We start from the raw sequence: 48,283 nt of genomic DNA, 5'->3' as shown, positions 1-48,283 counted from the left end.
CTGCGCGCTCCGCGCGGCATCGACCGCGCCTTCTTTGCCAAGCTCGTCGATGGCGATTGGATCAGCCGCAAGCAAAATTTGCTCATCACCGGGCCGACCGGCGTCGGCAAGAGCTGGATCGCCTGCGCACTCGGCCACAAGGCATGCCGCGATAATCGATCCGTCTTATATCATCGCCTGCCAAGGCTGTTCGAAGCTCTTGCGCTCGCCCGCGGGGACGGACGCTATGCGCGGCTCCTCAAGACACTATCGAGGGTCGATTTGCTCATCCTCGATGATTGGGGCCTCGCACCGCTTACCGGCGAGCAGCGTCGCGATCTCCTCGAAGTCGTCGACGATCGACACCAGCGCGGATCGACCATCATCACCAGCCAGGTGCCGATCGAAAATTGGCATGAGGTCATCGCCGACCCGACCATCGCCGACGCCGTCCTGGATCGGCTCGTCCACAATGCTCACCGCCTCACACTCAAGGGAGACAGCATGCGAAAGATCACTGCGCAGCGCGCCAATCTTGACGCAGCCAAGAAAACCTGACCCAACTCCTCATGCCGGCAACGACACTCCGGCCGCCTTCGTCGGAACAGGTGGCCGCCTTCGATCGGAAGCATGGTCGCGTTCAATCGGAATCCCTGGCCGCAATCCCCGGAATCCGCACGCTGAGCTGGTTGTGGTTGCGGGCACGTTGGACGCGATGGTGTGATTGCCGGTGCTGTAGAACACAGCGGCGACCGCGGCGATCACGACAATTGCGATGACCACCCAGGCTATGGGGTTGTCACGGTAATTCCGATCTCGATTGATCATGCGGAATCCTCTTGGGCTAGGCAAGCCGACAAACCCGAGATCGCTCCAGCGTTCCTACGTCTGCAGCGCCCACTGTGGCCGCCCCTTCAGCAGGCGCGGCGTGAATGCTATCCTGCAATTCCAAGATCAATGGCCGCTGCAATCGCCTGGTTGACTTGCGGCTCGACGCGCTCCGCAGGATCTGTGCATATCGTCCCCAACTGGCATGACAGTCGCGGGAAAGTCAGGCCAAGCATGGGCCCTTGAGGTTTGATTCCAGCGATGAAGCACGTCACCGAACGCCCTTTTGCCGATCCGGAAGTCGCCGCGCGTCAGCTCGTTCAGCTGGCTTCGGGCACCAAGGCAGTACAGGACGGCAGAATCCATATCGAGAAGATCAACTACCCATTTCTCTACACGCTCAAGGCAAGCGGCGCGGAGTTCGGCGCCGGCATCAGGTGCGCTGTCGAGAAGGGCTGGCTGGAGCTGCATGAGAGCGGCACCTATGTGCGGTTGCTGACGCCGGGCGAGGATTTGCTGCCCACGACAGAGTTGGTCCCGCGAGTTTGACGGGCCGATTGTGCTGCCAGACGGCAGCAAGGCGGTGACGCTCCTTGACGCCGGCGATTACACGGTGCTTTGCCGTGGAAAGAGCATCAGGCTTTCGTTGGGTTGCCACGATGTCCCGGCCGTTTTCCATGGAGGTAAAATCGGCTTCGGACCGCCAACTTTCATATGCCAATGGCATACGCGACGGCTAAATCAAACTGGCGCCAAGGCAATGCTGCAAAAAGCCGCCCCAGAGGATGATTCCTGAGGCCGGAAGTTCTACGCGTCCGCTCCGAGACATCGCCCGGAGCTGGAGACGAATGCGCCCCGATTGCCGATCGTTCCCGACCCTCGTGGGATCGCGGAGCCGGCGCATGATGCATGTTAAGCCTTCTGCCCATTGTGGAAGCGGCATATTGCAAGCCTGAAACGCTGGATTACGATCATCTCACCGCGGCTGGCTGCATATTCCACTTGATCCTTTTAACCCGGCTTCATTTGACCACGCACGGGCCGCAGCAGTGTCCCCTGCTGCGGCCTTTACGAGATGTCGCCAGCAGCTTCCGGATAACGCCTTGGTGAACGAAACCGTTTGCCGCGTTGCGCGAAGCACTCCGGAAATGGTCGGGGTCTACCCTCCTCCTACTACCGAGGGGATCTGAACATGATCACGCTCAAAGCATTTGCGCTTGTTGTTGGTGCCGGATTTATCTTCACGGCGTATTCCGGTGATCTGGGCGCTGACGTGGTTCTCGCCATAGTCGCTTGCCTCTCCTAACGGAAAGGCCCGCCAGCGGGAACCAGCGCACCGCAACTCGCCATTAACGCGATTGACGCAGGCTACCCGACGGAACGGGGCCGTGGGGGACATACGCGTCCTTGTGCTTGTGGTTGAGGGCCCCGCCAGCTCCGCCAACCCGCGGGTCCTCCCACACCTTTGCTGCGGCAAGCCTCTCTCTCAATGCCCATTGCGAGGAGTGTTGTCGTCTCGGTTGAGAAACCCGAGGCGTCGCTCCAGCTCTTCCTTGGCCACGAGCCTCACGGCAAGAACGTCATTGACGAGCGTGTGGAGTCGCCGCAGCTCTTCAGCCGACATGCTCTCAAACGACTTTCGTTCCATGAATCCCCCGGACTCACGAATTGTCTATAGCTCGCCTACAAGGGGGAAGCTGGCAACTAGTCGTCTGTGGAGCACGGAAGGTTAGAGGCGCCCGCGAACCTTAGCTGTTCTTCTGACTGATCCTCTCCGCCGTCGGTGCGGCGTGCCAATCCTTCTTTGCTCAGCTTCGAGCACGCGGTTGCGAAGGGCTTCGAGTTGGGAAAGTTCACAGATGAGTGCATCCAGGTACTGGCGGCGCAGGACATCTGCGCGAGCAAAATTACGCATGGAACGCCCCTAAAATAATCACACACAAAAACTGCGAGGTCGCTAACGCGGTAGAATATGGCCAGTACAGCCTTTGCATTAACTGGCGTCAAGATGCATCCACCGGATACAACGGACGGCTTTCGCTCAAATGAAAAGCCCGCCTACCTCGGGGCCGGCGGGCCTGTCTCAATGCCCATGCGTACCGCGGTACTCGTTACCAGTCCGCCATGGTCAATCGTACCGCGCTACCCGTTGAGGCCGGGTTACCGCCAGCCGCTCCACTCACGCGTTCGATGGGGGAAGTGTCTAGCTTTGCCCGATGTTTCGTGCGGCCAATTCCTGGTCCAGCTCCTTCAAGCGAACGAGTAGATTTTCAACGATCTCCATGCAGTCGGAATGCCTCAACGAGTGCACGCCACGCGCCGCCAGCTCGCGCTCCAATATTGTAGCCACTATGCTTTGGATGCTCACTAATCCCCCCGCAGACAAACATTTGCGCCGCCAGATACGGCTCAACAAAGAATTGGGCTTCACTCAGGGAAAGGCCGCAGCGTGGTTCCAGCCCCACTGCGGCCATCCCGGGCAACTGCAAATAGCTTGGTACTCAAATCTCGCCGGTGTTCCGACAGTAGAACACCCCGTTCCGAAAATGGACTCCGTACGACTACCGGTGGCGCCTTGTCACATTAGAGCGAACATGGCACGGCTGGCTTTCCAGCCCCAATGCTCCCGGCAGCCGATCCAATTGCGGATGAGTGCTAGGCCCGCCAGTGAAGGGCGAAAGAGCCCGCCACTGGCGGCCCCTCATATCAGTTCTCTAGCCACCGCAGGACTGCCACGGTGCGCCGGACCTGCCGCGGGTAACGCCTCGAAGAGCGACACGCTGGCTTGATTTTTTACGCCAGCCCGAATCATGCACTAAGTGGGTGAGCTTTGAAGGACAGCCATGAGCGAGGCTTCACATGGGAAGGCCTGCTGTAGTTCGGACCCTAACGGTCACAATCGACGGTGTTGCGCATCACGGGACATATTTCGTCCAGAACTCCATCGTGTACCTGCAGTCGGCGCTTGGAAGTAAGGCAACCCACGTGGGAGGGGTGCCGCCAGAAATGACGGCCAAGCTGCTCCTGTCTGAACTCGTTCGCACCGGCGCTGGGGCAACGCACTAAGATCAGAACCAGCTGCGGTTATTTTGAAAGCACGCCTGTTTGGTGCGGTCCCAGATGAAATCCCCGCCGCCGCAGGGTGGACGGGGGCGAGAGGTCGCCGGGCATTCGTTCCGAACCTTGGCTCCCGTGCCCCAGCCGTCAACGACACATGCGCCACCGCTTGTCCTGTGACAGCCCTCGCCGCAGCCACCCGCTGCGTGCGCCGGACTAGCAGCAGTGAGAACCGAGGTCGCGAGGAGCATTCCTTGTAAGATTTTGATCACTGCCAGACTCCTTGAAGCGAATGACCGGAGCGAGAAGGAAAGATCATAACTCCTGCCGTGCCTCTTAGCTACGATCAGCGCGGCGCGAAGTCCCCGGCTCCGCACGAACCGCTCGATGGCTGCGCTCCCCGTTCGAAGCTGTTGATCTAGCAATTTTTACAAACTGCAACCAGGTCAGCACAGCTGCATTTTTCGAATCATCCACCTGTCTCCGGACTGGAGGGACGTTCTGTTCCGGGGGCGCCTGTGAGCCACTTTTTCTCAGTCCTGCTATTGCTGACCAACTTGATGCTAACGCTATGTTTCGGCGTGGCAGCGTGGCGCGTTTCCGATGAGGGCGGCGCTGGTAACGCCATAGGAACGGCGTATGGCTGGATGCAAATCTCGGCGAACTGACATATCCGCCTCCCCCTTCGCACATATTTTCTAGCAATGGCGTATTGAACTCGCGCGCTGCTGAGCGCGGGCGACCAGTTGCCCTGCTATGCGGCGCGGCGCTGCTGCGCTCTCAAGGGGAAGGCGGTCCTGAAGCAGCTGACGTCTAGAGCGGGTGTCACAGCGGCCTTCGGTGTCCCGGCTGCAGATTGAGCTCCGGACATCATCGGCGCCGCTCAGGATGTCCGAGATGGGGCCCAGCAGCCGACATGGCTGCGTGCCGCTGATCCTCAGAGAACGGGTTCGTCGGAAGCGCCCGCGACCAACGCGGGGGCAGTCTCGCCACTGTCGATCGGAAGCGCCAAACAAGAATGGCTCAGCTCCAAGGGATTGGGGGAGCTGGGGCCCGACTGCATTACGCACTTTGGGGACGCGTGCCGGGAACACTCGGTAATCGGCGAAGCGTTCCAAACGCCGCACCGTCGCAAAGACTCAGCGGCCTCTGCCAGAGCCTCGGACGAAGCGAGGGGCGGCTAAAGTTGCCGTGCCAGAACTTCAAACAGAGCAACGAGCTGCGGAAACTGGAAAAGGCGTATGCCGCGATGGCGCTCGCGAACCGGGCGGAGCGGTTTCGACGGTGATCAATACGCGCCGCTCCGCTTCGCGCACGCGGGCCCGAAGACATTCCAGTTCGGACAATTGAGACGTAAGCCGTTCTTGACGCTCATGCAGCCGCACAGTGGCGTCAACCGCTAGACCGGGATGTTCACGCATGTCGTGTAACCCCCCAACCAAGCCTTCTAACATGCTTGGATCATGGCCCGTCGGCGGACCAATCGGGAAAATGATGCAACGGAGACTGAAATCCGCCGACGTTGTTCCAGCATCCACATATGTGAATCGTATGTTGCTGTTGGAAGTTAATTCTGCGGAGTGCATCAGGCGCCGCGCGAAGGCGCAGCCGAACTGTCCGGTGGTGAGCGCCATTCCGCGGCGATGCAGGGCTTTACGTTCGGTTGACCTGTTCCGGCTCAGCGACCCGGCTCTTCTCGCGAGTGGTCCGAACAAGAGACGCGGGGCTGGCTGGGATTTCGTCCACGTCTGCATAGACGACCATTCCCGCGCCGATTCTCCGAGATCAAGTTCGACGACCGGCGGCCGTACGCGAGCCGGACGAAGTCTAGATGACGCGTGTTCGGCCGCGGGTGCTATAATATCCCCTGGGCTGGGATGCGAAAGACATAGGGCTCCTCATCAGCCTCTGGTCCGCAGGACATAGCGCTGCGCAGATAGCGCGCCGGCTCGGATGCAGTCGTGAAGCGGTCTGCGGCATGCTGACCCGTCAAGGCCTGAAGCGCGGTCACAAGCTGCCCACGGCAACGCCTAAGATAAGGCCGACCCCGAAGCTGAGGGCGACGTCGTCGGCAGCTTGCGCCGGTCCAGTCGCAAAGAAGGTGTCGCGGAACGCGGCGGAGAGGCAGCAGCCCAAGCAATTCAGCAAGCAGCAGCTTTACGAGATACTGGCTGAGGCGGTCAAAAATACCGGCTAAAGAGGTCACCGCGAATGCCGTTGCGCTGCGCTCAGTATCCGGCTCGGCTCGACGGTTCGGCAGTCGTGCACCTTCCAAGTTCGTCTCATTCGGGTCAATCGCGTCGGTTTAGTCCTCCCGCGATGACTACCGGTTAGCCTCGATGAGCAGATATCTTCGGCGCCCATCGCAGGGTCTCAAACGGGCCAATTCCGGAAGTAACCGCATCATCCGATCACCCGTCGGTGTGAGCCAGCGCGGGCTCATTCGGACAACCCGGCTTTCCGAAGGCCCTCCGTCATCAGCTTCGCGTTTGATTGCCCACCCCGAGCGATCCACGCGGATATTGTAAAGGCGGGATCGAACTCAAGCAGATGCGCCGCCGCCTCACGGGCCTCAGCATCAAGTCCGACATGGGCGTAAGCGGACGCGAGACAGCGATGAGCTATTGAAAAGGAGGGGTTCTGTCGCAGGGCTTTCTTCCCTGCGACGATGGCCTCGTCAAACCGACCAAGCTCAATAAAGGCCAATCCCATCCCACCAAACGGCAAATATAGCTGCGGATTTACCGGGCTCATGCGAATGGCACGTTCAAAGCTCCTGACTGCTTCCTCCGGCAGCCCCGCAGCTATATAGACCCAGCCTCTGCCGCCCCATGCTCGATGTGAGTTTGGATTGAGCGAGACCGCCCGATCAGCCAATTCGACACTACTTTCGCAATCGCCGACCATGTATGCCGAGATAAAGGAAGCCCATGCTAACGTGTCTGCATCACTATCGTCGAGGCTCAATGCCAAGCGAAGCAGCCGAATTGCTTCCTTTCGGTCGAATTGAGGATCGGCAGCATAGCCCAAAAGGACGTTTCGCGTGTGGCCGACACCTGCCAAAGCTGCGACCAAGCCGAACTGAGAATCCAGCTCCAAAGCGCGATGAGCCAGCCTGATCGCCTCGGCCACCCCTTCACGAGTCGTCAGGTAATACTGTTGCAGGGCTCGGAGATAGAAATCATATGCGGTGAGGTTCTCCGGTCGGCGCTGCGTCGCCAGAGCAACCTCTGTTTGAAACAACTTTGGCTGAATAGCCGAGACAATGGCGAGCATGACGTCGTCCTGCAGCGCAAAAATGTCCGTCATGTCGCGCTCGAACCTGTCCGCCCAGATGTGCGTGCCCGTAGCTGCTTCAATCAACCGGCCCGTGATGCGAACTTTCCCCGATGCCTTGCGCACCTCCCCCTCGAGGACATAGCGCACGCCCAGCCTCCGTCCGACTTCCTTGATGTCGACCGCTTTGCCCTTAAAAGTGAAACTCGAATTGCGGGCGATCACGAACAGCCCTTTGAACCGTGAAAGCGCGGTCGTGATCTCCTCAACCATCCCGTCCGCGAAGTACTCCTGCTCGGGATCGCCAGACATGTTCGCGAACGGCAGCACGGCGATGGAGGGCTTATCGGGAAGTGCGGGAACGCTCTCGGGCGCATTGCCAGGGTTTACACCTGCGACCTTTCGCGCCTCCCGCACCTGTCCGACGAAGCGGAAGCCCTTGCGCGGTAGTGTTTTGATGAAGCGTTGTTCCTCGCCGGAATCGCCGATTGCATCCCGGGCGGCATTCAGGCGGGTTGTCAGCGCCGCGTCAGATACGCTGCGCCCATTCCAAATGGCTTTTATGAGGTCGTCCTTGCTGACAACCCGCTCCCCGTTGCGGATCAGATATTCGAGCAGGTCAAAAACCTGCGGTGTGATCGACACCGCATCGGTCCCCCGATGCAGCTCGCGCCGGTCGGTGTCCAATGCGTATTCCTCGAAAAGATAGCGCAAGCTGCCATTCCTTCGCGGGGTCGCCTCTGTACTAGCGCATGAACAGTAAGCCGCCGGTTAGAAAAATGTAAGCCACCAGTTAAGCGCGCCGGCGCATCTTGCGGCAACTTCTGCCTAGTGAACCAGTCCGGACAGGACACATCCTAATGAGCACGATCCACGAGACCACCGAGCTGGGGCCGGTAACCGCAAGGCGGCAGGTCTACAGTCCTCTCGAAACATATTGGAATGCATTTCAGGAGTGGCGCAAACGCCGAAGATTAGTGGCCAACTTGTGCGACCTAAGTGACAGGGAGCTAATGGATATAGGTATTATGCGCTGCGAAATCGACTACCTCGCTTCGCATCCAGGTTGCGATCCGCGAGGCGTCCTATCCGGCGAATGAATGTCGATATCTGGCAGCGGTGGAGGGTCGGAATGGTCACTATCAGAGGCGTTGTGGCGCTTCGGATATGGGTCAAAGGCTACCGTCGATAGCTCGCATCGCCTTATGGGCGAAAACCGGACTCGCTGTGCCATGCACATGCGTCGCGCGTAGTCTATTGCTGCGATCTGCTTTCAAGCAGCCGGTCGCGCACGTCCTCCGATACAAAACGCTCCGCCCGCTGCCATGCCTCGTCATTGTCGCCGCGGAACTGGAAGTATTTCCTAAACACGACGCGCTGGGATTTTGTATCGATAGCAACAGTCTGCGCAAACTGCACCAGCGTGCTCATCTTATGGAAGCCGCCGATGATCAGGATCTGCGCGCCTGCCTGTGACGCAGCGCGCAGCCGATCGCGCAACATCGGTCCATCGATCGGGCAATTTGAAGCGCAAGAGGACGGCACAAGTTCAAAACGGTGGTCCGCCGTGACATCGTCCCGCAGCGCGGTCATGAAGGCCCGCAATCGCTTTTCATGTACGGCCGTCTGATCGGTGGGCTCGTTCGACGTGTCTCTATACTTGAAATCGTCGACGGAGATAGCTAAAGCGTGGCTGGCGGTCTCGGCGGATGCATCTGCGATGAGGCTGGTTCCCAGGAACAGACCGGCTGCGGTAACAGCGTGCAGGATTGAGCTGTGGCGCATCGCGATGACTCGATCTCCTCGGCTAAACCCATCTTAGAAGATCGATTCTTTCCGTCTCCTGTCGAAGAGATTAATCGTTGGTAACGCTACGCGGCCGCCCATGGCAGCGCAGCGTAATGTCTGCAGTAGGTGGTCAGAAGCGGCCGTCGAGGCAACTTCAGCTATGCGACCGGTTTACCAGCGACAGCGGACATCACGGTGGCTGAGGCGCTCTTCAGCTTAGGGCCCCAAAAGCGACTTGCTTTGCTCCAAAAGATGGTAGCAACCCCGACTTAGTCATTCCGGCAGTCCCGCCTTGCGGATCCCCTCGATCGTTAAACGGTTATGCCGGTGCCACTGGGCGCCACGCTTCAACCATTCCGAAACTCGAAAATTCGGCTCGATCGCCAACAGGCGCGCAACCGCCTCCTTCACTTCGGCCTCACGTTCCAGATGAGCCAAGGCCGATGCAAGGCAGCGATAGGTCGTCGCGTAGGTCTGGTTCTGACGAGCGGCTTTCCTCGCAACCGCAACCGCCTCGTCGAAGCGCCGAAGCTCGATCAACGCAATTCCCATCGGCGCAAGCGCCAGGAAAAGCATGGGGTCGAGCGGGTTCAAACGAATCGTCCTTTCAAAACTTCGAACTGCCTCCGCGGCCTTTCCCCCAAACAGGTAGGCATACCCTCGCATATTCCATGCAAGAGCCGAATTCTGATTGAGAGCGACCGCACGATCCACCATTTCCGCCGCAGTGGGAAAGTCCTCTGTCAGATAAGAGGTCACAAAACCGACGCTGGCTAGGAAGTCGGGATCATCGTCGTCGATGCTGAGCGCCAACGAAAAGAGCCGTGTCGTCTCTCCCATCTCTCGGTTCAAGTCACTAGCCCAACCCTGCGCTATTCTGAGCGCGTGGCAGCTACCCGCCAGATGGGCGGCAAACCCATAGCTGGGGTCGATCTCCAATGCGCGTTCGCTCAACCCGAGCGCTTCGGCGAGCCCTTCATGGGTCATTGAGTGAAAATGTGGCTGCGCGCGCAGGCAGAGGTCGTACGCACTGAGGTTGGCTGGTCGACGCCGCGCCGCTAACTCGATTTCGGCCTTCTGTACGGTGGGCTCAATGGCGGAGACTACGCCTTCGGTGATCATGTCCTGCAGAGCGAAGACGTCGTCTAGTCTACCCTCGAAACGATCGGCCCAGAGGTGTGCACCCGTTGTCGCATCGATCAACTGGCCTGTGATGCGAAGCGTCCCCGCCCCCTTGCGCACACTACCCTCAACGACGTAACGGACCCCAAGTTCACGCCCCACCTGTTTGATATCGACAGCTTTGCCCTTGTAGGTGAAGCTCGAGTTGCGGGCGATCACGAATAGCGACTTGAAGCGGGAGAGTGCGGTAATAATTTCCTCGACGATGCCATCGGCAAAATATTCCTGTTCTGGATCCCCAGACATATTTTGGAACGGCAACACAGCGATGGAGGGTTTATCGGGCAGGTCAGGCCTTAGCGGGGTCTCAACGTGCTTGGATCTCGACGGAAGGTTGTCGTCGATCAGGAGCCGCCAGGCGAGCATCGGCTCGGCAATGTTCTTCAGCACTGCAGACCCATTTCGTCGAACGCCAGCCCGGCTTTGCCGCGAATTTGGCGTTGCGCGTCATCTGAGACGCAGATGCCCCCCGGTTCGGCAATCCCCTCGAGACGGGCCGCGATATTGACGCCGTCGCCGAAAATATCGTTCTCGTCGATGATGATGTCGCCAACGTGAATGCCGATACGAAATTCGATCCGCTTGTGTTGCGGCACACTGATGTTTTGCGCCGCCATGGCTCGCTGAACCTCAGCGGCACCCCTCGCGGCGTCGACCACGCTTGCGAATTCGACCAACATGCCATCGCCCGTGGTCTTTACTATCCGTCCGCGATGGGCGGTGATAGTTGGATCAATAAGGTTGTTCCTGAGCGACTTGAGCTGGGTCAGCGTGCCTTCCTCATCTGCACCCATTAACCGACTATATCCGGCGACGTCCGCCGCCAGAATAGCCGCAAGTCGACGCTGCAGGTGCTCCTTTGTCACGCAGGGACCTCAGACGAGTTCAGCTGCGCAGATCAAAGCATGCGGGACCTTCTTCGGCTAGGCTCAACGTCCGAATTGGGTCAAAAGCTGCGGCAGACGCCAAGTTGGATCGGCGCCGCGTTTGCCCCTGACGCCGACATGACACCACGCTCAATCGACCTCCGGCTAAGTGCCAACTGCGGACCAAACGCAACAAGCCTTACGCGAAAAATGCAGCCATGCTGACCTTGTCGAGCACCCGATCCGATGAACCTTTGTAAGATTTACAAGACCGATAGTGAACAGTTTCACACGGTGCGTCCTAGGGCCGGCGCTAAGGTGAGTAAAAGTCCCACGGGCGACACACTTTTCGATCGTCCGCAGCAATACATTTCTTGATGAGATTTCCGACCGCTATTTTCAGGGAGCTTCTATCCGACTTTGATTATTAGTATCCGGGATACCGGACGAATGCCGACCGCTTGCGCGGAGGATGATCTGATCCGATGGGATCCAACAGTGCAGCTTCGATATCAGACCGCTTTCTTGAGACAGCGGCGGACAATCTCAGGATCGCAAAGATTCTGGTTCAGATGGGTCTTGATCCGAACAACATCACCTACGACACACTACTGGACCGACTGCTGGAAATTGTGCTGGCCAACATCACGCTTGCCAATATGCTCGCCCTGGTTGGGGCCATCTTTCTTGTCGCTACCTTGCTGATGCATACAATCGTGCCACTGCGCGTTGCGAGCATGCTCGGCTGTATGTTCTTCGTTGCCTACGGCGCGCTCTCGGGAAATGTCGGGGCCTTCATCCTCTATCTGCTATTACTGCCGATCAATGCAATCCGCCTCCGCCAAATACTCAATCTGATCAAAAGAGCGCGTATTGCGACGGAAGGAGATACCTCACTGGAATTGCTCAAACCGTTCATGACTGAGCGCAGATATCGCCGGGGAGACAAATTGTTCAAGAAGAATGATGCAGCTTCCGAAATGTTTCTGACGGTCACGGGAACGTTTTTGGTCAAGGAAATCAGCGTCGAGCTTCCGCCGGGACGTCTCATGGGCGAACTCGGCTTCCTTACTCCCAATCAGCGGAGAACCGCTACCGTCGAATGCATCGAAGACGGGCAAGTGATGACCATTACTTATGAAAAGCTGCTCGAGATTTTTTTTCAGAATCCACAATTCGGCTATTACTGTCTTGTGCTGACCAGCCAGCGTTTGCTTGAGAACATATCGCGGCTGGAAGGAATTATCGCACAAGGAAAGGCCGCGCGGCAGACACCAGCCAGGTCATTGCCGCGAGCCTAGAGCTGAAGCACGCGATCGCCTCAAGCTCTGTCCGGTTCCGCACTCGGCGGGGCGATGGAGCCATCGCCTGGCTGGAGGCTCATTTCAAGCTGGCCGAGCAGTCATTCGGCGGCGAACTGGAGATCGTCGGGACTCTTCGCGACATCACGAAGCAGAAGCGCCTGGAGGACGAGCTGTCGTCGGCCAACCTGAAACTGGCGCAGCTCGCGACGACTGATGGTCTGACGAGGCTCGCGAACCGGCGCAGCTTCGATGCCTTCCTGAGGGAGGCCTACGCCCAACATGCCATCCTGTCGGTGCTGCTGATCGACATCGACGAGTTCAAGGGCTTCAATGACGCCCTGGGCCACCAGGCCGGGGACGGTTGCCTCCAGCGCATTGCCGAGGTGATCGGAAGCGCAACCGCCAAGACGGGAGGATTGTCGGCGCGGTATGGCGGCGAGGAGTTCGCGGTGATCCTGCCCGGCGTGAACGAAGAAAGGGCGGTGAAGGTGGCCGCCGCGATTCGGATGCTGGTCGCTCGTTTGCAGATCCACCATCCGGGCTCGCAACGAAAGTACGTAACGATAAGCGTGGGCGTCGCCGAAAAGAGAGACGCCACCACCGATGAGTTGGCGCTCACCCGTGACGCTGACATCGCCTTGTACCACGCAAAAGAACAGGGCCGGGACTGCTCGGTCGCAAGCTCCTCGCTTGTATCCTCGGGCCTGGAGATGCAGTCGCTGGCGCCCTCACTGGCCGATCTGGAGGGCGCTCGATAAGGGCGCCAGGCAAGCGAGGAGCGCAACGGATTGCGTTCGAGCGGGCTATTCCGGCGAGCCTGATGGCGATCGACGGAGCGTGGCGGCGGCTTGCACTTGGGGAAAGGCGGATCCGATGGCGGGACCAAGCTTTTGATCGAGGTTTCGTGGAGGGACTGCCTTTGAAGGAGTTCTTCCTCTCATCTAGCGCAGGTGCGTACTGGCGGCGGCAAGTCGGCGTGCCCCTCATCTGGACGGCGCTCGTGAGTCTTTTATCTCGGTGCGCGCTCAATTTCCGTCACTTTCGAGCGCGCTGGTGCCAACCGAGCCATCCGGTATGCTGATGCATCTCTTCGGCTGCATGGCAATGTTTCTGGGGGTCATGCGCATCGTATGCTCCCGCGACTTACCACCCGTGCGCCACTGGTCATGTGGGGGGGCATGCTGCGTTTAGCGGGGCTCGAGGGTATAGACAACAGAGCTTCACAGCATCAGCAAGGACATCCCGGCAATCCAGACGGTGCGGGAACCCCGAGCCGACAATAACGATCATCCAGTGATTAACGATCCCAGCGCGCTTTGGCCGCTTTCCTCGCTATCTCTTTCCGTTTTTTGGCCGTCATGCCTTCTGCTCGCGCTTTGCCGCCCATGCGCCCCAGAGCGACGGCGGCGGCATTCTTGCCGTCTTCGGTGGTGATGTCCTCGATCTCGCCCGCGGCGATCTTGGCGATCATGACGGCGTTGCCGATGGCGTCCGCGAGGCGCTTCTCGCCCTTAGGGACTCGGGGCATCGCCCTCTCCATCTTGCGGACCAAGCACATACCGCTTTGCCTCCAAAAAGTTGGCATCGAGATCGGATAACAGGAATTCAACAAGCTCTAATTCCACTGCGAACGATTGATCCCGTTTAGCCAGATCCTGTAGCTCCATCCGGCGATGTGCGAGAATGCCAGGTAGATTCTTTGCGAACTTTAGATTGCTGAATTCTTTGCTATATTTCGACCGCCAAGTCGGAACCGGGTTCCCTTCATAGACCGAGCCGAAATCCCGTCCCGTCCACATAGCCCCGCCACCGTTGAAGCTGCCGCGGCCCATATCCTCTCCCCTGCTTTGCTTCGTTCCATAGGATAACCTATGCTTAGCGGTAAGCTTTGCAAGGGAGTGCAAATATGAGCCGTAAAGGCCACTACAACGGGGGCGGAACACTCGTTGGCCCAAAGAATGCATCATGGTTTGGCCCGTCAAGCGGCAAGCCGGTTAGACCGAGAGCGAAAAAATTGGGTTTAGCGGCGGTGCAGTTTGCAAAATTTGAGAGGCAGGGCATCGCACCGAGTGACTGGGGGAAAGAACAAGCCATACTGAAAAAACAACGGCGCAAGAAGCCGAAGTAGCACGCAAAATTTAAACCAAGACAGCAGGCACTCTTCTTGACTCCACGGCCGCGCGGTACCTCACACACGACGCCGCCAGCATCCATCTTCTCCCGACGAGGTGAGGCCTGACCACAGAAAGCCAGCGTGCGAACCCGACGCGCGATCAACGGGCCGCCCTATCGGTCTTCTGCCCTGCCACCCACACATCGTGCGTCGGATCCTGCAAGGTGACGGATCGTGGTGGTACGGGCTCCGTGGAATTGAGCACAGACGATCGCCGCCGCTCCTGCCGCAATCTCGACGGCAGAGTCGACGAGCTCTTCGCGCGAGTGGCGGCGGCACTTTTTCGTCGCAGTCGCTTCGGCTCGCCCGCCATTTGCGTGGTCCGCGCCTGATCCGACGCCAGCAACCTGTGAGCTTACGTTCGAACCGCTAACCGCGCGTCTGCTTCCGCCCCGAGGTCGCAGGGCCGCAAACCCCTTAGGTGTGGATCGTGCCAAATTGGCGCCGTCACGGCTCGACTGATTAGCGACTTAGCTTGAGGACTAAATGCGCGGTGAATATATGAAAACCCGCCGGCGCTTCGTTCGCCGGCGGGGTCTCAATGCCCATGCGTATCGCGCGGTACTCGTCACCAATCCGCGAGCCCATTTTATACCTCGATAACTGTTTACCGCCGGTTAAGCCGCATGCGGCGAGCATGCCAACCCAACACTTTCGGTTGTGTGTGTTTGCCATCAACTTAGGCCAAAAAGCAGGAAAACCGAAGTGCCCCATTGCTGGAGAGGTTCTGGAAGTGAGATAACAGGCGCAGGGGTGCGAGAACAGGCGTGCTAATGCGATGCGGGTCCATCAGGACCTCGGTTGTCCACTCCGTTACCACAAGCGGCAACCAACCGTTCGCTGGCGCCTAATCCACCGCAACGACAAACGTTGAGTAACAATAGGTAGTGTCGATCGATTTGATTTCCTCTGAGGTATTTTCATGGTCAAGGCGAATTGTTTGACTGTACGAGCCTACGGCAGGCAACTGGATCAGCTTCGTGCCGAAGCATCCCGTATTGCACAAGCCAACAAGATTGACTGGTGGATCGAGCGAGCCGACAAGGGCACGCGGTTTTGTTTCGTGTATGGTTACGCCACCACGCGTTTTGCCTTGGTCTGCAAACGCTCCGCCGCCCCGGGCCTTTATAATTCCCCAAAATCACGGGGCACTGGGCTCCGCGCGCCCCCCATAACCCCCCCCGCCCCAAGCCCAATGGTCTTACGTTCTGAGGGGGGCGACGCCGTAGCCCTTAGTGACAGCGAAGATATGCCATGATCGGCGCCCGCTACATCTGATCATTTTGTAGGGCACGGCGTTTTTTGCACCGAACGTTGATCGAGAGCGGTGCGACAGACCTCAGCATTTCTTTCGTCCCGAACCCGAACTATAGAGTCTCGATCACTCAGTTCTGGTCGCACGAACATCAACTCTGCCGCGAGACGTTGCGCTTGCTCCGCCGCTCCCTGGAGATCTTCTAGGATCATACCACCCTGATGCTGACATACCGAATCGGTGAGAAGGTCAAAGTCGTAGTAGGGCATGGAAGACCCTGCTGATCGTGCAGCCCCTCGCTGAGCTTAGCTAAACCTTGCCACGCGCGAATTATCGCATGTGAAAGGAAAGCGATTTTCTTCGGCAACGACGCAACCTCGGCACTGGGATGCCCGAGAAGTTGCTTCGAGCACGTCGGCGATTCTTGCAGTGCAACATTCGACCAGCTTGGATCGCTCGGTATTACCTGCACCGCAGATGGTTCTCAAAGCTAGAAGGCACCGTGCGTGGCTGCTTTCGCTTCCTCATCGGACGGCGACGTGGTTGCTCAATCGAGGTCCAGCTAAGCCAGCCGACCACCGCAACCATGAGTATCCGGACCTTCTCTTCATTAAGCTCGCATCCCGGAGGTCGGAGGCAATGGTTTGACCGCGAGGTCCAAACAACCTGCTCGAAGAGCCGTGTTCGACGGCCAACTCGGCGGGCGACGCCACTTTTTGGCCCTCGAATGAGGAACGCAGCATAGTGCCTAGAGGTGAGGGCGATCGGCGCAAACCGTCGGAATTGCGCAAGTCTCAGGGCGATCGCCGTCAGTGGACGACCGGCGACTTCCGGACTCATTTCGTCTCTTGAAAGTCGGCGCTTTCAGCCGGATACTCTGTCGACGTTCCTTGGCCATTGCATCCCGAGGAGGCATCATGGCTGTTCAAATCGTAATGGACCATACCGGTGATAGCCGTCATTCTTTTGACTCGAGCGACGCGCGAGCACTGAAAGACGCAGAGCAACGGTTCCGGGAATTGACGAATGGTGGCTTCACTGCCGCCGTTAGGACCGGTCCAGGTCAGATCTCACGACTGCGAGTCTTCGATCCGGCGGCGGAAGAAACGGTGTTCTTTCCCCGGCTGATCGGCGGCTAGTCGGTCGGTGTCGTGTTTGCGCTTTTCGCTGTCACGGCGGGTAACCGCTCGCGAACGAGAGCCGCAAAGGCCCTCTTCATTAGACACGGCGCCGAGAAGACCCCGGAGGGGCGCTCTCTGCAGCTCCTGCGACGCTGGCTCTCGCCGGCGCAACAGGCGCAGTACGCCCATAAGGGCTATTTCGACGTAGTCGGGGGCGAGACCGGCAATCGTTACAGGATCTACACCGGCGCCTCGACGAACGTCTGCGAGATTGACGCGAATGGTCGGCCGACGGTGGGCCTGTGTTTCCTGCCCCGAGGCAATGTGCCGATCGGCGACGTCATGCTGGCTCAGAAGATCGCTCTCGAAAGCTGTGAGAGCACCGCGCTTGCAGTAGCCCGAAAGTTCACCCCCAGCGGCTTCCTCTTCAGCCGCTCCCGGCCGCTTCGGTAAGCTGCCAAAGCGGCTCGCCTGCGAGGGACAGCTGCCCAGAAGTACCGCAGCGCCCGTCAAACGTCCTTCCATGTTATTGCGGGGCACGCCCCTGAAACAGCCGGCCTCGCCGTCCACACCCGTCGGAACAATTTCCTGTCCACCACGCTCCGTAGTTAGTCCGATACTTCGGAAGGTGCGCTGCAGTGTAGTGGAGACGCGCCAACGCGCCGTCTATCGCTCTGGAGACTGAAGAGGACCAGCCGCCAATTCGAGCACGTGGGATGGTGCAGCAGGCGCTGGCATTTCGACCAAGCTTAATAAGCCTCTCGGCGAATGATGCTGTCGCGAATCGCCGCACGTTGCGCAGGAACGTTCCCAAATGTAGCTCGGTTATTGGATCTCTCAGATTCGAGGACAACACATGGCCTCCCGCGGAAAGCTAGACGAGCGTTCGAAGCCGCAGCTCGCAAGCGTCTCACTAGGGTCGACATTGGCTTTGATCGGGGTCGCGCTGATAGCAGACTACCTTTTGCCGGGGCGCGCAGAAGTGCAAAGTCCTTCGATCGTCCCGTCGACCGTCGTCCAAAAAGCAGAGGCTAATGAACAAGGAAGGGGTCGTGAGGCAACCACACCTTCGGAAATACCGCCTCGTGGCTGGAAGGATATCCTCCTGCGGGTTTACGCAAACATCTCCAAGCACCGCATTCTCGCGCTTGCCGCGGGGATGACCTACTACAGCATCCTGGCTATCTTTCCCGCCATCGCCGCGTTGGTCGCGGTGTACGGCCTGTTCTCGGACCCAACCACGATAACGCGGCACCTGGATCAGCTAGGCGCGCTTTTGCCTGGTGGGGCGATTGACGTTGCACGCGAGCAACTCACGAGAGTTTCTTCCAAAGGTTCTCAGACGCTGGGGATTACCTTTCTGATCGGCTTGGGCACATCGCTGTGGAGCGCGAACGCCGCCATGAAGTCGCTGTTCGACACATTGAACATCGTCCACGGCGAGGATGAGAAGCGGGGCTTTTTCAAGCTCAATGCCGTCTCACTGTTCTTTACCCTTGGCGGCATTGTGTTCGTCATCGCGGCGCTTGCATCCATTGTCGCAGTTCCCGTTATTCTCAGCTATGTCGGCTTGTCCAGCGCCGGCGACTTGATGCTTCGCATAGGACGATGGCCGGCGATGTTCCTCATCCTGACGCTCGCTCTGGCGATCATCTATAGATATGGGCCGAGCCGTGAGACGGCGCGCTGGCGATGGATCACCTGGGGCAGCGCAATTGCCGCCCTCCTTTGGATTGGCGTTTCTGCCGCGTTCTCTTGGTACGCCTCGAACTTCGGCAAGTTCAATGAAACCTACGGCTCACTCGGCGCCGTGATCGGTTTCATGACCTGGCTGTGGATCTCCGCCATCGTGGTCCTTTTGGGCGCCGAGATTAATGCGGAGATGGAACATCAGACCGCTCGCGACACCACGACCGGCGCCTCGAAGCCCCTCGGCGCCAGAGGAGCGCGGATGGCCGACACAGTAGGCTCTGCACAGGGATGAAAACAGCTACGGCCGCGTCCGCCTCGGGCGAGGAGGGCTTGGCCGCTTTCGACTGCGGCCCAGGCCATTGCGTGCTGGTGACCGACATCAACCTTGGCAGAAATCGAATGAGCGGCTGGGAGGTCGCCCGTAAGAGCGCGGGAGAGACATCCCGGAATAGCCGTCATCTACGTGACTGGCGACAGCGCGCACGGTTAGTCATCGCAGGGCGTTCCTCACAGCGTACTGATCGGAAACCCTTCGCGCCGGCGCAGATCGTTACCGCAGTGGCACAAGCGGCGACCACAGCCCTGCGGTAAATGTCGGCCTCTGGTCCATCATGATGTTGTGGAGACTAGCACCCGCTGGCAACGGACCGCATCACCCCCGCTTGCGTCTTCCGAGCTTCCTCTCCTGGCGCTTGCGGCTGTTGCCGACCTTCTTGACTGCCTTCTTGACCGCAGCGGTCGATCGCCCGGTCTTCTTGGCCTCATAGTGAACCTCATGATTCTGACCATCGGCTACGCGCGCGGATCCTGCTTCCGTCCGCGTGCCGATTTCTTGTTGTCGCCATGTCGGGTCCTCCTCTTGAAGACCCGCTATGCAACGCACCAACGGATTCCTGAGTTCCGGCGCGCGGGCCGTTCAACGCTCATCGCCGATCACGCCCGGATGGTTGCGGAAATCGGACCTCATGTGTACGCAAATGAAATAGGTTCAGAAAATGCCCTATTTCATTTATGCGCGCGACGGTGCGTGCCGGATCATATTGAGATCGAGAGACGCGGGCTGCGGCCGAAAAAGAAGGTTGCCGAACTCCGCGACGTGGGCTGCTTTGAGGTCGAGATCATCCAGAAGCCTGAAGAAAAAGCTGCTGAGCGCTCTCCCCTGCTCGCCGACGAGCTGCGCCGCCAGGCCGACGTCTTCACCGGTGTCGTCGAGTTGCAGTCCAAGCTTGGCCGCGATCCGTCCGAACGCCCCGCCCCCGCAGCGGGATTATCATTGGGATGATCAGTGCGGTCGACGTCCAGTCTCGATGCAACCGCGTGCCCGCACATGCCCCGCCCCCCGCAGCCTAAGCAAGACAACAAGGATCGAGACCATCAAAACACCTAGAACTTCTTTGCCGAGCTTTCTCCCACATCACCATCTCCATCCGGCGGGCTCTGAACGGCTGGTGCGAGAACATCATCCAGTTCCTGATCCCTGCGGCGTGCAGACGTTGCTTTGGCGCAACAACTCTTATGTTCCGCTTTGGAACAGATGCTTTGGACTCACCCCCCGGAGCGAGTTCTGGAATCATCGCTGCTAACCGGGGCTGAAAGTGCTCATTCCGTAAACAATCAATTTTCCCGGCAGGCCGCAGGATCCATTCAGATCCTGCGGCCTTTTTCATGACCGCGGCGGGCGGTTTGAGCTGCTGCCGGTTTGATGGACACCGGGTAAACTGATCCAAACTTTGCGCTCGAACTCAAACGGGCTGACATAGCCGGTTGTCGAGTGCCTGCGGGCCGTGTTCAAGGAACGACATCATCGAACGATGAAGTCCGGAATTCGCTCCACGTTCCAGTGAACCAGATGGAAATTGCTGATTAGGGGCGGCCTGAACAGCAAGCGGCTTGCAGCCGCTGGCTGCTCGGCTTGAGGCGCAGAAGGAATACGCTCCAAACTGCAAAATGGTGGGTGGGCGCAGCCTGCAAAAGCTAACGTGTTTTTTAGCGGCCACAATACGCGACTGGCGACCCCGACGCTCACTCGAGTAAATAGCGCTTTTGGCTACAGGACGCGTTACCTTTCTTTGGTTCTGGGCAGCATAGCGCGCGTGAGCAAGTCCAATCCGCCGACCATCAACCTGACATCAAAGTGAAATCTCGCCGCCTTCGGAGACAGGCCACACAATAAGACGCTCGTGTTTTCTCTCGTTGGGGCGGATGATCAACGTCGGACGGCACGATGGAGGGTGTGCGCTGATGCGCTGCGCCGCCCAGTTGACTTGCAACGCCAGTATGTGGGCACGGACTGAGGTTGCGGAGCACCTGCCCCCTCGGAGGCTTAGCTCACGCTTCCACTGTGTAACTGGTCCAACTTGAGGTGAAAACGTTACACCGGTCGCGTCGGGACTTGACTGAACTCCGTTAAAGGGCGGAGCGACATGTTATTCTAAACCATCTTTTGTGATGTACAGGAGACCGGATCATGATTCCTCAAGATCGGTTTCGCAGCCTCTTTCATAAATATTTGCTCGCGCTTTTCGTGGCTGTCGCTATCCCGCTGGCCTTCAACGGCGTCATCGAAGGATGGTTCGGCTATCGCGATCAGCGCGATAGGCTTGATCAGTGGCTTGGTCTCCAATCGGCATCTGCGGCTGCCGAAATACACGATTTCATCCACGGTGTCACAACTCAGCTTGGATGGCTGGTTCAGCTTCCGTGGACTGAGGAGCCCGACGAACGCCGGCGAACCGACGCGTTGCGCCTCCTACGACAGGCGCCCGCCATCACCAGCCTTACGCTCCTCGACGGCAATGGTCTGGAGCGTCTCTACATTTCGCGGATCGGTCTTAATCGCATTGAGAGCCGCGCGGATCGATCAGCCGATCCCGCCTTGGTTGGTGCCCGGGTAGCTCAGGTCTGGTTTAGCGAGGTCAGCTACAATCGAGGCTCCGAACCGTACCTGACGGTGTCGATTGTCGGCAATCGACCGGCTGTCGGCGCTGTCGTCGCCGAAGTCAACCTCAAGCTGATTTGGGACGTGATCTCCGCGATCAAATTTGGAAAAACCGGCTACGCCTTCGTTCTGGACCGTTCGGGCCGTCTAGTCGCCCACCCCGACATCAGCCTCGTTCTGCGCGGGGCGGAAGAAGCAACCTCCGAACCTTTCCGCGCCATACGGGACGCTATAGGGCCCGGACGAGGTTTCGCAACGACCCGGGATGCACAGGGGCAATATGTTGCTGCCAGCGCGGCTCCCGTACAGGGACCCGATTGGACAGTCGTGGTCGAGCAGCCCCTATCTGAAGCTTACGCGCCGCTCTATGCCGCCCTATGGCGGACGGTCATGCTTCTTGCAATGAGCAGCATACTCGCAGGCATTCTGGCCTATGTACTGGCGGACCGGATGACGGTGCCGATTAAATTGCTCGAGGAAGGCACGGAGCGGATTGGTGCCGGGTCCTTTGACCACCGCATCTCGATCCACACCCGGGATGAGTTCCAGCGCCTCGCAAACAGTTTCAACAGAATGGCATCCGAGTTGGAGCAGGCACAACAGCACCAGGAGCGGATAGCCAAGCTCAAGCGTTTCCTTGCCCCCCAGGTCGCCGATCTCGTCGATAGAGCTGGCGACGACAGTGTACTGGACGGCCGCCGTACGGAAGTCGTCGTTGTGTTCTGCGATCTGAGAGGTTTCACCGCGTTTTCAGCAGGAGCTGCGCCTGAAGAGGTCATGAGCGTTCTGTCGGAGTACTATGAAACCCTCGGCAGAGTCATTGCGGAATTTGAAGCAACGCTCATTAACTTCTCTGGAGACGGACTGATGGTTCTGGTGAACGCACCTGTCCCCATCGAAGAGCCTGCCTTGAGGGCGATCGATCTCGCCGTCGACATGCAGCAGAACGTGCAAGCCCTGATCGCCGGCTGGCGATCGCATGGCTACCACGTTGGTTTCGGAGTCGGCCTTGCCAGCGGGCCCGCCACAGTCGGCCGGATCGGCTACAAGGACCGGCTTGACTACACCGCTATTGGCAGTGTTGTGAATCTCGCTGCCCGACTGTGCGCATCTGCCGCAGACAAGGAAATTCTGATCGACGCCGAAGTCGCATCAGCCGCCAAAGGCAAGCGGCCCCTTGAGGAGCTTGGGGACCGCAAAATCAAAGGATTCGACGAAGCTATTCCGATCTTCGGGATATCCTTCAGCTGTCTGTAGCAGACCGCCGGATGCCTGCGCAACCTCGTCGAGGACTGTTTGGGCATTCAGGCTATGCTCTGGCATCGGCCGACGGCAGCGGGATCGTAGCCATGAGGTGCACCAACTCCAGAGCGGTAACGCTACAAAGACGTGCCAAGCGGCGTGATGTCCTGCTTCTGATGGCAGGTGTTGCGACCTGGACAACTAAGTCGTTTGCGCAGAAACCGTCCATGCCCGTCATTGGCTATCTTTGTCCGGAGTCGCCCGAACTCTTTGCCAGTCGACTTCAGGCTTTTCAGCAGGGGCTTGGAGAAGTCGGGTTTGTCGAGGGTCGCAATGTAAAACTCGACTATCGATGGGCCCGCGGTGAGTATTCTCGATTGCCTGCGTTGGCTGCCGAACTGATCACCCGCGATGTGGATATCATCGTCGCACCTGGTGGCGCTCCCGTGGCACTCGCCGCCAAAGCTGCCAGTTCGACCAAGACGATCGTTTTTGAGATGGGCGGCGATCCCGTCCAGTTACAGGTGGTCGATAGTTTGTCGCGGCCGGGCGGAAACATCACGGGAGTTTCGAGCCTGAGTGTCGACGTTTCGCCAAAGCGGCTTGAGTTTATGCGCGACCTGGTGCCCACGGCGACGAAACTAATGGTAGTCGCCAACCCGACAAGTCCGACCGTACAGTCACAATTGCAGAAGCTTCACGCAGCTGCAGACACCCTGGGCGTTCGATTGGATATTTTGGACGCAAGCAAGGAAGATGAGTTTGAATCTGTGTTCGATACCGCCTCTAAGGACCGGGCAAGTGGACTTGTGTTTACCTCCGATCCCTATTTTGCCTTTCGCAGTTCGCGGTTGGCGGCTCTCGCAATAAAGTATCGCGTGCCCGCAATCACACAGACACGAGACTTTGCTATTGCGGGAGGTTTGATGAGCTATGGAGGAGACTTCATGCAATCGCACCGGCGCGCGGGGATCTATGCCGGTCGGATCCTGTTGGGGGAGAAGCCATCTGATCTTCCAGTCCAGCTCGTTACGAAGGTAGAACTCGTTATCAACTTAAAGGCAGCCAAACTGCTAGGTCATACGCTCTCCTCTGCATTACTTGCTGCGGCGGATGAGGTGATCGAATAAATACGCTTCCAGCTGGGGGCGCGGCAGCGGGTTCCCGCTGCAAGGCCAATATCTGAGCGCAAATTGCGTATCGGTCGTCTGCCAAGGGTCTTGGCTCTGTGAAAACGCCAAGACGCTCAACCAGCGAGAGACTATTCGTCCGAGACTTTTTGCCTTCACATTGGCACGGAACTCAAGTCGGAGGCCGAATTGGAGAAACTTATTCTCGCGGCGTTTTGATTTTTCGCGTTTTTACACGGCCAGGTCAAATGGCGACATTCAGGTTCGGCCGCCGACGTCGGCCAGAAGCGGGCATTGCAAGCGCGGGCATCCGTCAAAACGTGTTTGGCACTGCCGTCTGATCCGACGTACAGTGTGCTCTCGTTGAGATAGTGGGCCATGGTGCACGAGCGGCCAGTCTGGATAGAGCGGAGGTTGTCGGCGATATTGGCTGCTGACGTGGCTGACTATTCGCGACTCATGCACCGTGACGAAGAAGCTACACATGCCAAATTCACTATACTCCTAGAAGGCAGCGTCGCGCCCGCGATCTCCGAACACGGCGGTCGCATCGTGAAAAACACCGGCGACGGGTTGTTGGCAGAATTCCCAAGCGCGGTCGAGGCAGTTCGGGCTGCTATACAATTCCAAGCCCACGTGAAGGAACTTACAACCGCGGACGAGGAAGATAGGCGTATTGCTTTCCGGGTCGGGATCAATGTCGGCGACGTTATTGTCGAACCGCATGATGTATTTGGCGATGGCGTAAATATTGCCGCAAGGCTTGAGAGTATCGCAGAGCCTGGCAGCATCTGCATCTCGTCTTCTGCCTACGATTATATCCAGGGTAAGGTCGGCGTTGAGTTCGCCGACCTGGGAGAGCAGATCCTCAAGAATATTGCCCGCCCGGTCCGAGCCTACGCCATGGTCCGTGACGGACCTAGCGCGGCACTCCAGGCTGACGGCGCCAAGCGGAGCCAGCTTGCGCCGCCTCGCCGTTCGATCGTTGTGCTGCCCTTCGCCAATCTCAGCGGCGATCCTCGTCAAGACTACTTCGTCGATGGAGTAACCGAGAGCCTGACAACTGACTTGTCGCGCATCTCAGGTTCATTCGTGATCGGCCGACACACTGCCTTCACTTACAAGGGCAAGGCGATCGACCTCAAGAAGATCGCGCGCGAGTTGAACGTCCGCTACGTGCTCGAAGGTTCGGTCCAGCGAAGCGGCATCCGGCTTAGGGTGAACGTGCAGCTTGTCGACGCCGAAAGTGGCAATCAGATTTGGGCCGAACGGTTTGATAAGCCCGTCGCCGATCTGTTCGATATGCAGGACGAGATCGTTGCCCGGCTCGCCAACGCGCTAGATGCTGAGCTCATTGCAGCCGAGGCGCGGCGAGCCGAACACGTCCTAAGCCCTGACGCGATGGACCTGTATTTTCAAGGCATCGCCTTCGCAAACCGAGGGACCACTCCAGAGTACCTGAGGCAGGCGCGCGGCTTCTTTGAACGGGCTTTGGCGCTGGACCCCGATTGTACCGAGGCGCTGGTAGGCAGAGCGGGCGTGGATGAGGCAACTGCCACGGCCTTGTTAACTGATGACCCAGCTCCGCACCTTCTTGTGGCTGAGGCGATGTTGACCAAGGCTCTGTCGCTTTCTCCGCAGCATGCGTTGGCGCACCTGCGATTGGGTATCGTCCTCATTCTGACGAACCGCGCGCGCCAAGGTATTGCTGAATGTCAGCGCGCGCTGGCGCTGGATCGCAATTTGGCCCATGCCCACGCCTGGATCGGTCTGGCGAAAGTGTATATCGGTCATGCTGCCGAAACGGAGACTCACGTCCATGAGGCCCTCCGGCTGTCCCCTCGCGACGCCCGCAGCTATATTTGGCTGCTGATCGCTGGCCTAGCCAAGTTTCACCTTCACGCCGACGCCGAGGCAGTAGCTTGCCTGCGCCGTAGCATTGAGACTAATCGAAATCACCCGCTCGCGCATTTTTGGCTCGCCGCTGCGTTGGCGCGGCTTGGCGCGGCGGAGGAGGCGAAGCGCGTGGCGCAGATGGCACTTGTCCTCAATCCGAGTTTCACTATTCGACGCGCCCGCACCCATCTGCCCAGCGACGATCCGGTTTACGTCGCCGGACGGGAAGGTCTGTATGAAGGGCTGCGCTTGGCAGGTGTGCCAGACGGCTAATGTCCGATGTGGATCAAAAGCAGCGGCAGAGGGCGCATGAGACGGCGCGAGCTAATCACGCTTGCAGGCACCGCGATTCTCTGGCCGTTCGCGGCGCGCCTTCTTCGAGGACGACACCTAATGCGAGCTAACCTGTGAGATCCCGAATAGTTGAGCTTGATCCAATAACTAGGTGCGCCGATCAATGTCCGTTCTGGAACGCGGCCATCGGCTAGAACCGGGTAGCGCTTGCAAGAGCCGCAATGAGCTCCCGTGGTCTCATGGGCTCTGCCTCAGGCAGAACTAGCGAACATGTGGCAGCTTCACGCGAAACTCCATTACATCACTGACTTCAGGTGCAAACATGCGTGCTTGCTGAAATTCGGCGGACTGCCTTAGTTCGTCTTGACGAACTCGTACGTTCCCTTCTCGTGGCCAATGACCTGGCTAATGCCATCGAGGTTGCTCTTGAGCGGTCGATGTAATGACGAGCGCGGCCTGGAGACCTTCAAATTTCCCCGTCCCACCAGTTATGGTGCAATTGTTGGAGTATCCAGGCATCCAGTCGCACTGCTCGAACAGTTGATCGCCGTCCGTGTCGACGTAAGTGCACAACCTCTGAATCTCTGCGGTCTTTGGCGACGAATCCGTAAGGCGGCTGAGCTGACAGCGCCCGCCCACGTTGAGTACAGGGTTTCCGGCTTCGTTCGAGGCTGCCATGGCTTGGTTTATGAAGACAAACTCTCTGCCGCCGATCGGCATTGGAATCGGCGTGGCGGTGAATATGACCGAGACCCAGCCTTCCGGCGGCACGGTCTGAGCAATGGCACTCGCACTGGTCAGAACGGCAGCGACCAAAAAACAATGCGATGCGTACGCGATTGATAGCCGTCGTTCCCTCCCCGTTAGTGATGGCGCAAAGAACTAGATGCGAGCTGACCGGGCCATGCCTTGAGGAACCCAAGGCAAGAAACAGAACTTCAACACTGAGCAGAGCCGCGTTGCGGCGTGTCGTCGCAGTGCGCGAAGACGCGTCAGCGTGACTGATCCATTTCGTGCTGCGGAAGCACATCAGCTGTGGGGCCAGAAGCGATGTTATGGCTGATGCCGGCGCACTTCCGCCTGGGCCGATAATCGGACTTACTTGGTTTCGGCAACCAGTTGGCAAAAGCCTTATGAGCTGCCCTGATCTATTTGTCGCCGAACTGACCGTCGATCAAAGCGATGTCGACTCCGAACGATCGTCTTCGGGCCGATTGCGGACATTCTAAGAGGCCTGTGACATCGCCTGTTTCCCGGATGCGTCAGGTGACGTAGAATGTCGCCGCCCTTTGAAGCGGGACGTGCCGAAATCACCGCCGAGGCAAACAAGCAGCACTGATGCTATCGGCCGGCACGATCTCGAGAGACCGTTCTTTTTGCGGTTTCGCACCACCGTTCACCACGAACTTTGCGCGCTGCTATGGCGGCGGCTCGTTTCTTCAGCTTCAGGAGAAGAGCGATGAACAAGATTGATCGAAGGTCAGCGCTGGGAATCGGATTGGCAACGGCATCCGCGGCCATGCTGAGGCCGGCCGCCGCTCAAACCACGGGATACAAGGATACGACGCCGTGGCCAGGTGTCGTGGTGCGTGAATATGAAGGCGAGACACCGTCGCTGATCCCGGGTTTCAAGTCAGTCTCAATGCGCGATATCATCATGCAGCCGGGATCGAAGACCATGGGGCCCCCCATGATGAATGCCATGGTCTGCCATATCACCGAAGGAGAGCTTCGGCTTGAGCAGGACGAAAAGACCTTCACCGGTAAGAAGAATTTTGTCTGGACCTGCAACAAGGACACGAAGGAGCAGGCTTTCAACGATGGGAACGTGGCCGCGATTATGCGGATCACGGACCTGAAGGCTTAAGTCTCGTTTCTTCGCAAGAAATGGATTTAGGAGCGAAATGGCGCACGCGGGGGCGCGCGCGGGACCGCTACGTGCCGATCGCGTCGGTTCGCCCTCTGACGGTGACTTCCGGGTTGCGGCGAATTCTGGATATGTCGCTGCGCCAAACCGACGGGACGGGCCATGACTTGGCCTGCTCGACCAATGTGGCCGCTCTCGCCGCTGCTAACACTTGCGCGACGGCTCGCACTTCAGATTAGATGGGTCGCGCGGCTCACTGTCCAATTTTGAAGGAGGTGTTTCATGAAATACATGCTCGAATATACAGTCCGCACCGCCGGCCTTTCCTTTGACCAAAACTTTGCAGGATCGCAATCGCTTCTTACTGCGTTTAGCAAGTGGAAGCCGGATGAGGAGAAGGGGCTGACGATACACGCGTTCGTGGCGAACCTGGCCGGACGAGGCGGCTATGTTTTGGTTGAAGCCAGCGACCCTAAAGCCATCACCGCGTTTGTGGCAAAGTACAACTTCTGGAATGACATTGATGTCGTTCCGGTCGTCGACATCGGCGAGTCAGTGCCGATAAACGCAAGTTCACTCGAATGGGCGAGACAAGCGTCCAAGGGCTAGTTCGTGGACAATATGAAATCCACGAGCGCTCCGACAATTGGTCGGGACGTCTCAATTCAAAGACTACCGCAACATGAAGAGCGAGAGCCGATGTCCGAATTGGGTCAGAGGCGGTGGTCGGTCGCTGAGTGCGGCGACTTCTGGTCTATTCCCACTCCTGACATTTCGCTGCGGTGTGTCAACCAACGCAATGGACCACAAGCCGGCCTGGCGGCTTGCGATACCGACAAGTCCGGGCAAAGCGCCCTGCGACTCGCCTCACACGGAACGGAGGCCCATGCGCCATCAATGATGCTTGACTGGAATCAATGACGGCCCGCTGTGGTCAACCGGCAATATCTCGAACAGCACATGCACCATCGGCGCGTCGGTCTTATTGAAGACGGTGTGATTAACGTCGCCCGTCTCGAAGAAGAAGTCGCCCGGTCCGTAGACGATTGTCTCATTCGGCAGGACATACGTCATGTAGCCGGACGTCACCTGCCGAATGCCAGGCCCGACATGATTATGCTCGCCCACCTGCCCCCCAGGTGCAAGCGTGAGCTCGGTAACCCGGAGCTTGTACTTTCCGTTGATCTCAGAGAGGAAGCCGCCGAGCGGCGCCTCGAATTTTATTTTGGCGACCAAGCCTTTGGTATCGACCCTTACCGGGCTGCCTGGGGCCTGCGCTATTGCTTGGTACGGCTGCATCGCCAAGGAAATCAACGGCAATGACGCGATCGCCTGCAAAACGTCTCGCCTCTTGTGTTGGTTACTGGACATGAAGACCTCCTGTTGGGCTCGACAGTGGCGAACTGAATTAATCACCCAAGCCGCTTCAGGCGGCTAGTCCAAAAACTGCACTACTGCGCGTGCGCCTTCCGTGCTACTTTGCAATACGCGTCTGTATGGCCAATGATATGCACCTGTATGGCCAATATTGCCCAGTAGCCCGCGCAGCGGAGATTCTTGCGGATCGCTGGACTGTGCTCATCATCCGCGAGCTTCTCGCGGACGTAAAACACTTCAACGAACTCGAGCGCGGTCTTCCTCACATGTCGCGCACGCTGCTTACCGAACGGCTGCGGCGGCTGGAGCAAACGGGCGTACTGGAACGGCGGGGCGCGTCGCGCGGTAAGCCGACCGAATATCGTCTGACGCCGGCTGGACGAGAGCTCCAGCAGATCATTGATCTATTCGGCGAGTGGGGAGCGCGCTGGGCCTTCGGTCCTCCGCGACCGAGCGAGCTTGATCCGATCACTCTCCTGTGGTGGATGCGCCGGCGGGTCGCGGTCGATCGTTTTTCGCGCCGTCGCGTCCTGCAGTTTGAATTTCGCGGCGCGCCACAGCGCGCCTATTGGCTAGTTATCGATCCCAGCGATATCTCGGTCTGCCTAAAGCATCCCAGGTTCGAGGTGGATGTGATCGTAACCGCCAGCATTATGACCTTTTACCAGATCTGGCTCGGCCGCTTGTCCTTGTCGGATGCCCTCGGCAAGAACCTCGTCTATCTTGACGGTGCGCCGGCTGATATCCGCGCATTCCCAACCTGGTTCACCTGGAGTCCCATGGCGGAGACCGTGCGCGCGGCACTAAGGGACCGTCGCATAGCTCGTATCAGACAATCTCGACGACCAAGGCTGGAGACGAAGGCCCTCGCACCCCAGAAAGCGTCGTGAACCGCCTCAGGCTTGTTCGTCAAGCAACCCACCTTCAGGCCTCTTGCGTAGCGCGATCACCGCCTGGCGGCGCCACGCTCCATGACCGCTATCGTTCAATCATGGATCTGCCCTGAGTTCGCGACTTCCTTCCTGCCCCCGGCTTCGCTGCACTGCCCCATTCGACGCCTTCGGGCCAACGGCAGACGACGTGCGCACTGCCTACCACTTGAATGAAGCAGCCACCTCGTAGCTCCGGGGTGCGCCCAGGATGATCTGGTCGGTGTAACCGGGGTCGCCCCAAGCAGCGTAGAGCTTGTTCGTCAAATTCCTGACGCGAAAGCTCAGGCGGGTCCGGTCGATGCCCGGGTAGTACGCCTTGGGGATATCGACGAACGCAAACGCATCGAACGTCGTGTAAGCGTTCATGATGACCAGATTGTCCTGGAAGTTGAAGCGGTCGCCGACGTGACGCATGACGGCCGCCGATCTCGACCGGCAGTGTCGTGTCAAAGCGATACGACGCGCCGGCATTGGCAACGAAGTTCGGCACGTTGGGTGGCGTCTTGCCCGAATAGGACTGAAACACGCCGTTGCCATCGACATAGCTGAAGTCGATGAAGCGGGACTGCACGAAGGCGACGTTGCCCCACAGTTTCAGGCCGGCGACGGGGGTGACCGCAGCGGCGATCTCGATGCCCTTCGATTCGATCTTGCCGGCGACGTTGAAGACGATGCCGCTCTCGGGGACGTAGACGTTTTTGCGCTCGATGTCGAAGGCCGAGAACGTGGCCTCCGCGCGCTTGTCGGCCGATTGCAGCTTCACGCCGGTCTCGTAAGTCCGCGATGTCGTCAGCAGCAACGGCACCGAGGGCGCGAGAATGAAGATGTTGGCCACCGTCGGGTCTGCCGCAGTCGCGTACTGGCTGTACAGCATCACGCCAGGGGCGAGGTCCCAGGTATATCCTTGCGACCACTGGACGCGAATGGGCAGACCGGCTAAGCGCTTCACCGCGCGGGTGCCGATCTCGACATCTTTTCTCCAGGCTGATCGAACGCGTCAGCGGCGGATGGCAGGTCACGTCCAGTGGGCCGGCAGTGCTGGAGTCCTTGGAAGCCAGGTATTCCGGGCCGCAAACCCGGACGGGATAGTCAGATCGAGCAACTGTCGTCCGACGAGCGCGCGCCAAAACTTGTCGTCTTCACATCCGTTGCCGAAGCCAACGCCTGCAACGCCGCTGTGCGTCATTGTGCGCGGGCGCGCGTCAATGCATCCTGACACCCCTCCCTTCGTCTACAGTCGGGAAAAAGCGGAAACTTTCCGGAGTGCCTCGAGTTGGCAGCAACTGGTTTCGTCTCCGGAGAGAGTGAGCATGGTCGACGAAGTTGTCTTGAAGAACGCCACGGAGACCGCCTGGACGGTGTACCGGGCGCGGCACCCCGAGGTCGATGCGCACGACAGCCGGCACTGCCTGCTGGAGCGCCACCTCCACAACAGGTCGGAAGCGCGCGAGAGCGACGCCGAAGAACTCGCTGGCTTCGGGATAGCCTACCTGCAGCGGCTTCCTCGAGACGGATGTTGACGGCCGTGAAGACGCTCGCAGCGCACGTGGCCCGCGGAAGTACGAGGCCCAATTGGACGTTGCTCGCGATCTCGTCCCTCATTTCCGCGACGATCGTGACGGTCCTGCGGTTCGTGTTCGGGGCCTAGCCGATGCGGATTGCCCAGCTTGCTCCGTTGGCCGAGAGCGTACCTCCAAAGCTCTACGGCGGCACTGAGCGGGTGATCGCCTGGCTCGTGGACGAACTGATCGAACTCGGACACGAGGTCACCCTGTTCGCAAGCGGGGACTCGGAGACGAAGGGAAAGCTCCACGCGGTGTGGCCGCGCGCGTTGCGCCTGGGGCGGAAGGGTGCGGATCCGAACGCCGCCTGCGCGCTTCTGATCGAGGCCATCGCCGAGCGCGCGCGCGATTTCGACGTGATCCACTCCCACGTCGACTGGCTGCCTCTTCCGGTGCTGAGCCGGACCGGCGTGCCTTTCCTGACGACGATGCACGGTCGGCTCGATCTGCCCGGTCTGCCGCAGGTAATCGGTGCCTTTGCGGACGCTCCGTTCGTCTCGATTTCCGCCGACCAGCGTCGACCGCTTCCGGAGGCGAACTGGATCGCGACGATCCAGCACGGACTGCCGAAGGACGTGTTTCGACCCTCCTACGAACCAGGTTCGTACCTGGCCTTTCTGGGGCGGCTGACGGCGGACAAGGGACCGGAGGACGCTATACGCATCGCGCGCGCGGCGCGAATGCCGCTGCGAATTGCCGCCAAGATTCCTCGGTCAGAGACGGCCTACTTCAAGAACAAGCTCGAGCCGAACATCGACGGCCAGGCGGTTCAGCTCGTCGGCGAGGTCGACGACGCGAAGAAGCAGCCTTTCCTCGCGAACGCAGCGGGCCTGCTGTTTCCGATCGATTGGCCCGAGCCGTTCGGTCTGGTCATGATCGAGGCGATGGCCTGCGGGACACCCGTGATCGCTTATCGATCAGGCTCGGTACCGGAAGTCGTGGAGGACGCCGTCACGGGCTTCATCGTCGACGGTGAGGAGCAGGCCATCAGGGCGGTCAAAGAACTGGGTCGGCTTGACAGACAAGTGGTGCGCGCCCGGTTCGAGGAACGCTTCGCCGCAAGCCGGATGGCGATTGAATACGAGACCCGATATCGCAACCTGATCGCTCATGGAGGACGCTTCGCGTGAGAGATCCGCGGCTGGCTTGTGGCATGGCGTGAACGGAATCCTTAGCCATGCCGTTTCGAATCAGGAGCCAGTGGAATTCTAGAGTTGAGGTCGGCATCCGAACGGGCGTGGCTTGGACGTACTCTGCGATCGCTCTCAATACCTGCTCTCGGGAGCGCCCGCGAAAAGCATTTCACAGAGTATGCCGCAGACCATGGTTCCTAACGCGGAACTTTTTGCCCCAGCACAACATTGTGGTCGGTGGTAGAGGCTAAAATCATGAGACACGAACCATCGCCGATTTCAAAATTCTTCGGTGACTTGGCGAACAAGACTTCGCTTGCGGCTGGGCGCGCCTCGACCTTCCTGTTAGCCGCGGGTGTGGTGGTCGTATGGGGCATCAGCGGCCCGCTCTTCCAGTTCTCGGACACTTGGCAGTTGGTCATCAATACGGGGACCACAATCGTAACTTTCCTTATGGTATTTCTGATTCAGAATTCGCAAAACCGGGACAGCGCCGCCATTCAGGTAAAGCTGGACGAACTCATTCGCGTGAGCGCAGCGCGCAATAGTCTCGTGGGAATCGAGCACCTCACAGACGATGAGATTGAGGAGCTTCGCTCGAAATGTGAAGCGCGTGCCAAGGCCGAAAAAGCCGGAGATGAGACACTCGACCGGACCCGACAGTCAGCGCGGCGAGCCGCCGAGCAGATCGCCAGCTGACGATGTCAGCGCCGGCATCATCGAAAAGACCGGTAGAAAATATCGACGCCATCCTGCGGCTTGAAAAGCAGGATGAGGAAAAGATCGCTCTTCATCATCGTGTTTTTCATGCAATCGGATCGTTTGCGGGCACTCCGCAGTTTGTTGTGCTGCAGTGCGCGGCGGTGGTGTGTTGGATTGCCTTCGGCGGGGTATTTCCCGATCGCGCGCTTGATCCATTCCCGTTCCCGCTGCTCGGGACATTCCTCGCGCTAGAGGCGGTACTTCTCACCTCCTGCGTCCTCATTCGTCAAAATGCGACTGACCGCATCTTGGAGAAGCGGGATCGCCTAGAACTTCAGATTAATCTTCTCTCTGAACGGGAGGCGACGCGGTCTTTGAGAATATTGCAGAAGCTTGCCAAGCGGCTGAATGTCGATGACGAGGATTGCCAACAAGACGAATTGGCGCAGGAGACATCCATTGATCAAATTGCCCGAGGCTTGCGCGAGCGCGAGGAGGCTGAAAAGGCTCAATGAGATGTCCGCCCGGAAGACGACATGGCGGTCGCTCTGATGCCACCTGCGCCATCGTGTTCATCTGCGCGAGCTGTTGATCGGCGAAACGCCCGCTTCTCCCGACGAGAGCACCAGCCGAGGCGTGCCTAGAGGCATCGAGGAGGACGCAGGCGTCCGGAGACCGGGTAGGCCCGGCTAGGCGGGCCGCTTCAGAGAATCGAGACGCTTGCGGAGAAATGCCAGCACCACGATCTCGTCGGAAGTGAGCTTGGCGTACTGGCGCTTGAACTTCTGCGCGATCTTGGTCTCAATCATCTTCACGAGGTCACCGGACATGTAGGCGTTCAGGACTTCCGGGTGCACGTAGCACTTGCGGCAGATGGCCGGTGTGTTGCCGAGCTGCTTCGAGACGCTTTCGATCGCGGCGACGACGTTGCGCTTCGCCTCGGCCTGGCTATCGTACTTCTTGAATTCGGCAAGCGCCAACGCCGCCAGAACGGTTCCCGCCCAAGTCCGAAAATCCTTGGCGCTGAAGTCCTCGCCCGTGATGTCCTTGATGTAGGCGTTGACGTCGCCGGAATCGACGGTGCGGGGCTGTCCGTCCTCGTCCAGGTACTTGAAGAGCTCATGTCCCGGGATCTCTGCGCAGCGCTTCACGATCGCGGCTATCCGCTTGTCCTCGACGCGAAGCTTCCACTGTTTGCCCGACTTGCCCGTGAAGTCGAAACGAAGGACGCCGCGCCCGACCGCGACGTGTTTGCGGCGCATGGTGGTGAGCCCGTAGGACTTGTTTTTCTCGGCATACTCGGCATTGCCGACCCGGATCAATGTCTTTTCCAGAAGACTAACGATCGTGGCCAGCACGTTCTCGCGCGGCAGTCCGTCCCGCTTCATGTCGGCAGCCACCCGTTCCCGCAGCGCGGGCAGCGCGGCAGCGAACAGGACGATATGCTCATACTTGTTCTGGTCTCGGAGCTCGCGCCACTTCGGATGGTAGCGATACTGCTTGCGACCCCGCGCATCGAGCCCGGTTGCCTGGATGTGGCCGTTCGACGACGGGCAGATCCACACGGACTCGTAGGCCGGCGGGATGCCGATTGATTTGATGCGTCGGATGACGGCGGCATCGGTGATGCGCTTGCCGTCCTTGTCGTAGTAGCTGAAGCTGCTTCCGGTCCGCTTGCGCGTGTACCCCGGTGCGGAGTCGCTGACGTACCGGAGGCCTTCTTCCGCGATGGTGGTCGCGACTTCGGTAGTGCGGTCCAGAAACTCTTCGTCGTTGCTGGCTTGTCGGAGCATGGGCCGGCCCCCTCGGAAGCACCCGGGGATCGAGGCTCCATTCTTTCTCAAGGGATGAAGACACCGGTTGGTTCCGCTCTGAGGTCGAACGCGAGGTCTGGATCAGCGGCCTCAAGAATAGCGGGACGCTCAGATGGCGAGCTGGTCCGGTTCCTTTCGACAAGGCGCTGCGCAGTCGATGACGGCATGGTCTAGCTTCAGACAATCGCCACAAATTTCACCGACACGCTTCCCACAGTCAGTCTTCACGAAGGCCCCTATGCCCCAGTATTCGCTCGATGCGTTGCGCCGGCGCTATGTCGTCGAGAAAAGACCGCTCGAGGCCGACGTCGAGCAGATCTTGCGGGCCGACGCCCGCGCGGGAGCCCGTGCCATCCTGGCTTCAATCGACAAGCGGCGCTCCGAAAACAGGTCCGAAGGGCAGCGCCTCCGTAAGATGTTCCGCTTCGAGACCTCTCTCTGGGAAAGCGGCCAACATGCCGTGGCAGGCGTGGACGAGGCCGGAATGAGCCCTCTCGCAGGGCCAGTCTCTGCTGGCGCCGTGATCCTGAAGCCCGGCACGCGGATAATCGGAATCGACGACTCGAAAAAGCTCGATGCCGCCGCTCGCGAAGAACTCGCGAAGGAAATCAAGGAAAAGGCAGAGAGTTGGTGTGTAGCATTCGTCGAGGTCGAGGAGATCGACGAAATCAACATCTATTGGGCAGGCATCCAGGCGATGCAACGTGCGGTCCGGGGCCTAGGGTTGACGCCGCAGCACTTGCTGATCGATGCGAAGCGGTTGAAGGAAATCGACATCCCTCAGCAGTCGATCATTAAAGGGGACGCCAAGTCCGCCAGCATTGCCGCCGCCTCCATCCTAGCGAAAGTCGAGCGCGACACGGTCATGCGGACACTCGACGTGCGTCACCCCGGCTACGGCTTCGCGGATCACAAGGGCTACCCGGTGCCGGCTCACTATGAGGCGCTCGCCAGGCTTGCTGCATGCGCAGCTCACCGGAGGTCGTTTGGACCTATACGCAAAGCCCTCGGATTGCCGCCCCTGCCGCCGTGGCCTTCGGCATCCGAGCGCGCCGCCAGCTGAACTACAGGTCGTACTCTGCGTCTGGGGGGCAATATTTTCGCGACCACTTCTTTTCGCAAACAACGTCCTTGACGTTTTTGTCGGACCTCAGGCCGAAATAGACCGGCTGGCGCAGCTCGCCCTTGCTGGTCCACTCCGCGAATTTCACTTCCGCGACCAAGGAAGGACGCACCCAGGTCGTAACCCGCTCATTTTTCACCTTGCCAGCGAAGGGCGACTTGGCTGTCTTCAGCCTCACGAGCTTGCGGTGAAGCTCTTCGAGAACCTGGTGGCTGAAGCCGGTGCCGACGTGGCCAATGTACCGCCATGCATCGGCGTCGCGTACCGCCAGCACGAGGGCGCCGAAGAAGGGCCGGGTTCGCCTCGGCGCGGTAAAGCCGGCGATCACTACCTCCTGCCGTTGCGCGGTCTTCACCTTCAGCCAATCGGCGGTCCGGCGTCCGGACGCGTACGGGCTGTCGGCGCGCTTGGCCATGATGCCTTCGAGATGTCTCAGCTCGGCTTGTGCAAAGAACTTTGTGCCGCTGCCTTTGCGGTGGTTGCTGAACGCGATGAGCTTGTGGCGCGGCAGGAGGGCCTTGAGCCGCTTCTTGCGCTCGAGAAGCGGCAGCGCACGCAGGTCCTCGCCGGCTGCGAACATGAGGTCGAACGCGCAGTACAAAAGCTTGGCCTCGTGACGCAGGGCGTTTTGAAGCAACTGGAAATGGGATACGCCGTCCTTCCCGATCGCAACGAGCTCGCCATCGATCACGGCGTCCGCCTTCACTCCCTCGAGTGCTTTCGCGACCTCGACATAGGAGTGGCTGATGATCTTCCCGTTCCGGCTGTAGAGCGCGACCCGACCACGCCGGATTTCCGCGACCATGCGGAAACCATCGAATTTGTCCTCGAAGACCCAATCGGGATCGTCGAACGGCGCATCCGTGAGCGTGGCCAACATGGGCTGCAGGCGATAAGGCAGGGTCGATTTGCGGGCCATGTAGGCTCTTTCTACACGGCCGGCAGAGGCCGAAACGAGGAGGACGGAGGACGAGCCCGCGCGGTATCACCAGCCGCGACCATCCCGCCGGCCCGTACCACACCCAGCACCCCAGATTTGAACGGAGGGCCCGTTTCCGCCGACGAGAGCACCTGTTGCTTAAGGCCGGGGTGGAAGCGGTCGATCAGAACGCAAGGCGTCCGGAGGCCGGTCAGTTCCACGATGGCCGTTGGTCCAAGCTCGATGAGCGTCCCGAGCGGCATCCGCTCAAGGTCCAGACCGGCAGTGGTGATGTTCTCGCCGAGCTCTCCCGGTCGTACCTCGAAGCCCGCGTCCGAGAGGGAGGCGAAGAGCTCGGACGGGATCAGGTGGACCTGCCGGAGATTGGGCAGGCCTGGCCGGCGGCGGGCGAGATAGCGGTGCCGGACGAATGGGCCGGCGTGGGCGTCGCCTTCGACGCCGTGGCCTTCCACCAGGACGATGCGGTCCTGGAGCGGTTTGCTGAAGTTGTGCCCCGGGTCGGCGGCGACCGCCACCACCCTTCCCTGCAGCGAGAGATCGTGGGCCTGCGGCATCAGGCCGCCCGGGCGACCGAGCGCCGCTTCTGGCGGAGGTAGCGCGTGATCTCCGGAAGGGCCATCGCGTTCAGGACCCGGTCGGCAGGGACGCCGCCCTTCCGGGCCATCTCGACGCCCCAGTGCATGTGGTCGAGCTCGGGGATCGAGTGCGCGTCCGGATTGATGCTCATCATGCAGCCGAACTCGAGGGCGGCCTGATGCCAGCGCCAATCCAGGTCGAGCCGCCAAGGGTGGGCGTTGATCTCCAGGACAACGTCATGCCTGGCGCATGCCCGCAACACCTTCTCGATGTCGATTTCGTAGCCCGGCCGCCGCTGCAGCTGCCGCCCGGTCATATGGCCTATGATGGTGGTGTGGGGATCGGAGATCGCACGAAGCAGGCGCTGCGTCTGCGCCTTGGGGTCGAGTTTGAATCGGCCGTGGACGCTCGCGACCACGAAGTCGAAGCGCTGCAGCACGTCGTCCGCATAGTCGAGCGAGCCGTCGGCCAGAATGTCGGACTCGATGCCTTTCAGGATCCGGAAATCCTTGCCGAAGCGCTTGTTCAACCGGTCGGCGTCCCGGTGCTGCTGCCTGATCTCTTCCTCCGAGAGGCCGCCCGCGTAGTGCGCGGACTTGGAGTGGTCGGCGACGCCGAAATACTCGAAGCCGCGCTGGCGCGTGGCCTTGGCCATCGTGTCCAAGCTCTCCGTGCCGTCGGAGGCATCGGTGTGGCAATGAAGGATTCCGCGCAGGTCCTTGTCGGTGACGAGCTTCGGCAACTTGCCCTTCAGGGCGAGCTCGACCTCGCCGCGGCCCTCACGGAGTTCAGGATCGATGAACGGCAGACCGAGGGCACTATAGATCTGGACCTCGTCGCCGGCGATCAGGGTGCGGCCCTTGTGCAGCCCGTCGCTCTCCAGCCGCATTCCTTTCTCCGCGGCCAAAGCCTGGAGCCTCTCGATGTGAGCGGCTGAGCCGGTGCCGAAAAGAAGGGCGGCGCCGAAGTGGTTGCGGTCGGACAAGCGGATTTGCAGTCCGTCGGTCGCCGAAGCATTCGCCGCCTTCTCGATCTTGGCAGCCTCCGCAACGATCGTGAGGTCGCCGACGAGTTCGCAGCCGCGGCGGAAGTCGCCTGCGATCGTCACGCGCTTGAGCTCCGGCCGAGCCTTGCGGAGCGAATCCTTGGCGTGCGCGAGCAGGGCGGCGGCACGGTGCAGATGGAGGCGACCTTCTCCACTTTTGGCGATGGCCAGGTTTTGCAGGATCTTGGTCTGCAGCGCGGCGCCGAGGCCTTTGGCCTTCTTGATACGGTCGTCCTTGGCGGCGGCCTCCAACTCGGCGAGCGAGGTGATGCCGAGATCCTTGTAGAGCCGCAGCACCTTCTCGGGGCGGAGGCCGGGAACGGCGAGCATCTCGAGCACGCCCTCGGGTATCTCCTTCCGGAGCTTCTCAAGGCTCGGATGAGAGCCCGTCTTGTGAAGCTTGGTGATGATGTCGGCGATCGCATCTCCGACGCCGGGAATCTCGGTGAGCCGGTCTTCGGCGATGAGCACGTCCAGAGGGACGGCAAGGGCCGCCAGGCTGTCTGCGGCCCGCGTGTAGGCTTTCGCCCTGTACGGGTTGCCGCCACGCAACGCCGTCCGCTGTGCGTATTCTCGCAGGAGACTGACGATGGTGCGTAAGTCAACGGAAGCCACTCAACGAGCCTCCCGTTCCGCGCCCGGCCTCACCGGAGCAAACGCTCCTTTAGCGGGTGGGCCGTGATCGCGGCGATCGAGAGATGCCTCAAGTTTTTGCGCTGCCCGGAAGTCCTCAAGGTGCTGCGTGTTCGGGCTGTAAGCGGCCTCCTTCTTGAGGAGATTGTAAATTCGCCCCGCAACGAGCTGCAGATGCTTCATTCTGCCGCGCGGCAGCGATCGGGCTTTGCAAAGAGCCCGGACGGCGTAGGCGCGGAAGTAATCGAAGGCGTCAGACATGGTCTGGGTAAACGCCCATTCTCGCTTATAGTTCGGTCGACATCGTCAGCCCCGCAGGACCGTTATGGGCGACATTTGGCGTGCACCTATAATCGTCAGCAGGCTACAGCTCAGCGCGTGGCGAGAACAATCAAGGCAGGGGCGATGAAAGCGCGGCTGCGACCTTCGTTTGCGGCCGGGCCTGTTCGAAACGTTCGGACGTCACGTTTTGGGACTTGGCTGCGGAGTGGGAAGACCTTGGGGAGGCTGAGAAGGTGCGGGATTACTCTGCTGCTGAGGTGCTACGGCGGCGCCGCCCGCATGAGGAACGCACGTACCGATGTTGCTGAGCAGGCGTTTGGCCTGGAGATCGCGGACCTTCGAGTATTCGCGCCGTCGCTCGATATTGGCCGCGGCCCATCTGTCCCAGGCCTCGAAAGCGTCCGTATAGTGCTTTCGCATCTGCTCCTCGGCGGCGAGGCAATCGGCAAACTTGTCGAAGACCAGGTCGGTGTTAACCGGTGTCATCCCTCCCGCCAGCACAACGAGCATCCATTTCATCTTGCTTCGCCTTTCGCGCCGGGCGAATTCTCCGCTAACCCGCAGAATTCCGCTCGCTGTGGTTAGATGGCCCGACGGCTGCGACCGGCCACAAAACCGTAGATGAAAAGCACGATGATGGCGCCTACCACTGCCCCCACTAGCCCCGCGCCTTGTCCTGGCCGGTACCAGCCGAGAGCCTGACCAAGATAGGTCGCAACGAACGCCCCTACTATTCCCAGGATTGTGGTCAGGATGAAGCCCGACGGCTCGTTATCGCCGGGCATGATGAACTTCGCGATGATGCCTGCGATGAAGCCAATGATGATCGTCCAGATAATGCCCATGTCTCTCTCTATCGCTGTGATTATCCCGCCGATGGAGCCGGAAGACGTCCATCAGGCGTGTATTTGTCCACGGCCGTCGGAAGCTCTCGGGACAATCGGTCGAGGATCTCCTGCTGCGACAGGCCGGTCTGCTGCTCCAGCTTTTGAAGGACGTCCGGACCGATAGCCTGCTGGAGTTCGGGCGGGGTGACTTCCCGGTTTGGCCCCTGATTGATCCAGGATTGAGCCGCCTCGCCCTGTCCGTTCTGCTTGAAGTGCTCGAGCAACTCGCCGATCCCGCCGTTCAGGAGCGAACCCACGCCGCCGCCCCCCACAAGGCCACCAAGGTTGCCGAGCATGCCGCTCAGGGAATCCTTGGCACCCGCCGGCTGACCGGAGGTCGCACTGCGAAACATGTCGGCCAACTTGTCACGATTCTGGTAACCGGCGATTGCGAGCATACCCAAGAGGGCGGTCATCGATGGCATTCCGCGGCTCATATTCGGCTCCTCAGTTCGATCATTAGTAACGTGCAAGAAAAGGGCGGCCCGCCTAGGGCGGGCCGCCGGCTAATTCATCGCACTCCGGTGCCGTAAAGTTGGCGCTCTCTGCGGACCTCGTCCGCGCCATAAGGCTGGGCGGAGGGATCGTAGCTCTTCCACCCGGCCTTCTGCCAGGCTGCGCTCCGTTCGCGGAGATTGACGGCGGACTGGTTCAGGATCGCTTCGTAGCGCGCGCGGTCCGCATCAGGTACACGAGCCGAAACCAGGGTGCCGCCGCGCCTAACACCTTCGGCGTAGAGTGGTGCTTCCTCATCGGATACACCAGCCTGCGTCAACGCGCCGACCACCCCCCCCGTAGCGCCGCCAGCTGCGGCACCCAGCGCGGTCGACGCAAGCCATCCGGCCGCCACGACCGGACCCAGGCCAGGTATCGCCAACAAGCCAAGGCCCGCGAGCAAGCCGGCCGCGCCACCGAGGCCTGCGCCGACGCCCGCTCCCGTGGCCGCACCTTCAGCCCGATCATCAACCCCATCTCGATCTCGATCGACCTTCTTGTCGGTGCTGTACCAGTTGTCGGAATTGTTCGCGACGATGCTCAAATCCGAATGCGGCACGCCCGCAGCCTCCAGGCTCGTCACCGCGCGCTGCGCATCGGAGTAGTTATCGTAGAGACGTGAAATCGTGACGGTCATCTTGAATCCCTCAATTTTGTTGGGCGCAGGTTATTTCGCCGCGTTCACGTTGCCTTGGAAATCCAGACTCACATCGGTCGAGGCGCCGCCTTTGCTGGCCTTTCCGCGCCAGACGCCGTTGTCGTCCTTCTTCAGGGATGTGACGTTGGTGTAGCCCGCGTCCTCAATCTTCGCTTTGGCCTGACCCTCGGTGAAGCTGTTGGCCCCTGCGACCGGCTTGTTGGAATTGTTCTGACCGGTACTGTTGACCGCGTTATTGTTGGGCCGATCAGTGGCCGGCGGGTTTTGCGCAAACGACGGACCCGCCAGAAGCGAAGCAGCCGTTAGCAGAAGAAGCAGTCTCTTGTTCATGTCGTCCTCCAGAAGTGGCACGGCACAAACATGCGCTGGACTGAGAAGTTCCAAGTTTTCCCGGTCCGTGGGTTTGGAATGGAGGATGTAGAAAAGGATCTGCAAGAAAACGGGAGCGGGCTCAGGGCGCGTACTTCAAGCTCATTCGACCGGATTTCGGAGTTGGCCAACCCGGGCGACGTACGCCAAAGGGCCGCTGTAGTCATGCGGTGCGACGAAGCCTTCGTGCAGGCGGTCGAGCAAACGAAATGGAAAGGCCAACAAGGGTGAAGCCGAGATGCTGCCGGCGCTCGTTCGGCTTCAGCCCGCAACAGCTTCTTTGAGGGAACCCCGCGATTCCTTGAAGCGTTGCACTGCCATCAGCTTCGCAGACGGAGGAGCAGATGGCAGGGAAGAAGAAGACCGCACGGGGACGCAAACAGGATCGCGCCCGCGTGGCTAAAGGCCAGGACTACGAATTGCGGTACGAAGCAAAGAAGACTGGCCGCTCGGCCTCGGCGGTGAAGAAGGCCGTGAAGAAGGTCGGCAACAGCCGCAAGCGGGTCGAGAAACGTCTCGGCCGCTGAGGGCAGGTTCGCGCGCGTAGCATGGCCGTTGGCGGCCATCAGATCCTGCAGGAGAAGCGGGTGAAGGCGGTCAGCGTCTGCAGGCGCGGCTCCACGTCGCGCAGGTAGATCTCGGTCCGGAGAAACGCGAGCTCGGTGTCCAGCGCCGACTCGCAGACGTCGACGTACCAGGACTTTGGCCGACCGTCCGTGCCGTCGCTCCAGCGATAGCCGCGCCGCTTCAGCGAATCCTTGAGTTCGAACGGCGACTGTTCGGCCCAGATCCGGATGGTCTTCTGTCGTGCGGTCTCGAGCAGGACGGCGAGCGCGGGCGCGCCGGTCGTTGGTAGGTCGAAGTCCAAGATCTTAGCCGGCGCCATTCAGAAGGTAGCCGAGCTTCGCTCCATCGAAGCCGTGCTGCCGCCACTGGACCTCGGTCGCGGAGCATGCCCACGCCTTCCGCTCGAAGACGGGCCAGTAGCGTTCGGAAAACTTCCGATCGAATCCACTGTTATGCGCGATGACCAGGACCACGGAATCATCGACGAAGGCGTTCACGGCGGCCTCGTCGATCCTGTGGCCGGCCACCATTTCGTGGGTGATGCCGGTAAGCGCCGTGATCTCGGCCGGGATCGGCTCGGACGGCTCATTGAAGGCGGAGAACGTGTCCCTGACATCAATGATGCGCCCGTCCGGCGTGTAGCCGAACTTGACCATGCCGAGTTCGATGACTTCATCTTTGCGGTGGTCGAGGCCGGTGGTTTCGGTGTCGAGCAGGATGCCGATCCTCATTTCGTGTCCGGAGACCCCCATCGACCTCGGCCGCGGCACCAGGCGCCGGAGCACCCGGTAGTCGCTCGATCGCCCTAGTACCTCGGCCATCGCGGCCAGATCCGATGCGTCTTGAAACATCTCTTCTCGTGGTGAGCCGATGAGGTAGTCCCGTCAGGCCCCACAATATCGGGACCGCTCGGCGCGAGATATCTGAAAGACAAGCAATTCGCGGGCTTTTCGGGAGAGTCGGTGCAGTTGGGTCCCCTCGCGGGACGCTCGCGCAGGGCTTCAAGCGCGAGCGCTCCAGAGGTCCCCGCTATGAACGGGCGGATCGGCGGAGCAGCTCCAAAGGCTAGACAGGCGTCCGCCTATCGTGCCCACCCCGGATTGCTACGGTCCCACTGGTGCGTGATCGTTTACGATCTGCAGCTATATTTGTATCTGTGGATCTCGAGTACGACCCCAAGCGCGAGGCCGCCGCGGCGATGAAGTTTGCCGCCGAAGCCGATGGGCTAGAACGGCAGAGATGGATCACCGCCGCCCTGGCGTGGTCGGAGCTCACTCGCCTACGCGGGGCTGCCGAGCACAACGTGCCGGAAGGGTGGCCTACGCGGCAGCTCGTTACCGAGGCAAGGCGCAGCGCCTTCCGGGACCCCCTTCCAAGGCGCTAGGAGCGAGTTCAGAGGGCAACGCGATGCCGCACCACCCGCTCACGGCATCAAATCCTCGCCGGTGAGGCCAGGACCACCGGCTGGGTACGTGAGCTTGGCCCTGGGGAAGCGTCTGTCGGCAGATCTCTCGCGCGCTGCGGCGCCAGGCTTCATCGGGTGCGCGGTGCGGCACCATCAAGAACGACACGGGTGTGGGCGTCAGGCCTCACTGGGTCCAGAGAAAGTCGCTGCAGGCGGCGGCGTGCGAGACGCCGGCAGCGGCCGCTCGGTCGGCCCGGATGCCGAGGGCTGACCGCCCCTGCTGTCATACCGTTTGGCGAGATCTAGGAGACGACGCCGGGTGAACGGATCGGCTTTCTCCGCCATACCTCGGACCCTTTGGGCCAGACCTCGGTAGAACTCCTGCTCCATGACACGCCCCTCAACATCACTGCCCAGAGTTGAGTGCCGTGCGGCGGCGGAGTCAAGAAGGCGCGCAACAGTGCGTGAACCCGACCTAATTTTTATCGGCCAGCTTGAGCTCGCGATCTCGGCTGAACTAGAGTGCCATCGCAGGGGAAAAATAGATGGCCATGCTCCATCCGATCCGGAAGGCGTGCCCGACGTGCGGCAAGCCGATGAAAGCTATGTCCGACGAAGCTTCAGAACGGCCGCCGCGGTACGTCTGCACCAATTGCAACGATGACCCGCTACGCGACCCCGCCGCCCGCAAGTGGGCGGACGGCCCGCTGCGCCCTCCGGAGCCGTAGGCGTTCGAGCCGCGCGTGGTCTTGGTGTCGAACATGGAACGGGCTCGGCCGGATACCGTTGATGTGGTGGGCCCGCGCGAATGCATGGCCTGCGTGGCTCCGCCCCCAAGCCCCCCAGCCCCCAAAAGGCGAGGCCACGCTCATTCCTCCTCGTCCTCCCGCAGAATTTTTCGTCATCACTAACTTGCGTGAATCCCAGTCTGGGCGGGTTCATGCAAGATCCCGCTTTCGCTGGGGGAGACCTCCAATGTTCGATTCTGAAACCACCGCGCTTTTGCGCGCGGTCCTCGACGAAGTGTGCGAGAGCGTGTCACGCTATGAGACCTCTGCCCGCACCCACGTCGCCTCCATGATCCTCGAAGCCGCCAGCAAGGGCGAGACATCGGTCGACGGGCTGAAGCAGATCGGCAGGAGTGCACTTCGCGAGGCGCCGATCCTGCGGAACTAACCTGCTCCCTCCGAGCCGCGGTTCGTCATAGGCCGCAAGAAGCGCCCCCGGCGCCACCATACTACGGTGTCAGTCAAAAATCTCCGCTGACTCAGGGCGCTACGACGTCCGCTCTGCCTCTGATATCCGGCGGCATCTCACCAGAGGTCAGACTTAGGTCCCGACCGGCCACCTCGAAGTTCGTCCAAGATGTGAAATTCCTTGGCACCCACAGCCAACTGCGTAGACTGGCCTCGATCATCCAGGAGGGCGACTTGGCGATCGACCGGCAAATCCGACGGTTGACCACGATCCTGGCGGCCGATGCAGTCGGCTACAGTCGGCTTGTGGGCAGTGACGAGGAAGGTACGCTCGATCGCCTCCGGGACCTTCGCAAGGACTTGATCGATCCCGCCATCACTGCCCATCGAGGTCGCATCGTCAAAACTACTGGAGACGGTTTGCTGGCCGAGTTCGCGTCGGTTGTGGATGCGGTTCGTACGGCGATCGATGTGCAGCGGGCCTTGGCCGGGAGCAACGCCGACCTAGCGCCGGATAAGCGCATTGAATTCCGCATCGGCATCAATGTTGGTGACGTGGTCGTGGAGGAAGACGGCGATCTCATGGGAGATGCGGTCAATGTGGCGGCGCGATTGGAGGGGATTGCCGAGCCTGGCGGTATTTGCCTGTCCAGTGCCGCCTATGACCAGGTACGTGGCAAGATCGATATCGCGGCGCAAGATCGCGGCCGCCACAAATTGAAGAATATCGCCGGGCCAGTCCAAGTCTATACGCTATCGCCTACCCGCTCGTTAGCAACGGCGCCGGACAACGCCATCGCACCGCGGCTCTCCATCGTCGTCCTGCCCTTCGTCAACCTCAATGGCGACAGCGCGCAGGACTACTTCGTCGATGGTGTAACGGAAAGTCTGACAACCGACCTATCCCGCATTCCTGGAGCTTTCGTAATAGCTCGCAACACGGCCTTCACCTTCAAAAGCAAGCCAGTGGACGTCCGGGTGATCGGCCGCGAACTTGGGGTTCGATACGTGATGGAAGGGAGCGTGCAGGGTGGCGCCGACCGCGTTCGCGTCAACGCACAGCTCATCGACACAGAAACCGGCGCACACCTTTGGGCCGAACGTTTCGACAAGCCGCGCGCCGACATTTTCGACATGCAAGATGAGATCACCACGCGGCTCGCTCGGACTGTTGGCATCGAGCTAGTTGCTGCCGAAGGCCGCCGGGCCGAGCGCGAACGGCCAAACAACATGGATGCCGTAGATCTAGCCATGCGCGGTTGGGCGATCCTCAACCAACCCTTGTCGCTGCGCCGCGACCGTGCGGCGTGTGACCTGTTTGACGAAGCGCTCAAGTTGGACGCCCAAAACGTAGAGGCGTTGATCGGTGTTGCGTTCTATCATGGCAACGAACTTCGCACCTTCGCCTCGATCAATCGGGACGAGCAACTACGAATCGCGCTTACCGCGATCACTCAGGCACTGACGCTGGCCCCTAGCAACGCTCTTGCCCATTTTGTCCACGCCAACGTCCTGCATGTCTCGGGCGCGACGGAACGAGCGCTCAGCGAGCTTGAGTTCGCGATCGGGCTTGATCACAATCTGGCCTGGGCGCACGCCGACGCAGGCTTCATGAAGGTGCTACTCGGGCGCGCGGAAGAGGCAGAAGCTAGTCTCACAAACGCAATCCGACTCAGCCCGCGCGATCCCGGACTGGATCGCTGGCACGCCCTGCTTGGGATTGCCGATCTGTTCCTCGGCCGGCTCGACTCTGCCCTGGACCGGCTACGTAAATCAGTCGGATTGAATCCTAATGTCGGCATGCCTCATTTCTTCCTGGCGGCGGCCTCAGCGCTCAGCGGCCGCTCGACGGAGGCGCGAGAAGCGCGGAATGCCGGCCTCCGGCTCGACCCGAACTTCACTGTCGCTAGATTTCGCAATGAACGCCGCAGTGAAAACCCGATTTTCCTGGCGCAGCGCGAGCGCATCTACGAGGGCCTACGTTTGTCAGGTGTGCCGGAGGAGTAGGCTGGCTGCGAGACTGTCACTTCTACTAATGAGATGGTCCGGCCGTGCTCCTGCCCCGCCAGCGATAAGCTGGCCAGGGGCGCCAAGGACATGGAGGTCGCCATGTGCCAGACACCCAATACCGCGATCGCCGTGATCGGAATCGATATCGCCAAGAATTGGTTCCACGTCGTCGGCACAATGCACGCGGCGCCATCGTGCTGCGGGCAAAAGTGGTCGCGTGACCAAGTGGAAGTGCGGCCCGCCAACACACCTTTGCCTCATCGGCATGGAAGCCTGCGTCGGTGCACATCACCTGAGCCGCAAACTCGCATCGCTTGGTCATGATGCCAGGTTGATGCCGGCCAAATATGTTCGTCCCTAGCGCGGCGAACCATACCGACGTGTCAACGAAGGCGCTCATGGGCGTCACTCCTGAACCGGATGCTCCCAAATTTTGCCCGTCGGATCGTTCTGCTCAACCCACTTTTCCGCACACGCTTGCGAGGCAACGAGCGTGACCCAATCGACGTCGCCAATGTCTGTGGACTCCGGATCGTGCGAGTGGAGCCAAACCGATCCTCGCGCCCGATCGCCTTCCACTTCGTACTCCCGGTCATGATGCCAGGTTGATGCCCGGCCAAATATGTTCGTCCCTAGCGCGGCGAACCATACCGACGTGTCAACGAAGGCGCTCATGGGCGTCACTCCTG

The 48,283-nt window shown here is 60.0% G+C and carries 50 protein-coding genes and 2 pseudogenes; 26 read left to right on the top strand and 26 right to left on the bottom strand.

Translation table 11 applies throughout. The annotated features are described in order from the left end of the window. A partial coding sequence (gene istB / locus AC0L30_RS31510; RefSeq protein WP_473406011.1) for an IS21-like element helper ATPase IstB occupies window positions 1–537 on the top strand: 537 nt, incomplete at its 5' end. Window positions 538–546: 9 nt separating this feature from the next. Here the strand turns inward: istB and AC0L30_RS31505 are convergent. After that, window positions 547–807, bottom strand: coding sequence for a hypothetical protein (locus AC0L30_RS31505; protein ID WP_473406010.1), 261 nt, complete (start codon window positions 805–807; stop codon window positions 547–549). A 261-nt stretch (window positions 808–1,068) separates the two neighbouring features. On the opposite strand from AC0L30_RS31505, the gene AC0L30_RS31500 reads away from it, so the two are divergent. Beyond that, on the top strand, window positions 1,069–1,356 hold the full coding sequence (locus AC0L30_RS31500) for a hypothetical protein (RefSeq protein WP_473406009.1): 288 nt from the start codon (window positions 1,069–1,071) through the stop codon (window positions 1,354–1,356). Between the two features lie 2,519 nt (window positions 1,357–3,875). Here AC0L30_RS31500 and AC0L30_RS31495 read toward each other — a convergent pair. Further along, window positions 3,876–4,115: a hypothetical protein gene (locus AC0L30_RS31495; protein ID WP_085350490.1), complete on the bottom strand. Its 240-nt coding sequence runs from the start codon at window positions 4,113–4,115 to the stop codon at window positions 3,876–3,878. A gap of 1,616 nt (window positions 4,116–5,731) precedes the next feature. On the opposite strand from AC0L30_RS31495, the gene AC0L30_RS31490 reads away from it, so the two are divergent. Then, window positions 5,732–6,061: a GcrA family cell cycle regulator gene (locus AC0L30_RS31490; RefSeq protein ID WP_473406017.1), complete on the top strand. Its 330-nt coding sequence runs from the start codon at window positions 5,732–5,734 to the stop codon at window positions 6,059–6,061. A 242-nt stretch (window positions 6,062–6,303) separates the two neighbouring features. On the opposite strand, the gene AC0L30_RS31485 is transcribed toward AC0L30_RS31490, so the two are convergent. Beyond that, window positions 6,304–7,854, bottom strand: a complete 1,551-nt coding sequence (locus tag AC0L30_RS31485; protein WP_473406008.1) for a winged helix-turn-helix domain-containing tetratricopeptide repeat protein — start codon at window positions 7,852–7,854, stop codon at window positions 6,304–6,306. Window positions 7,855–8,000: 146 nt separating this feature from the next. Between AC0L30_RS31485 and AC0L30_RS31480 the strand changes: the two genes are divergently transcribed. Then, window positions 8,001–8,240 carry a DUF1127 domain-containing protein gene (locus tag AC0L30_RS31480; RefSeq protein ID WP_473406007.1) on the top strand — a complete coding sequence of 80 codons (240 nt, stop codon included), beginning with the start codon at window positions 8,001–8,003 and terminating at the stop codon, window positions 8,238–8,240. A 154-nt stretch (window positions 8,241–8,394) separates the two neighbouring features. Here AC0L30_RS31480 and AC0L30_RS31475 read toward each other — a convergent pair whose 3' ends face one another. The 3 genes from AC0L30_RS31475 to AC0L30_RS31465 all read right to left on the bottom strand — a co-directional run bounded on the left by AC0L30_RS31475 (window position 8,395) and on the right by AC0L30_RS31465 (window position 10,976). Next, the gene (locus AC0L30_RS31475) at window positions 8,395–8,925 is read right to left on the bottom strand and encodes a DUF2380 domain-containing protein (RefSeq protein WP_473406006.1); all 531 of its coding nucleotides are present in this window, start codon (window positions 8,923–8,925) and stop codon (window positions 8,395–8,397) included. Window positions 8,926–9,201: 276 nt separating this feature from the next. Next, window positions 9,202–10,500, bottom strand: coding sequence for a tetratricopeptide repeat protein (locus AC0L30_RS31470; protein WP_473406005.1), 1,299 nt, complete (start codon window positions 10,498–10,500; stop codon window positions 9,202–9,204). Continuing rightward, window positions 10,494–10,976, bottom strand: coding sequence for an adenylate/guanylate cyclase domain-containing protein (locus tag AC0L30_RS31465; RefSeq protein WP_473406004.1), 483 nt, complete (start codon window positions 10,974–10,976; stop codon window positions 10,494–10,496). Before AC0L30_RS31465 ends, AC0L30_RS31470 begins: the two co-directional genes overlap by 7 nt. A 485-nt stretch (window positions 10,977–11,461) precedes the next feature. On the opposite strand from AC0L30_RS31465, the gene AC0L30_RS31460 reads away from it, so the two are divergent. Further along, window positions 11,462–12,277: a Crp/Fnr family transcriptional regulator gene (locus AC0L30_RS31460; RefSeq protein ID WP_473406003.1), complete on the top strand. Its 816-nt coding sequence runs from the start codon at window positions 11,462–11,464 to the stop codon at window positions 12,275–12,277. Beyond that, window positions 12,202–13,038 carry a diguanylate cyclase domain-containing protein gene (locus tag AC0L30_RS31455; protein WP_473406016.1) on the top strand — a complete coding sequence of 279 codons (837 nt, stop codon included), beginning with the start codon at window positions 12,202–12,204 and terminating at the stop codon, window positions 13,036–13,038. The genes AC0L30_RS31460 and AC0L30_RS31455 overlap by 76 nt, the downstream gene beginning before the upstream one ends. 539 nt (window positions 13,039–13,577) lie before the next feature. Here the strand turns inward: AC0L30_RS31455 and AC0L30_RS31450 are convergent. Both AC0L30_RS31450 and AC0L30_RS31445 read right to left on the bottom strand, forming a co-directional pair. Continuing rightward, entirely contained in the window at window positions 13,578–13,751 is a 174-nt protein-coding gene (locus tag AC0L30_RS31450; protein ID WP_473406002.1) for an RNA-binding protein, read from the bottom strand. Window positions 13,752–13,791: 40 nt separating this feature from the next. Beyond that, window positions 13,792–14,112 (bottom strand): hypothetical protein, encoded by a 321-nt coding sequence (locus AC0L30_RS31445; protein ID WP_473406001.1) that lies wholly within the window; start codon window positions 14,110–14,112, stop codon window positions 13,792–13,794. Between the two features lie 74 nt (window positions 14,113–14,186). On the opposite strand from AC0L30_RS31445, the gene AC0L30_RS31440 reads away from it, so the two are divergent. Further along, a complete protein-coding gene (locus AC0L30_RS31440; RefSeq protein ID WP_473406000.1) occupies window positions 14,187–14,408 on the top strand; it encodes a hypothetical protein in 222 nt (73 codons plus the stop codon). Between the two features lie 1,323 nt (window positions 14,409–15,731). Here the strand turns inward: AC0L30_RS31440 and AC0L30_RS31435 are convergent. Beyond that, on the bottom strand, window positions 15,732–15,977 hold the full coding sequence (locus AC0L30_RS31435) for a DUF6894 family protein (RefSeq protein ID WP_473405999.1): 246 nt from the start codon (window positions 15,975–15,977) through the stop codon (window positions 15,732–15,734). Between the two features lie 648 nt (window positions 15,978–16,625). Here AC0L30_RS31435 and AC0L30_RS31430 point away from each other — a divergent pair. From AC0L30_RS31430 to AC0L30_RS31420, 3 genes are all read left to right on the top strand, one after another. Beyond that, entirely contained in the window at window positions 16,626–16,847 is a 222-nt protein-coding gene (locus tag AC0L30_RS31430; RefSeq protein ID WP_473405998.1) for a hypothetical protein, read from the top strand. 12 nt (window positions 16,848–16,859) lie between these two features. Beyond that, window positions 16,860–17,282, top strand: a complete 423-nt coding sequence (locus AC0L30_RS31425) for a hypothetical protein (RefSeq protein ID WP_473405997.1) — start codon at window positions 16,860–16,862, stop codon at window positions 17,280–17,282. 403 nt (window positions 17,283–17,685) lie between these two features. Continuing rightward, on the top strand, window positions 17,686–18,813 hold the full coding sequence (locus AC0L30_RS31420) for a YihY/virulence factor BrkB family protein (RefSeq protein ID WP_473405996.1): 1,128 nt from the start codon (window positions 17,686–17,688) through the stop codon (window positions 18,811–18,813). A gap of 360 nt (window positions 18,814–19,173) precedes the next feature. On the opposite strand, the gene AC0L30_RS31415 is transcribed toward AC0L30_RS31420, so the two are convergent. Then, window positions 19,174–19,404: a DUF3606 domain-containing protein gene (locus tag AC0L30_RS31415; RefSeq protein WP_473405995.1), complete on the bottom strand. Its 231-nt coding sequence runs from the start codon at window positions 19,402–19,404 to the stop codon at window positions 19,174–19,176. Between AC0L30_RS31415 and AC0L30_RS31410 the strand changes: the two genes are divergently transcribed. The 6 genes from AC0L30_RS31410 to AC0L30_RS31385 all read left to right on the top strand — a co-directional run bounded on the left by AC0L30_RS31410 (window position 19,297) and on the right by AC0L30_RS31385 (window position 28,497). Next, the gene (locus AC0L30_RS31410; protein ID WP_473405994.1) at window positions 19,297–19,803 is read left to right on the top strand and encodes a hypothetical protein; all 507 of its coding nucleotides are present in this window, start codon (window positions 19,297–19,299) and stop codon (window positions 19,801–19,803) included. The genes AC0L30_RS31415 and AC0L30_RS31410 overlap by 108 nt on opposite strands. A gap of 1,185 nt (window positions 19,804–20,988) precedes the next feature. Then, window positions 20,989–22,716 (top strand): adenylate/guanylate cyclase domain-containing protein, encoded by a 1,728-nt coding sequence (locus AC0L30_RS31405; protein WP_473405993.1) that lies wholly within the window; start codon window positions 20,989–20,991, stop codon window positions 22,714–22,716. 161 nt (window positions 22,717–22,877) lie between these two features. Continuing rightward, window positions 22,878–23,831: an ABC transporter substrate-binding protein gene (locus AC0L30_RS31400; RefSeq protein ID WP_473406015.1), complete on the top strand. Its 954-nt coding sequence runs from the start codon at window positions 22,878–22,880 to the stop codon at window positions 23,829–23,831. Between the two features lie 378 nt (window positions 23,832–24,209). Next, entirely contained in the window at window positions 24,210–26,000 is a 1,791-nt protein-coding gene (locus AC0L30_RS31395) for an adenylate/guanylate cyclase domain-containing protein (protein ID WP_473405992.1), read from the top strand. A 1,480-nt stretch (window positions 26,001–27,480) separates the two neighbouring features. Further along, window positions 27,481–27,888 (top strand): hypothetical protein, encoded by a 408-nt coding sequence (locus tag AC0L30_RS31390; protein ID WP_473405991.1) that lies wholly within the window; start codon window positions 27,481–27,483, stop codon window positions 27,886–27,888. 282 nt (window positions 27,889–28,170) lie between these two features. After that, on the top strand, window positions 28,171–28,497 hold the full coding sequence (locus AC0L30_RS31385; RefSeq protein WP_473405990.1) for a DUF3303 domain-containing protein: 327 nt from the start codon (window positions 28,171–28,173) through the stop codon (window positions 28,495–28,497). Between the two features lie 285 nt (window positions 28,498–28,782). On the opposite strand, the gene AC0L30_RS31380 is transcribed toward AC0L30_RS31385, so the two are convergent. Then, on the bottom strand, window positions 28,783–29,259 hold the full coding sequence (locus AC0L30_RS31380; RefSeq protein WP_473405989.1) for a cupin domain-containing protein: 477 nt from the start codon (window positions 29,257–29,259) through the stop codon (window positions 28,783–28,785). A gap of 125 nt (window positions 29,260–29,384) precedes the next feature. Between AC0L30_RS31380 and AC0L30_RS31375 the strand changes: the two genes are divergently transcribed. Beyond that, window positions 29,385–30,155, top strand: coding sequence for a winged helix-turn-helix transcriptional regulator (locus tag AC0L30_RS31375; protein ID WP_473405988.1), 771 nt, complete (start codon window positions 29,385–29,387; stop codon window positions 30,153–30,155). 88 nt (window positions 30,156–30,243) lie between these two features. Here AC0L30_RS31375 and AC0L30_RS31370 read toward each other — a convergent pair whose 3' ends face one another. Continuing rightward, on the bottom strand, window positions 30,244–31,071 hold the full coding sequence (locus AC0L30_RS31370; protein WP_473406014.1) for a TonB-dependent receptor domain-containing protein: 828 nt from the start codon (window positions 31,069–31,071) through the stop codon (window positions 30,244–30,246). Window positions 31,072–31,507: 436 nt separating this feature from the next. Here AC0L30_RS31370 and AC0L30_RS31365 point away from each other — a divergent pair, with 436 nt between their 5' ends. The 4 genes from AC0L30_RS31365 to AC0L30_RS31350 all read left to right on the top strand — a co-directional run bounded on the left by AC0L30_RS31365 (window position 31,508) and on the right by AC0L30_RS31350 (window position 34,109). After that, window positions 31,508–31,717: a hypothetical protein gene (locus tag AC0L30_RS31365; RefSeq protein WP_473405987.1), complete on the top strand. Its 210-nt coding sequence runs from the start codon at window positions 31,508–31,510 to the stop codon at window positions 31,715–31,717. Between the two features lie 131 nt (window positions 31,718–31,848). Next, complete coding sequence (locus AC0L30_RS31360) at window positions 31,849–32,889, top strand: glycosyltransferase family 4 protein (RefSeq protein WP_473405986.1); 1,041 nt, start codon at window positions 31,849–31,851, stop codon at window positions 32,887–32,889. 258 nt (window positions 32,890–33,147) lie between these two features. Beyond that, window positions 33,148–33,591: a low affinity iron permease family protein gene (locus AC0L30_RS31355; protein WP_473405985.1), complete on the top strand. Its 444-nt coding sequence runs from the start codon at window positions 33,148–33,150 to the stop codon at window positions 33,589–33,591. 2 nt (window positions 33,592–33,593) lie between these two features. After that, a complete protein-coding gene (locus AC0L30_RS31350; protein ID WP_473405984.1) occupies window positions 33,594–34,109 on the top strand; it encodes a DUF1003 domain-containing protein in 516 nt (171 codons plus the stop codon). 174 nt (window positions 34,110–34,283) lie between these two features. Here AC0L30_RS31350 and AC0L30_RS31345 read toward each other — a convergent pair whose 3' ends face one another. After that, window positions 34,284–35,387: a DNA topoisomerase IB gene (locus AC0L30_RS31345; RefSeq protein WP_473405983.1), complete on the bottom strand. Its 1,104-nt coding sequence runs from the start codon at window positions 35,385–35,387 to the stop codon at window positions 34,284–34,286. A 259-nt stretch (window positions 35,388–35,646) separates the two neighbouring features. Between AC0L30_RS31345 and AC0L30_RS31340 the strand changes: the two genes are divergently transcribed. After that, window positions 35,647–36,471: a ribonuclease HII gene (locus tag AC0L30_RS31340; protein ID WP_473405982.1), complete on the top strand. Its 825-nt coding sequence runs from the start codon at window positions 35,647–35,649 to the stop codon at window positions 36,469–36,471. Between the two features lies 1 nt (window position 36,472). Here AC0L30_RS31340 and ligD read toward each other — a convergent pair whose 3' ends face one another. The 9 genes from ligD to AC0L30_RS31295 all read right to left on the bottom strand — a co-directional run bounded on the left by ligD (window position 36,473) and on the right by AC0L30_RS31295 (window position 42,377). Beyond that, window positions 36,473–37,450, bottom strand: coding sequence for a non-homologous end-joining DNA ligase (gene ligD / locus AC0L30_RS31335; protein WP_473405981.1), 978 nt, complete (start codon window positions 37,448–37,450; stop codon window positions 36,473–36,475). 11 nt (window positions 37,451–37,461) lie between these two features. Then, entirely contained in the window at window positions 37,462–38,025 is a 564-nt protein-coding gene (locus tag AC0L30_RS31330; RefSeq protein ID WP_473278833.1) for an MOSC domain-containing protein, read from the bottom strand. Next, complete coding sequence (locus tag AC0L30_RS31325; RefSeq protein ID WP_473405980.1) at window positions 38,025–39,707, bottom strand: helix-hairpin-helix domain-containing protein; 1,683 nt, start codon at window positions 39,705–39,707, stop codon at window positions 38,025–38,027. Before AC0L30_RS31325 ends, AC0L30_RS31330 begins: the two co-directional genes overlap by 1 nt. Further along, the gene (locus AC0L30_RS31320; protein ID WP_035973532.1) at window positions 39,708–39,986 is read right to left on the bottom strand and encodes a hypothetical protein; all 279 of its coding nucleotides are present in this window, start codon (window positions 39,984–39,986) and stop codon (window positions 39,708–39,710) included. A 201-nt stretch (window positions 39,987–40,187) separates the two neighbouring features. Continuing rightward, window positions 40,188–40,526, bottom strand: coding sequence for a hypothetical protein (locus AC0L30_RS31315; protein WP_085352469.1), 339 nt, complete (start codon window positions 40,524–40,526; stop codon window positions 40,188–40,190). A gap of 62 nt (window positions 40,527–40,588) precedes the next feature. Further along, window positions 40,589–40,852, bottom strand: coding sequence for a GlsB/YeaQ/YmgE family stress response membrane protein (locus AC0L30_RS31310; protein WP_007604874.1), 264 nt, complete (start codon window positions 40,850–40,852; stop codon window positions 40,589–40,591). 20 nt (window positions 40,853–40,872) lie between these two features. After that, a complete protein-coding gene (locus tag AC0L30_RS31305; RefSeq protein ID WP_085352471.1) occupies window positions 40,873–41,331 on the bottom strand; it encodes a YidB family protein in 459 nt (152 codons plus the stop codon). A 74-nt stretch (window positions 41,332–41,405) separates the two neighbouring features. After that, entirely contained in the window at window positions 41,406–42,026 is a 621-nt protein-coding gene (locus tag AC0L30_RS31300; RefSeq protein WP_473405979.1) for a hypothetical protein, read from the bottom strand. A 30-nt stretch (window positions 42,027–42,056) separates the two neighbouring features. Further along, on the bottom strand, window positions 42,057–42,377 hold the full coding sequence (locus AC0L30_RS31295) for a hypothetical protein (RefSeq protein ID WP_473406013.1): 321 nt from the start codon (window positions 42,375–42,377) through the stop codon (window positions 42,057–42,059). 383 nt (window positions 42,378–42,760) lie between these two features. Here AC0L30_RS31295 and AC0L30_RS31290 point away from each other — a divergent pair, with 383 nt between their 5' ends. Beyond that, window positions 42,761–42,943, top strand: coding sequence for a DUF3606 domain-containing protein (locus AC0L30_RS31290; RefSeq protein ID WP_456654279.1), 183 nt, complete (start codon window positions 42,761–42,763; stop codon window positions 42,941–42,943). Between the two features lie 38 nt (window positions 42,944–42,981). Here AC0L30_RS31290 and AC0L30_RS31285 read toward each other — a convergent pair. The 3 genes and pseudogenes from AC0L30_RS31285 to AC0L30_RS31275 form a co-directional block, all read right to left on the bottom strand. After that, window positions 42,982–43,834 (bottom strand): annotated as a pseudogene (locus AC0L30_RS31285) (3'-5' exonuclease). A 731-nt stretch (window positions 43,835–44,565) separates the two neighbouring features. Beyond that, window positions 44,566–44,778, bottom strand: coding sequence for a hypothetical protein (locus AC0L30_RS31280; protein WP_106948287.1), 213 nt, complete (start codon window positions 44,776–44,778; stop codon window positions 44,566–44,568). Between the two features lie 127 nt (window positions 44,779–44,905). Next, window positions 44,906–45,151 carry a hypothetical protein gene (locus AC0L30_RS31275; RefSeq protein WP_007604863.1) on the bottom strand — a complete coding sequence of 82 codons (246 nt, stop codon included), beginning with the start codon at window positions 45,149–45,151 and terminating at the stop codon, window positions 44,906–44,908. A 212-nt stretch (window positions 45,152–45,363) separates the two neighbouring features. Here AC0L30_RS31275 and AC0L30_RS31270 point away from each other — a divergent pair, with 212 nt between their 5' ends. The 3 genes and pseudogenes from AC0L30_RS31270 to AC0L30_RS31260 form a co-directional block, all read left to right on the top strand. Beyond that, window positions 45,364–45,564 (top strand): hypothetical protein, encoded by a 201-nt coding sequence (locus AC0L30_RS31270; protein ID WP_007604862.1) that lies wholly within the window; start codon window positions 45,364–45,366, stop codon window positions 45,562–45,564. A gap of 254 nt (window positions 45,565–45,818) precedes the next feature. After that, on the top strand, window positions 45,819–47,591 hold the full coding sequence (locus AC0L30_RS31265; protein ID WP_368507404.1) for an adenylate/guanylate cyclase domain-containing protein: 1,773 nt from the start codon (window positions 45,819–45,821) through the stop codon (window positions 47,589–47,591). A gap of 102 nt (window positions 47,592–47,693) precedes the next feature. After that, window positions 47,694–47,952: pseudogene (locus AC0L30_RS31260) on the top strand (IS110 family transposase); the annotation flags it as partial. A 47-nt stretch (window positions 47,953–47,999) separates the two neighbouring features. On the opposite strand, the gene AC0L30_RS31255 reads toward AC0L30_RS31260, so the two are convergent. Continuing rightward, a partial coding sequence (locus AC0L30_RS31255; protein WP_473405978.1) for a hypothetical protein occupies window positions 48,000–48,283 on the bottom strand: 284 nt, incomplete at its 5' end.

The sequence above is a fragment of the Bradyrhizobium sp. MI1.11 genome, assembly GCF_055811255.1.
This window is presented reverse-complemented; position numbering and strand designations above follow the sequence as displayed.

Coding starts and splice junctions, on each gene's coding strand:
- AC0L30_RS31505 (WP_473406010.1), bottom strand. CDS start 807: ATGATCAATCGAGATCGGAATTACCGTGACAACCCCATAGCCTGGGTG.
- AC0L30_RS31500 (WP_473406009.1), top strand. CDS start 1,069: ATGAAGCACGTCACCGAACGCCCTTTTGCCGATCCGGAAGTCGCCGCG.
- AC0L30_RS31495 (WP_085350490.1), bottom strand. CDS start 4,115: ATGCTCCTCGCGACCTCGGTTCTCACTGCTGCTAGTCCGGCGCACGCA.
- AC0L30_RS31480 (WP_473406007.1), top strand. CDS start 8,001: ATGAGCACGATCCACGAGACCACCGAGCTGGGGCCGGTAACCGCAAGG.
- AC0L30_RS31475 (WP_473406006.1), bottom strand. CDS start 8,925: ATGCGCCACAGCTCAATCCTGCACGCTGTTACCGCAGCCGGTCTGTTC.
- AC0L30_RS31460 (WP_473406003.1), top strand. CDS start 11,462: ATGGGATCCAACAGTGCAGCTTCGATATCAGACCGCTTTCTTGAGACA.
- AC0L30_RS31450 (WP_473406002.1), bottom strand. CDS start 13,751: ATGATCGCCAAGATCGCCGCGGGCGAGATCGAGGACATCACCACCGAA.
- AC0L30_RS31445 (WP_473406001.1), bottom strand. CDS start 14,112: ATGGGCCGCGGCAGCTTCAACGGTGGCGGGGCTATGTGGACGGGACGG.
- AC0L30_RS31440 (WP_473406000.1), top strand. CDS start 14,187: ATGAGCCGTAAAGGCCACTACAACGGGGGCGGAACACTCGTTGGCCCA.
- AC0L30_RS31435 (WP_473405999.1), bottom strand. CDS start 15,977: ATGCCCTACTACGACTTTGACCTTCTCACCGATTCGGTATGTCAGCAT.
- AC0L30_RS31430 (WP_473405998.1), top strand. CDS start 16,626: ATGGCTGTTCAAATCGTAATGGACCATACCGGTGATAGCCGTCATTCT.
- AC0L30_RS31420 (WP_473405996.1), top strand. CDS start 17,686: ATGGCCTCCCGCGGAAAGCTAGACGAGCGTTCGAAGCCGCAGCTCGCA.
- AC0L30_RS31410 (WP_473405994.1), top strand. CDS start 19,297: ATGATTCTGACCATCGGCTACGCGCGCGGATCCTGCTTCCGTCCGCGT.
- AC0L30_RS31405 (WP_473405993.1), top strand. CDS start 20,989: ATGATTCCTCAAGATCGGTTTCGCAGCCTCTTTCATAAATATTTGCTC.
- AC0L30_RS31400 (WP_473406015.1), top strand. CDS start 22,878: ATGGCAGGTGTTGCGACCTGGACAACTAAGTCGTTTGCGCAGAAACCG.
- AC0L30_RS31395 (WP_473405992.1), top strand. CDS start 24,210: ATGGTGCACGAGCGGCCAGTCTGGATAGAGCGGAGGTTGTCGGCGATA.
- AC0L30_RS31390 (WP_473405991.1), top strand. CDS start 27,481: ATGAACAAGATTGATCGAAGGTCAGCGCTGGGAATCGGATTGGCAACG.
- AC0L30_RS31385 (WP_473405990.1), top strand. CDS start 28,171: ATGAAATACATGCTCGAATATACAGTCCGCACCGCCGGCCTTTCCTTT.
- AC0L30_RS31380 (WP_473405989.1), bottom strand. CDS start 29,259: ATGTCCAGTAACCAACACAAGAGGCGAGACGTTTTGCAGGCGATCGCG.
- AC0L30_RS31375 (WP_473405988.1), top strand. CDS start 29,385: ATGGCCAATGATATGCACCTGTATGGCCAATATTGCCCAGTAGCCCGC.
- AC0L30_RS31370 (WP_473406014.1), bottom strand. CDS start 31,071: ATGCTGTACAGCCAGTACGCGACTGCGGCAGACCCGACGGTGGCCAAC.
- AC0L30_RS31365 (WP_473405987.1), top strand. CDS start 31,508: ATGGTCGACGAAGTTGTCTTGAAGAACGCCACGGAGACCGCCTGGACG.
- AC0L30_RS31360 (WP_473405986.1), top strand. CDS start 31,849: ATGCGGATTGCCCAGCTTGCTCCGTTGGCCGAGAGCGTACCTCCAAAG.
- AC0L30_RS31355 (WP_473405985.1), top strand. CDS start 33,148: ATGAGACACGAACCATCGCCGATTTCAAAATTCTTCGGTGACTTGGCG.
- AC0L30_RS31350 (WP_473405984.1), top strand. CDS start 33,594: ATGTCAGCGCCGGCATCATCGAAAAGACCGGTAGAAAATATCGACGCC.
- AC0L30_RS31345 (WP_473405983.1), bottom strand. CDS start 35,387: ATGCTCCGACAAGCCAGCAACGACGAAGAGTTTCTGGACCGCACTACC.
- AC0L30_RS31340 (WP_473405982.1), top strand. CDS start 35,647: ATGCCCCAGTATTCGCTCGATGCGTTGCGCCGGCGCTATGTCGTCGAG.
- ligD (WP_473405981.1), bottom strand. CDS start 37,450: ATGGCCCGCAAATCGACCCTGCCTTATCGCCTGCAGCCCATGTTGGCC.
- AC0L30_RS31330 (WP_473278833.1), bottom strand. CDS start 38,025: ATGCCGCAGGCCCACGATCTCTCGCTGCAGGGAAGGGTGGTGGCGGTC.
- AC0L30_RS31320 (WP_035973532.1), bottom strand. CDS start 39,986: ATGTCTGACGCCTTCGATTACTTCCGCGCCTACGCCGTCCGGGCTCTT.
- AC0L30_RS31315 (WP_085352469.1), bottom strand. CDS start 40,526: ATGAAATGGATGCTCGTTGTGCTGGCGGGAGGGATGACACCGGTTAAC.
- AC0L30_RS31310 (WP_007604874.1), bottom strand. CDS start 40,852: ATGGGCATTATCTGGACGATCATCATTGGCTTCATCGCAGGCATCATC.
- AC0L30_RS31305 (WP_085352471.1), bottom strand. CDS start 41,331: ATGAGCCGCGGAATGCCATCGATGACCGCCCTCTTGGGTATGCTCGCA.
- AC0L30_RS31300 (WP_473405979.1), bottom strand. CDS start 42,026: ATGACCGTCACGATTTCACGTCTCTACGATAACTACTCCGATGCGCAG.
- AC0L30_RS31295 (WP_473406013.1), bottom strand. CDS start 42,377: ATGAACAAGAGACTGCTTCTTCTGCTAACGGCTGCTTCGCTTCTGGCG.
- AC0L30_RS31290 (WP_456654279.1), top strand. CDS start 42,761: ATGGCAGGGAAGAAGAAGACCGCACGGGGACGCAAACAGGATCGCGCC.
- AC0L30_RS31280 (WP_106948287.1), bottom strand. CDS start 44,778: ATGGAGCAGGAGTTCTACCGAGGTCTGGCCCAAAGGGTCCGAGGTATG.
- AC0L30_RS31275 (WP_007604863.1), bottom strand. CDS start 45,151: ATGTTCGACACCAAGACCACGCGCGGCTCGAACGCCTACGGCTCCGGA.
- AC0L30_RS31270 (WP_007604862.1), top strand. CDS start 45,364: ATGTTCGATTCTGAAACCACCGCGCTTTTGCGCGCGGTCCTCGACGAA.